The 57671-nt window shown below is 71.0% G+C and carries 51 protein-coding genes and 1 riboswitch (2 of these 52 cut by a window edge); of the genes, 11 read left to right on the top strand and 40 right to left on the bottom strand.

What is annotated here, in order from left to right; translation table 11 throughout:
• The 5 genes from yvcK to uvrA form a co-directional block, all read right to left on the bottom strand.
• On the bottom strand, positions 1–594 hold the 5' portion of the coding sequence (yvcK, locus tag NR112_RS15550) for a uridine diphosphate-N-acetylglucosamine-binding protein YvcK (protein ID WP_256795216.1). The gene continues 393 nt to the left of window position 1, outside the view; only the first 594 of its 987 coding nucleotides appear in the window; its start codon is at positions 592–594; its stop codon lies off the left edge, out of view.
• Complete coding sequence (gene rapZ, locus NR112_RS15545; RefSeq protein WP_256795215.1) at positions 591–1508, bottom strand: RNase adapter RapZ; 918 nt, start codon at positions 1506–1508, stop codon at positions 591–593. Before rapZ ends, yvcK begins: the two co-directional genes overlap by 4 nt.
• Positions 1505–3556, bottom strand: coding sequence for an excinuclease ABC subunit UvrC (gene uvrC, locus NR112_RS15540; RefSeq protein ID WP_256795214.1), 2052 nt, complete (start codon positions 3554–3556; stop codon positions 1505–1507). The genes rapZ and uvrC overlap by 4 nt, the downstream gene beginning before the upstream one ends.
• Before the next feature lie 164 nt (positions 3557–3720).
• The gene (locus NR112_RS15535; RefSeq protein ID WP_256795213.1) at positions 3721–4293 is read right to left on the bottom strand and encodes a Rieske (2Fe-2S) protein; all 573 of its coding nucleotides are present in this window, start codon (positions 4291–4293) and stop codon (positions 3721–3723) included.
• Positions 4290–7466, bottom strand: coding sequence for an excinuclease ABC subunit UvrA (gene uvrA / locus NR112_RS15530; RefSeq protein WP_256795212.1), 3177 nt, complete (start codon positions 7464–7466; stop codon positions 4290–4292). The genes NR112_RS15535 and uvrA overlap by 4 nt, the downstream gene beginning before the upstream one ends.
• A 128-nt stretch (positions 7467–7594) precedes the next feature.
• On the opposite strand from uvrA, the gene NR112_RS15525 reads away from it, so the two are divergent.
• The 3 genes from NR112_RS15525 to NR112_RS15515 are packed head-to-tail and all read left to right on the top strand — an operon-like array spanning position 7595 to position 10832.
• Positions 7595–9445 (top strand): glycoside hydrolase family 15 protein, encoded by a 1851-nt coding sequence (locus NR112_RS15525; RefSeq protein WP_256795211.1) that lies wholly within the window; start codon positions 7595–7597, stop codon positions 9443–9445.
• Positions 9442–10143, top strand: a complete 702-nt coding sequence (locus NR112_RS15520; RefSeq protein WP_256795210.1) for a maleylpyruvate isomerase family mycothiol-dependent enzyme — start codon at positions 9442–9444, stop codon at positions 10141–10143. Before NR112_RS15525 ends, NR112_RS15520 begins: the two co-directional genes overlap by 4 nt.
• 2 nt (positions 10144–10145) lie before the next feature.
• A complete protein-coding gene (locus NR112_RS15515; RefSeq protein WP_256795209.1) occupies positions 10146–10832 on the top strand; it encodes an MBL fold metallo-hydrolase in 687 nt (228 codons plus the stop codon).
• 67 nt (positions 10833–10899) lie between these two features.
• Here NR112_RS15515 and NR112_RS15510 read toward each other — a convergent pair whose 3' ends face one another.
• From NR112_RS15510 to NR112_RS15500, 3 genes are all read right to left on the bottom strand, one after another.
• The gene (locus NR112_RS15510; RefSeq protein WP_256795208.1) at positions 10900–12303 is read right to left on the bottom strand and encodes an ATP-binding protein; all 1404 of its coding nucleotides are present in this window, start codon (positions 12301–12303) and stop codon (positions 10900–10902) included.
• Between the two features lie 19 nt (positions 12304–12322).
• A complete protein-coding gene (locus NR112_RS22990; RefSeq protein WP_256795207.1) occupies positions 12323–13981 on the bottom strand; it encodes an FAD-dependent oxidoreductase in 1659 nt (552 codons plus the stop codon).
• A 170-nt stretch (positions 13982–14151) separates the two neighbouring features.
• Positions 14152–14469 carry a hypothetical protein gene (locus NR112_RS15500; protein WP_256795206.1) on the bottom strand — a complete coding sequence of 106 codons (318 nt, stop codon included), beginning with the start codon at positions 14467–14469 and terminating at the stop codon, positions 14152–14154.
• Between the two features lie 138 nt (positions 14470–14607).
• On the opposite strand from NR112_RS15500, the gene NR112_RS15495 reads away from it, so the two are divergent.
• The 5 genes from NR112_RS15495 to NR112_RS15475 are packed head-to-tail and all read left to right on the top strand — an operon-like array spanning position 14608 to position 19487.
• Complete coding sequence (locus NR112_RS15495) at positions 14608–15786, top strand: C39 family peptidase (RefSeq protein WP_256795205.1); 1179 nt, start codon at positions 14608–14610, stop codon at positions 15784–15786.
• The gene (locus NR112_RS15490; protein WP_256795204.1) at positions 15786–16355 is read left to right on the top strand and encodes a hypothetical protein; all 570 of its coding nucleotides are present in this window, start codon (positions 15786–15788) and stop codon (positions 16353–16355) included. The genes NR112_RS15495 and NR112_RS15490 overlap by 1 nt, the downstream gene beginning before the upstream one ends.
• 34 nt (positions 16356–16389) lie before the next feature.
• Positions 16390–17184 carry a C40 family peptidase gene (locus tag NR112_RS15485; protein WP_256795203.1) on the top strand — a complete coding sequence of 265 codons (795 nt, stop codon included), beginning with the start codon at positions 16390–16392 and terminating at the stop codon, positions 17182–17184.
• Positions 17181–18056, top strand: coding sequence for a DMT family transporter (locus NR112_RS15480; protein ID WP_256795202.1), 876 nt, complete (start codon positions 17181–17183; stop codon positions 18054–18056). The genes NR112_RS15485 and NR112_RS15480 overlap by 4 nt, the downstream gene beginning before the upstream one ends.
• Before the next feature lie 57 nt (positions 18057–18113).
• Complete coding sequence (locus tag NR112_RS15475; RefSeq protein ID WP_256795201.1) at positions 18114–19487, top strand: MFS transporter; 1374 nt, start codon at positions 18114–18116, stop codon at positions 19485–19487.
• A 105-nt stretch (positions 19488–19592) separates the two neighbouring features.
• On the opposite strand, the gene NR112_RS15470 is transcribed toward NR112_RS15475, so the two are convergent.
• Entirely contained in the window at positions 19593–20522 is a 930-nt protein-coding gene (locus NR112_RS15470; protein ID WP_256795200.1) for a hypothetical protein, read from the bottom strand.
• A gap of 131 nt (positions 20523–20653) precedes the next feature.
• On the opposite strand from NR112_RS15470, the gene NR112_RS15465 reads away from it, so the two are divergent.
• Positions 20654–21091: a VOC family protein gene (locus tag NR112_RS15465; RefSeq protein ID WP_256795199.1), complete on the top strand. Its 438-nt coding sequence runs from the start codon at positions 20654–20656 to the stop codon at positions 21089–21091.
• Positions 21092–21213: 122 nt separating this feature from the next.
• On the opposite strand, the gene NR112_RS15460 is transcribed toward NR112_RS15465, so the two are convergent.
• The 23 genes from NR112_RS15460 to rpsA form a co-directional block, all read right to left on the bottom strand.
• Entirely contained in the window at positions 21214–22329 is a 1116-nt protein-coding gene (locus tag NR112_RS15460; RefSeq protein ID WP_256795198.1) for a TerC family protein, read from the bottom strand.
• A 222-nt stretch (positions 22330–22551) separates the two neighbouring features.
• On the bottom strand, positions 22552–22920 hold the full coding sequence (locus NR112_RS15455) for an MmcQ/YjbR family DNA-binding protein (protein WP_256795197.1): 369 nt from the start codon (positions 22918–22920) through the stop codon (positions 22552–22554).
• Between the two features lie 41 nt (positions 22921–22961).
• Complete coding sequence (gene uvrB / locus NR112_RS15450; protein ID WP_256795196.1) at positions 22962–25076, bottom strand: excinuclease ABC subunit UvrB; 2115 nt, start codon at positions 25074–25076, stop codon at positions 22962–22964.
• 40 nt (positions 25077–25116) lie between these two features.
• Positions 25117–25500 (bottom strand): YciI family protein, encoded by a 384-nt coding sequence (locus tag NR112_RS15445; protein ID WP_256795195.1) that lies wholly within the window; start codon positions 25498–25500, stop codon positions 25117–25119.
• 77 nt (positions 25501–25577) lie between these two features.
• Positions 25578–26627: a biotin/lipoate A/B protein ligase family protein gene (locus tag NR112_RS15440; protein WP_256795194.1), complete on the bottom strand. Its 1050-nt coding sequence runs from the start codon at positions 26625–26627 to the stop codon at positions 25578–25580.
• Positions 26628–26671: 44 nt separating this feature from the next.
• Positions 26672–27880: a dephospho-CoA kinase gene (gene coaE / locus NR112_RS15435; RefSeq protein ID WP_256795193.1), complete on the bottom strand. Its 1209-nt coding sequence runs from the start codon at positions 27878–27880 to the stop codon at positions 26672–26674.
• Positions 27881–27888: 8 nt separating this feature from the next.
• Positions 27889–28350 carry a PPOX class F420-dependent oxidoreductase gene (locus NR112_RS15430; protein WP_020144076.1) on the bottom strand — a complete coding sequence of 154 codons (462 nt, stop codon included), beginning with the start codon at positions 28348–28350 and terminating at the stop codon, positions 27889–27891.
• A gap of 2 nt (positions 28351–28352) precedes the next feature.
• On the bottom strand, positions 28353–29015 hold the full coding sequence (locus tag NR112_RS15425) for a TetR/AcrR family transcriptional regulator (RefSeq protein WP_256795192.1): 663 nt from the start codon (positions 29013–29015) through the stop codon (positions 28353–28355).
• A gap of 248 nt (positions 29016–29263) precedes the next feature.
• Positions 29264–30145, bottom strand: coding sequence for a glycerophosphodiester phosphodiesterase family protein (locus NR112_RS15420; RefSeq protein ID WP_256795191.1), 882 nt, complete (start codon positions 30143–30145; stop codon positions 29264–29266).
• 2 nt (positions 30146–30147) lie between these two features.
• Positions 30148–31260: an ABC transporter ATP-binding protein gene (locus tag NR112_RS15415; protein WP_256795190.1), complete on the bottom strand. Its 1113-nt coding sequence runs from the start codon at positions 31258–31260 to the stop codon at positions 30148–30150.
• A gap of 154 nt (positions 31261–31414) precedes the next feature.
• Positions 31415–32716 (bottom strand): ABC transporter substrate-binding protein, encoded by a 1302-nt coding sequence (locus tag NR112_RS15410; RefSeq protein ID WP_256795189.1) that lies wholly within the window; start codon positions 32714–32716, stop codon positions 31415–31417.
• Between the two features lie 68 nt (positions 32717–32784).
• Entirely contained in the window at positions 32785–33717 is a 933-nt protein-coding gene (locus NR112_RS15405) for a carbohydrate ABC transporter permease (RefSeq protein ID WP_256795188.1), read from the bottom strand.
• Positions 33714–34613 (bottom strand): carbohydrate ABC transporter permease, encoded by a 900-nt coding sequence (locus NR112_RS15400; RefSeq protein WP_374512621.1) that lies wholly within the window; start codon positions 34611–34613, stop codon positions 33714–33716. The genes NR112_RS15405 and NR112_RS15400 overlap by 4 nt, the downstream gene beginning before the upstream one ends.
• Positions 34614–34783: 170 nt before the next feature.
• Positions 34784–35554: a DUF1684 domain-containing protein gene (locus tag NR112_RS15395; protein WP_256795186.1), complete on the bottom strand. Its 771-nt coding sequence runs from the start codon at positions 35552–35554 to the stop codon at positions 34784–34786.
• Complete coding sequence (locus NR112_RS15390) at positions 35551–36687, bottom strand: LLM class flavin-dependent oxidoreductase (protein WP_256795185.1); 1137 nt, start codon at positions 36685–36687, stop codon at positions 35551–35553. The genes NR112_RS15395 and NR112_RS15390 overlap by 4 nt, the downstream gene beginning before the upstream one ends.
• Positions 36677–38617 carry an FAD/NAD(P)-binding protein gene (locus tag NR112_RS15385; RefSeq protein WP_256795184.1) on the bottom strand — a complete coding sequence of 647 codons (1941 nt, stop codon included), beginning with the start codon at positions 38615–38617 and terminating at the stop codon, positions 36677–36679. The genes NR112_RS15390 and NR112_RS15385 overlap by 11 nt, the downstream gene beginning before the upstream one ends.
• Positions 38614–39786: an NADPH-dependent FMN reductase gene (gene ssuE / locus NR112_RS15380; protein WP_256795183.1), complete on the bottom strand. Its 1173-nt coding sequence runs from the start codon at positions 39784–39786 to the stop codon at positions 38614–38616. Before ssuE ends, NR112_RS15385 begins: the two co-directional genes overlap by 4 nt.
• Before the next feature lie 9 nt (positions 39787–39795).
• Positions 39796–40827 (bottom strand): transporter substrate-binding domain-containing protein, encoded by a 1032-nt coding sequence (locus NR112_RS15375; RefSeq protein WP_256795182.1) that lies wholly within the window; start codon positions 40825–40827, stop codon positions 39796–39798.
• Between the two features lie 29 nt (positions 40828–40856).
• Positions 40857–41861 carry an ABC transporter substrate-binding protein gene (locus tag NR112_RS15370; protein ID WP_256795181.1) on the bottom strand — a complete coding sequence of 335 codons (1005 nt, stop codon included), beginning with the start codon at positions 41859–41861 and terminating at the stop codon, positions 40857–40859.
• 79 nt (positions 41862–41940) lie between these two features.
• Positions 41941–42702 (bottom strand): amino acid ABC transporter ATP-binding protein, encoded by a 762-nt coding sequence (locus NR112_RS15365; protein ID WP_256795180.1) that lies wholly within the window; start codon positions 42700–42702, stop codon positions 41941–41943.
• Complete coding sequence (locus NR112_RS22985; RefSeq protein WP_256795179.1) at positions 42699–43784, bottom strand: amino acid ABC transporter permease; 1086 nt, start codon at positions 43782–43784, stop codon at positions 42699–42701. Before NR112_RS22985 ends, NR112_RS15365 begins: the two co-directional genes overlap by 4 nt.
• A gap of 158 nt (positions 43785–43942) precedes the next feature.
• The gene (locus tag NR112_RS23205; RefSeq protein WP_374512618.1) at positions 43943–44026 is read right to left on the bottom strand and encodes a putative leader peptide; all 84 of its coding nucleotides are present in this window, start codon (positions 44024–44026) and stop codon (positions 43943–43945) included.
• A 33-nt stretch (positions 44027–44059) separates the two neighbouring features.
• Positions 44060–44172: riboswitch (SAM riboswitch) on the bottom strand.
• Positions 44173–44456: 284 nt separating this feature from the next.
• Positions 44457–45968 carry a 30S ribosomal protein S1 gene (rpsA, locus tag NR112_RS15355; RefSeq protein ID WP_256795178.1) on the bottom strand — a complete coding sequence of 504 codons (1512 nt, stop codon included), beginning with the start codon at positions 45966–45968 and terminating at the stop codon, positions 44457–44459.
• A 172-nt stretch (positions 45969–46140) separates the two neighbouring features.
• Here rpsA and NR112_RS15350 point away from each other — a divergent pair, with 172 nt between their 5' ends.
• Positions 46141–46962 (top strand): class I SAM-dependent methyltransferase, encoded by an 822-nt coding sequence (locus NR112_RS15350; RefSeq protein WP_256795177.1) that lies wholly within the window; start codon positions 46141–46143, stop codon positions 46960–46962.
• Between the two features lie 133 nt (positions 46963–47095).
• On the opposite strand, the gene NR112_RS15345 is transcribed toward NR112_RS15350, so the two are convergent.
• The 3 genes from NR112_RS15345 to polA form a co-directional block, all read right to left on the bottom strand.
• Positions 47096–49786 (bottom strand): hypothetical protein, encoded by a 2691-nt coding sequence (locus tag NR112_RS15345; RefSeq protein WP_256795176.1) that lies wholly within the window; start codon positions 49784–49786, stop codon positions 47096–47098.
• A complete protein-coding gene (locus tag NR112_RS15340; RefSeq protein ID WP_256795175.1) occupies positions 49783–50397 on the bottom strand; it encodes a hypothetical protein in 615 nt (204 codons plus the stop codon). Before NR112_RS15340 ends, NR112_RS15345 begins: the two co-directional genes overlap by 4 nt.
• Positions 50398–50591: 194 nt before the next feature.
• Positions 50592–53267, bottom strand: a complete 2676-nt coding sequence (gene polA / locus NR112_RS15335; protein WP_256795174.1) for a DNA polymerase I — start codon at positions 53265–53267, stop codon at positions 50592–50594.
• 87 nt (positions 53268–53354) lie between these two features.
• On the opposite strand from polA, the gene NR112_RS15330 reads away from it, so the two are divergent.
• Positions 53355–53792, top strand: a complete 438-nt coding sequence (locus NR112_RS15330) for a hotdog fold thioesterase (RefSeq protein WP_256795173.1) — start codon at positions 53355–53357, stop codon at positions 53790–53792.
• 25 nt (positions 53793–53817) lie between these two features.
• Here the strand turns inward: NR112_RS15330 and NR112_RS15325 are convergent, their stop codons facing one another.
• From NR112_RS15325 to NR112_RS15305, 5 genes are all read right to left on the bottom strand, one after another.
• A complete protein-coding gene (locus NR112_RS15325) occupies positions 53818–54399 on the bottom strand; it encodes a GNAT family N-acetyltransferase (RefSeq protein ID WP_256795172.1) in 582 nt (193 codons plus the stop codon).
• Positions 54400–54592: 193 nt separating this feature from the next.
• Complete coding sequence (locus NR112_RS15320; protein WP_256795171.1) at positions 54593–55312, bottom strand: ABC transporter ATP-binding protein; 720 nt, start codon at positions 55310–55312, stop codon at positions 54593–54595.
• Positions 55302–56219: an ABC transporter ATP-binding protein gene (locus NR112_RS15315; protein WP_256795170.1), complete on the bottom strand. Its 918-nt coding sequence runs from the start codon at positions 56217–56219 to the stop codon at positions 55302–55304. Before NR112_RS15315 ends, NR112_RS15320 begins: the two co-directional genes overlap by 11 nt.
• Entirely contained in the window at positions 56212–57360 is a 1149-nt protein-coding gene (locus tag NR112_RS15310; protein ID WP_256795169.1) for a branched-chain amino acid ABC transporter permease, read from the bottom strand. Before NR112_RS15310 ends, NR112_RS15315 begins: the two co-directional genes overlap by 8 nt.
• Positions 57357–57671, bottom strand: partial view of a branched-chain amino acid ABC transporter permease gene (locus NR112_RS15305; protein ID WP_256795168.1) — the final stretch only. Its footprint extends 675 nt past the window's final position; the window shows 315 of its 990 coding nt (coding positions 676–990); its start codon lies beyond the right edge, outside the window — the gene reads right to left on this strand; it ends in the stop codon at positions 57357–57359. The genes NR112_RS15310 and NR112_RS15305 overlap by 4 nt, the downstream gene beginning before the upstream one ends.

Raw genomic sequence — 57671 nt, 5'->3', positions numbered from 1 at the left:
CGCCTCGTGGCAGGGCTCCGGACACGTCGGCACGATCCCGATCGACGACACGATGCCCGGAGACGACGCGACGCGGTGCTGCCCGCGCACGTCGACCGTGGCATCGGGGCGGGCCGGGTCGTGGCCGCGGATCTCGGCGACGATCTCGAGCGGCTCGGCTGCCATCGGCAGCACCCGGCCCCGCGCGCCGAGCAGGCGCCCCACGAGGTCGAGGCCCTGCACCGTGTCCCCGAGCAGCTCCCAGATCGAGACGATCATGAGGTTGCCGAGCGCGTGGCCCTTGAGGTCCCCCGTGCCGGCGAAACGGTGCTGGAGCACGTCGCGCCAGGTGTGGCCCCAGTCGCTGTCGTCGCACAGCGCCGAGAGCGCCATCCGCAGGTCGCCCGGGGGCAGCACGTCGAACTCCTCGCGCAGCCTCCCGCTCGACCCGCCGTCGTCGGCGACGGTGACGACGGCGGTGACGTTGTCGGTGAGCAGCCGGAGCGCGGTCAGCGCCGCGGCCAGGCCGTGACCTCCACCGAGGGCGACGATGCGCCGGTGGTGCGAGGAGCCGAGGGGTGGTCGCTGGGCCGTCACCGCGGTCGTCCCGGTCACTCCCGACCCAGGTCGCGGTGGACGACGAACGTGTCGACGCGGTCGCGGCCGCCGAGCCGCTCGCTCAGCGCCTCCGCGATTGCGACCGACCGGTGCTTGCCGCCGGTGCAACCGACGGCCACGGTGACGTAGCGGCGACCCTCGCGGACGTAGCCGTCGATCATCGTGTCGAGCAGGTCGCCGGCGCGGTCGAGGAACTCTTCGGCGCCCTCCTGCCTCATGACGAACTCGCTGACGGGAGTGTCGCGCCCGGTCAACGCCCGAAGCTCGGGGACCCAGTAGGGGTTGGGCAGGAATCGCATGTCGAAGACGACGTCGGCGTCGAGCGGCAGGCCGTACTTGAAGCCGAACGACATGACGGCGATGCGCAGCTGGACACGCCGGTCACCTGCGAAGAGTGAGGAGAGCTTGGCGCTCAGCTGGTGGACGTTCAGGCCCGAGCTGTCGATGACGACGTCGGCCGACGAGCGCAGGTCGAGCAGCAGCTCCCGCTCGCGCTGGATGCCGTCGAGCAGGCGGCCCTCACCCTGGAGTGGGTGCGGGCGGCGCACGCTCTCGAAGCGTCGCACGAGCGCCTCGTCCGTGGCGTCGAGGAAGACGAGGCTGGGACGCTCACCGCGCTCGCGGGCCGCACCGATGGCGCCCTCGAGCTGCGCGAACCAGCCGCGCGAGCGCACGTCGACCACGACGGCGACCTGCTGGAGGTGAGCCTCGGGGTGCTGGGCACGGGCCTCGTCGCGCAGCTCGGCGAGGTGCGTGAGCAGCTGTGGCGGCAGGTTGTCGACGACGAGCCAGCCGAGGTCCTCGAGGACGTTGGCGGTCGTGCTGCGTCCGGCCCCGCTCATCCCGGTGACGATGACGATCGGAGCGTCGGCCAAGGGCGTCTGCGGTGTGCGCCTGGTGTCGGCGGTCATTCGAGCACTTCTCCCGTCGTGAGGTTCACGGCTGGCTCCTGGGGTGCTCCCTCAGCCAAGTGGGTGACGACGGCCGACGCAAGCGACCGGCCGAAGCCGGGTACGGCCATGATGTCCGTGGTGTCCGCCGCGCGAAGGCGTTTGACCGAACCGAAGTGGCGCAGCAGGGCCTTCTGACGGCTCGCGCCGAGCCCGGGGATCCCGTCGAGCTGGGAGGTCGTCATCGCCTTGGATCGCCGCTGCCGGTGGAAGGTGATCGCGAAGCGGTGGGCCTCGTCGCGCAGACGCTGGAGCAGGTAGAGCCCTTCGCTCGTGCGGGGCAGGATGACCGGGTGGTCGTCGCGCGGGACCCACACCTCCTCGAGGCGCTTGGCGAGCCCGACGACCGCGACCTCCTCGATGCCGAGCTCGTCGAGCACGGCCTGGGCGGCGTTGACCTGCGGCAGGCCCCCGTCGACGACGACGAGGCTGGGCGGGTAGGCGAACCGTCGAGGCCGTCCGGTCTCGGGGTCGATCGGGCCGGAGGCGGACGGCTCGTCGTCGTCCGACGGCCCCGCCGCGTCGGGCCCTCCCGCGCCGTCGGTCGCCCCGCCGACGACCCCCGTCGAGAGGTCGAGGTCGCCGGCTCCCTCGGCGTCCTCGAGGTAGCGCCGGAACCGGCGGGTCAGCACCTCGCGCATCGCGGCGGTGTCGTCGACGGTGACCGGCTCGCCGTCCTCGGTGGCCGCGCCCCGGACGATGAAGCGGCGGTACTCGCTCTTGCGGGCCAGACCGTCCTCGAAGACGACCATCGACGCCACGACGTTGGTGCCCTGGACGTGGCTGACGTCGTAGCACTCGATGCGCAGCGGCGCGTCGTCGAGGCCGAGGTAGTCCTGCAGCTCCTGCAGGGCCTTGCTGCGCAGCGTCAGGTCGCCGGCGCGGGCCACCTTGTGCCGGGCCAGCGACTGCTCGGCGTTGCGCCGGACCGTCTCGCTCAGGGTGCGCTTGTCGCCGCGCTGCGGCACGCGGACGCTGACCGCGGAGCCGCGCACCGAGGACAGCCACTCGGTGACGGCCTCGGGGTCGGACGGCAGGCTCGGCACGAGCACCTCGCGCGGGATCGCGTCGCGCTCGGCGTCGCCGTAGACCTGCAGCAGCAGGTGCTCGACGAGGGTCGGGACGTCCTCGCTCTCCTTCTCGACGACCCAGCCCCGCTGGCCGCGGATGCGACCCCCCCGGACGTGGAAGACCTGGACCGCGGCCTCGAGGTCGTCGTCGGCGAGGGCGAAGACGTCGGCGTCGGTGGCGTCACCGAGGACGACCGCCTGCTTCTCGAGCGCCTTGGTCAGGGCCCCGATGTCGTCGCGCAGGCGGGCGGCCTGCTCGAAGTCGAGCTCGGCGGCCGCCTCCTTCATGCGCGTCTCGAGGCGCTTGGCGAAGCGCGTCGTGTTGCCGGCCATGAAGTCGCAGAAGTCCTCGGCGATGGCCCGGTGCTCCTCGGCGGTGACGCGGCCGACGCACGGCGCCGAGCACTTGTCGATGTAGCCGAGCAGGCACGGTCGTCCGCTCGCCGTCGCACGCTTGAACACGCCGGACGAGCACGTGCGCACCGGGAAGACCCTCAGCAGCAGGTCGAGGGTCTCGCGGATCGCCCAGGCATGGCCGTAGGGCCCGAAGTAGCGGGTGCCCTTGCGCTTGGCGCCGCGCATGACCTGGGCCCGCGGGAACTCCTCGCCCATCGTCACGGCGAGGAAGGGATAGGACTTGTCGTCGCGGTACTTGACGTTGAAGCGCGGGTCGAACTCCTTGATCCAGGAGTACTCGAGCTGCAGGGCCTCGACCTCGGTGCGCACGACGGTCCACTCGACCGAGCTCGCCGTCGTGACCATCGTCGCGGTGCGCGGGTGCAGGGCCGTGATGTCCTGGAAGTAGGACGACAGCCGCGGACGCAGCGACTTGGCCTTGCCGACGTAGATGACCCGGCCGTGCGCGTCGCGGAAACGGTAGACGCCCGGGTCGGTTGGGATCTCTCCCGGCTTGGGTCGGTAGGTCGTCGGGTCCGCCACGTTCCCACCCTATGTCGGCCCACCGACGTCGTCGCAGGGCGTCCTCGCGCATGCCGTGTCGGCCGATCCGTGATGGCGCCGGGAGGATGCCGGGCCGGGACGCACGTCGCCCGGCCGGGCGCCGAGGGCGCGCCGACCGGGCGGCATACGACAGCGGGTGACGCTCAGCTGACGGTGAAGGTGTCGCCGGTGACGGTGATGCTCTTGGCGGTCAGGCCGGTGGGCGCCGGACCGGACACGCGGTCGCCGGTCGTGGCGTCGAAGTGGCTCTGGTGGCAGGGGCAGATGATCTGGCCGCCTTCGACCGAGCTGACGGTGCAGCCCTGGTGAGGGCACACGGCGTCGAACGCCTTGAACGTGCCGGCGGTCGGCTGGGTGACGACGGTCTCGGTGTCGGCGAAGATCTTGCCGCCGCCGACGGGGATCTCGGACGTCGGGGTGCCGCCGCCGGCGGCGGAGCTCGCCCCGGAGGACGGAGCGGCAGCAACGTTGCTCGACGCCGAGTCGGCCGGGGTCGTCGGGACGGGCGGGCTGCTGCACGCGGCCAGCGCTCCGGCCCCGAGGACGACCCCGGCGACCCGGAGGACGCCGCGGCGGTCGGTGAGCACCGAGATGCGGTCGGCGAGGCTCGGCTCGGCGGCGCCGGTGGACGGGAGGGCGGACGGAGTGGACGACGTGTCGGAGGTGCTCGTGCTGCTGGTCGGCTCGGTGGTGCTGGAGTGCGTGCGCTCGGTCATGCGTTCCTCTTCCGGGTCGTGGTCGACCTCGTCTTGCTCACGGTGGTGCTCGACGTGGTCTTCTTCGCAGCGGCGGTGGTGGCACCTCCTCGTGCGCGACCGCTCGCCTTCGGTGCCGTGGCTGCCTTCGTCGCCTTCGTCGCCTTCGTCGTCGTCTGTGCCTTCACGGTGCGCGGCGTCGATGTGCCCCCGCCGTCAGCCCGCTGTGAGCCAGCCGAGCCCGCAGCGGCCGCTGAGGCCGTCACCTTCTTGGCCCGGGTGCGTGCCGCGCCGCGGCTCGTCGTGCGGGCCGTCCGCTCGAGGATCGGCTTGAGGAACCGGCCGGTGTGGCTGGCGGCCACCTCGGCGACGTCCTCGGGCGTGCCCTCCGCGATGACCGTGCCACCGCCGGAGCCGCCCTCGGGCCCCATGTCGATGATCCAGTCGGCGTTCTTGATGACGTCGAGGTTGTGCTCGATGACGATGACGGTGTTGCCCTTGTCGACGAGGCCCTGGAGCACGTCGAGGAGCTTGCGGATGTCCTCGAAGTGCAAGCCGGTGGTCGGCTCGTCGAGGACGTAGATGGTGCGTCCGGTGGATCGCTTCTGCAGCTCGCTGGCGAGCTTGACGCGCTGGGCCTCACCACCGGAGAGGGTCGGCGCCGGCTGGCCGAGGCGCACGTAGCCCAGGCCGACGTCGTTGAGGGTCTTGAGGTGACGCGCGATCGCGGGGACGGCCTCGAAGAACGTGGCGGCCTCCTCGATCGGCATGTCGAGCACGTCCGCGATCGTCTTGCCCTTGAAGTGCACCTCCAGCGTCTCCCGGTTGTACCGGGCCCCGTGGCACACCTCGCACGGGACGTAGACGTCGGGCAGGAAGTTCATCTCGATCTTGATCGTGCCGTCGCCGGAGCACGCGTCACAGCGTCCGCCCTTGACGTTGAAGGAGAACCGGCCCGGCTGGTAGCCGCGCACCTTGGCCTCCGTCGTCTCGGCAAAGAGCTTGCGCATGTTGTCGAAGACGCCGGTGTAGGTCGCGGGGTTCGACCGGGGGGTGCGCCCGATCGGGCTCTGGTCGACGTGCACGACCTTGTCGAGATGGTCGAGGCCCGTGACGGACTTGTGACGGCCGGGCACGTGGCGCGCACCGTTGAGCTTGTTGGCGAGGACGTTGTAGAGGATGTCGTTGACGAGCGTCGACTTGCCCGAGCCCGACACCCCGGTGACGGCCACGAGGTTGCCGAGCGGGAAGTTCACCGAGACGTTCTGGAGGTTGTTCTCGCGGGCGCCGTTGACGGTGATCTGGCGACCGTCGTGTCCGCGGCGCACGTCGGGCGACGGGATCTCACGGCGACCCGAGAGGTACATGCCGGTCAGCGAGTCGGGGTGCTCGAGCAGTCCCTTGACGGTCCCTGAGTGCACGACGTGGCCGCCGTGCTCACCGGCACCCGGGCCGATGTCGACGACCCAGTCGGCCGACGCGATGGTGTCCTCGTCGTGCTCGACGACGATGAGCGTGTTGCCGAGGTCGCGCAGGCGCGTCAGCGTCTCGATGAGGCGGTGGTTGTCGCGCTGGTGCAGGCCGATCGAGGGCTCGTCGAGGACGTAGAGCACGCCGACGAGGCCGGACCCGATCTGGGTCGCGAGCCGGATGCGCTGCGCCTCGCCGCCCGAGAGGGTGCCGGCCGGGCGGTCGAGCGAGAGGTAGTCGAGCCCGACGTCGAGCAGGAAGCCGAGCCGGGCGTCGATCTCCTTGATGACGCGCTCGGCGATCTGCTTCTCGCGCGAGGTGAAGTCGACGGTGTCGAGGAAGCCGGCCGCCTCGTTGATCGCGAGCCCGCAGACCTCGGAGATGTTCTTGCCGCCGACGAGCACGGCGAGCGACTCGGGCTTGAGGCGCGCGCCCTTGCAGACCGGGCACGGGACCTCGCGCATGAAGCCCTCGTAGCGGTCGCGGCTCCACTCGGAGTCGGTCTCGGAGTGGCGGCGCTTGATGAACGGGACGACGCCCTCGAAGCCGGTCGTGTAGGAGCGGTCGCGGCCGTAGCGGTTCTTGTACTTGACGTGGACCTTGTAGTTCTGGCCCGTGAGCAGCGCCTCCTTGGCACGGGCCGGCAGCGCTCGGAAGGGTGCGTCCATCGAGAACTTCATGTCCTCGGCGAGGGCGCCCATGACGCGCTGGAAGTACTCGGCCGAGCCCGACCCCTGCGCCCAAGGGGCGATGGCGCCCTCGGCGAGCGACAGGTCGTCGTCGGGCACGACGAGCTCGGGGTCGACCTCGAGCTCGGTGCCGATGCCCGTGCACTCGGTGCAGGCGCCGAAGGGCGAGTTGAACGAGAACGAGCGCGGCTGGATCTCGTCCATGCCGAGCGGGTGGTTGTTGGGGCAGGCCATCTTCTCCGAGAAGCGGCGCTCGCGGTCCTTGTCCTTGGCGTCGCGGTCGACGAAGTCGATGATGACGACGCCACCGGCGAGCCCGAGGGCCGTCTCGACGGAGTCGGTGAGGCGACGCTTGGAGCCGGCGTCGTCACCCTTGGCGACGAGGCGGTCGACGACGACCTCGATCGTGTGCTTCTTCTGCTTCTCGAGCGCGGGGGGCTCGGCGAGGGACACGACCTCGCCGTCGACGCGGGCACGCGAGAAGCCCTTGGTCTGCAGCTCGGCGAAGAGGTCGACGAACTCGCCCTTGCGGCCCTGGACGACGGGTGCGAGCACCTGGAAGCGGGTGCGGTCCTCGAGGGTCAGCAGCTGGTCGACGATCTGCTGCGGCGACTGCCGGGTGACGGGCTCGCCGCAGACGGGGCAGTGCGGCCGGCCCGCGCGGGCGAAGAGCAGGCGGAGGTAGTCGTAGACCTCGGTGATGGTGCCGACGGTCGAGCGCGGGTTGCGGTTGGTCGACTTCTGGTCGATGGAGACCGCGGGCGAGAGTCCCTCGATGAAGTCGACGTCGGGCTTGTCCATCTGGCCGAGGAACTGCCGGGCGTACGCCGACAGCGACTCGACGTAGCGACGCTGCCCCTCCGCGAAGATCGTGTCGAACGCGAGGCTCGACTTGCCCGACCCCGAGAGCCCGGTGAAGACGATGAGGCTGTCGCGTGGGAGGTCGACGGACACGTCGCGCAGGTTGTGCTCGCGCGCGCCGCGGACGACGAGGGAATGGGCGTTGCCGGTGGGCGTAGCAGTCACGCGCAACATGCTAGGTGGGGTGACCGACAGTCCCCCCATCGGCGGTTCAAGGCTGGACATCTCACGGGACGTACCCACCCCGCCACGCGCCGCGGCGACAGGAGCGCCCGGCCCGCCAGGACGGCATACTCGCAGTCATGAGTGAGCCCGTGCCCACCCCGATCGAGGACTACGCAGTGCTCGGCGACCTCGGCACCGCCGCCCTCGTGAGCCGCAAGGGCTCCGTCGACTGGCTGTGCCTCCCCCGGTTCGACTCGCGCGCCTGCTTCTCGGCGCTGCTCGGCACACCGGACCACGGCCGCTGGCTCATCACGCCGGTCGACCCGGACGCGGTCACGACCCGCCGGTACGTCGGCAACTCGTTCGTCCTCGAGACGGTCCACGAGACTCCCACCGGCCGGGTGCGCGTCACCGACGTCATGCCGCTCGGCGACGGTCGCTCCGACCTCCTGCGCCGCATCGAGGGCGTCGAGGGCACGGTCCGGATGGTCCACGAGTGGACGGTGCGCTTCAACTACGGCCGCACCCGCCCGTGGGTGATGCGCCACACCGAGGACCGCGAGGACCACACCGACGAGATCATCACGGCCATCGCCGGTCCCGACATGCTCGTCCTGCGCGGCGCCCGCCTCCCCCACGCCCAGGACGGCCACCACGTCGACGAGTTCGACGTCGTCGCCGGTCAGACGTTCACCTTCTCGACGACGTGGTTCCGCAGCCACGAGGAGATCCCGCCACCGCTACGGGTGCGCGCGCGCATCGACGAGACGATCGCGCTGAGCGAGGAGTACGCCTCCCGCAGCGACTACGTCGGCCCCTACGAGGAGGCCGTCACGCGCTCGCTCCTCGTGCTGCGCGGCCTGACCCACCAGTCGACCGGCGGGATCGTGGCCGCCGCCACGACCTCGCTGCCGGAGGAGTTCGGTGGCGAGCGCAACTGGGACTACCGCTTCTGCTGGCTGAGGGATGCCGCCCTGACGCTCGAGGCCCTCCTCGGCTGCGGCTACGTCGAGGAGACCGAGCTGTGGCGGGCGTGGCTGCTGCGCGCCGTCGCCGGTGACCCCGAGGACATGCAGATCATGTACCGCGTCGACGGCGGCCGTGACCTCCCCGAGCGGGTGCTCGAGCACCTGCCCGGGTATGCCGCGTCGCGCCCCGTGCGCGTCGGCAACGCGGCCGTCGAGCAGCGCCAGACCGACGTGCTCGGCGAGGTGATGATCTCGCTCGACCACGCGCGGTCGAAGGGACTGGAGGAGAACGACGACTCCTGGCACCTGCAGCGGGCGCTCGTCAACCACCTCGCCCAGCACTGGGAGGAGGCCGACAACGGCCTGTGGGAGATCCGGGGCCCGCTGCGGCACTTCACCCACTCGCGCGTCATGGTGTGGGCCGCCTTCGACCGGGCGATCCGCGCCGTCGAGCAGCACGGCGTCGAGGGGCCGGTCGAGCACTGGCGCGAGCTGCGCGACCAGGTGCGCGAGGAGGTCATGACGAAGGGCTTCGACACCGAGCGCAACACCTTCGTCCAGCACTACGACACCGCCGAGGTCGACGCGTCCCTGCTCACGCTCTCGTCGATCGGCTTCGTCGACGGTGACGACCCGCGGATGCTCGGCACCATCGCCGCCGTCGAGTCCGACCTGCTGCGCGAGGGGCTCGTCATGCGCTACCGCACCGGCACGGGCGTCGACGGCCTGGCCGGCGACGAGCACCCCTTCCTCGCCTGCTCCTTCTGGCTGGTGACGGCCTACGCGAAGGCGGGTATGACGACGGAGGCCACCGAGCTGATGGACCGGCTCGTGGGCCTGACCAACGACGTCGGACTCCTCTCCGAGGAGTACGACCCGATCGCGAAGCGCATGGTGGGCAACTTCCCGCAGGCGTTCTCGCACCTGACACTCGTCGGCGCCGCCCTTGCCCTCGCCAAGGCCTCGGGCGCGGCGTCCGACGCGGCGACGGAGAAGCAGCCAGGGAGGGCCACGGCATGAAGCACGCCGACGTGACACCCGCGCTCGTCGCGGCCGAGACCGACCGGGTCGCCTCCACGGCGGCCTCCTTCCGCAACGACGCGGTGCTCGCCCCGTCGCTCTGCGCGGGATGGTCGCGCGGTCACGTGCTCGCGCACCTCGCCCGCAACGCCGACGCCCTGGTGCGCGTGTGCGACGTGGCCCTGACCGGCACCGCCGACACGATGTACGACGACGTCGACTCGCGTGACGCCGACATCGAGCGCGGCGCCCGTCGGTCGGCGCACGACCACGCGACCGACATCCGCGACACGGCGGCCCGCCTCGCCGAGCGGCTCGAGGCCCTGCACCCCGAGCACGCCGACGTCCGCGTCGAGCGCACCCCGGGCGCTTTCCCGATCCCTGTCGGGATGGTGCCGTTCATGCGGCTGCGCGAGGTCGTCTACCACCACGTCGACCTCGACGCCGGCTACACCTTCGCGAGCGCCCCGCCCGAGGTCGTGTCGCTCTTCCTCCGCGACGCCGCCAACCGCCTCGCGCACGACGACACGCCCCCGTCCCTGCACGTCGTGACGACCGAGGGAGACGACCACGTCATCGGTGACGGCGCGACGCAGGTGGCCGGGTCCGCCGCCGACGTCGTGCTGTGGCTCGCCCGCGGACGCACGGACGGCGTGAGCTTCGACGGTCCCGTCCCGACCCTGCCCTTCGGAGGCTGACGATGACGCACGCACCCGACGACCCGTACTCCGGTCACGTCACCGCGGGCGGGCCGCCCGGCGTCCGCGAGCTGGCCGACCTCACGATCCGCAAGCTCGAGGTCGGCGGCTTCGGCAACAACGCGTACCTGCTGACCTGTAGGGCCACCGGGGCGCAGCTGCTCGTCGACGCCGCGGCGGAGCCCGAGCGCCTGCTCGAGCTCGTGGCCGGCGGAGGGGGTGGCCTCGACGCCGTCGCCACGACGCACCAGCACCACGACCACGTCGGTGCGCTCGCCGAGGTCGTCGCGGCCACGGGCGCCCGCACCATCGCCGGCGCGGACGACGCCGACGCGCTGCCCGTGCCCGTCGACGATCGGGTCGGACACGGCGACACCGTGTCCGTCGGCGACGTCACGCTCGACGTCGTCCACCTCCGGGGACACACGCAGGGGTCGATCGCCCTCGCCTACGCCGACCCGGCGCCCGGCGGGCACACCCACCTCTTCACCGGCGACAGCCTCTTCCCCGGCGGCATCGGCAACACGAAGAACCCCGGGCAGAGCTTCGACTCCCTCATCGAGGACGTCACGACCCGCGTCTTCGACGTCTACGACGACGACACGTGGTTCTACCCCGGTCACGGCGACGACTCCACCCTGGGCGCCGAGCGCCCGCACCTCGACGAGTGGCGCGCCCGCGGCTGGTGACCGCCTGACCGGGCGGCACGGCACGCGCCCCGGCGCGATGGCGTATGCCGCCCCGCCGCCCCGCTGGTCAGGGCGCGGGAGCGTGGGCGGCGTGGACCGGGAGGCGCACGCGCATGCGGGTGTCGCCCGGCCGGGACTCGATCTCGATCGACCCGCCGTGGCGATCGACGACGATGCGGTGGGCGATGTCGAGGCCCAGGCCGGTCCCGCGGCCGACGTCCTTGGTCGTGTAGAACGGCTCGAACGCTCGCTGCTGCACCTCCGGGCTCATGCCCGCGCCGGTGTCACCGACCTCGACGACGACGGACTCTCCGTCGAGACGCGTCGTGACGGTGAGGGTGCCGACGCCGCCCATGGCGTCGACGGCGTTGTCGACGAGGTTGGTCCAGACCTGGTTGAGCTCGCCGGGCATCCCGTCGACGAGCGGCACGTCACCGCCCCAGTCGCGCACCACCGTGATACCGGGACGCAGCCGAGGGCCCATGACGAGCAGCGTGCTCTCCAGCCCCTCCCGGACGTCGACCCGCTGGTGCGAGGCGCGGTCCATCTGCGAGTAGGACTTGATGCCGGCGACGAGCTCGGACACCCGGCGGGTCGACTCGCGCACCTCGCCGAGGAGCGACGAGACGTCGATGGTGCGGGCGACCCAGCCGAGACAGGCGCCGAGCCCGTTGGACGGTGCCGCCGCGGCGGCCCGCTCGACCCAGCCGACGTCGGCGCCGGCGGAGACGAGGGACGCGGCGAGCTCCCACGGCCGCTCGACACCGGCCCGGTCGAGCCACTCCCCCAGGACCTCCTCGCGGTCGGCGGTCTCGAGCGGGTCGGGCAACGTCGTCGGCGGTACGAGCTCGCCGCGCAGCGCGTCGAGCTCACCGAACTGGGTCGCGGTCAGACCGGCCGTGGCCATCTGGCGCAGGGCGTCGAGCAGACCGTCGCAGGCGTGCGCGAGCTCGGCGGAGGACCGGGCAGCGGCAGCCGCGGGGTTGTTGATCTCGTGGGCCAGCCCGGCCGCGAGCGTCCCGAGCGTGACGAGCCCGCTGCGCTGGCGGGCCGTCGCCTCGATCGACCGCGCCGTGCCGTAGAGGCCTGCGACGAGGTGCGCGGCGAAGGGGAACCAGATGTTCGCCAGCTCGCCGAGGCGCTCGGCCGGGACCTGCAGCAGCCGTCCGGGCGCGACGCCACGGGCCGTCGCGAGGTAGACCCCGTGCTCGTCCCAGGCCCGGAACCCGCCCGCCCAGCGACCGGGCACGTCCATCCGGCCGACGACGACGTCCTCGCGGCCGATGTGGCGCGAGAGGTCGAGTGCTCCGTCGACGACGACCCACCAGAAGTCGGCGCGGTCACCTTCGAGCCAGACCACCTCGCCGGGGACGATCGGCACCTCGGCGCCGCCCTCGAGCAGCTGCACGAGCTGGTCGTCGTCCAGCCCGTCGAAGAGCGCCACCGTGCGGAGGTCGGAGAGCTCGAGCATCGCGGGTCCCGTGTGCCGGTCAGATCGTGGCGAGGTAGCGGTGGACGAAGTAGACGGACATCGAGCCCTCGCCGACGGCGGACGCGACGCGCTTCATCGAGTCCGAGCGCACGTCGCCCGCCGCGAAGACGCCCGGCAGGCTCGTCTCCAGGGCGAACGGCGGCCGGGCGAGTGGCCACCCGTGGGCCTGCTGTCCGACGACCAGATCGTGGCCGGTGACGACGAAGCCGTGCTCGTCGCGTGCGACGTCGGCGCCGAGCCAGTCGGTGCGCGGCGACGCGCCGATGTAGACGAACAGCCAGGCGGCCTCGACCTCCGTCGTGGCGCCGGTGTGCCGGTCCGAGAGGGTGAGCCGCTCCAGGTGGCCGTCACCGTCCACCGCGACGACCTCGGTGCGACACAGGACGCGGATGCGCTCGTCGGCACGGATCCGCGTGACGAGGTACTGCGACATGCTCGCCTCGAGCGACTCGCCGCGGACGACGAGGGTGACGCGCCTGGCGTGGCGGGCGAGGTTGAGCACCGCCTGGCCTGCCGAGTTGGCGGCGCCGACGACGTAGACCTCGTCCCCGGCGCACGCCGCCGCCTGGCCGGCGTTGGACCCGTAGTGCACGCCACGACCCGAGAGTGCGTCGATGCCGCGGGCCTCGAGACGTCGGTAGGACACGCCGGTGGCGAGGACGACGCTGCGAGCCTCGATGTCGTCGGCTCCGTCGAGGCGCACGGCACGGACCGGTCCGCGCTGCTCGAGCGCCATGACGTCCCGGGCGAGCACCATCTCGGCGCCGAAGCGGCGGGCCTGCGCGATCGCCCGCTGCGCGAGGTCGGCACCGGAGAGGCCCCGCGGGAAGCCGAGGTAGTTCTCGATCGCCGCGCTCTGCCCGGCCTGCCCGCCGGGGGCGTCGTGCTCGACGACGACGGTGCTCAAGCCCTCGGAGGCGGCGTAGACCGCGGCGGCGAGCCCTGCCGGTCCGCCGCCGACGATGCAGAGGTCGTAGAGGGCGCGCTCGGCCCGGGTGCGCAGCCCCAGGGCCGTCGCGACGGCGACCGGTGTCGGGGCACGGAGGGTGTCGCCGTCGGGGACGAGGACGAGCGGGAGGTCCTCCGGCCCGGCGCCCGCGAGGTCGCGCAGGTGAGCCCCCTCCTCGTCGCGCTCCACGTCGAGCCAGACGTACGGAACGTGGTTGTTGGCGAGGAAGGTCTTGACGAGGTCGCTCGCCTCGGACCACCGGTGGCCCACGACGCGGACGTCGGACGCGCGCTCCGGGTGCGCGTTGTGCCAGTCGGAGAGCAGGTCGTCGACGACGGGGTAGAGCCGGTCCTCGGGCGGGTCCCAGGGCTTGAGGAGGTAGTGGTCGAGCCCGATGTCGTTGATGGCCGAGATCGCGACGTCGGTGTCGGCGTACGCCGTGAGCAGCAAGAGCTTGGCGTCCGGGACGTCGACCCGCACCCGAGCCAGCAGCTCGATGCCGGTCATCCCGGGCATCCGCTGGTCGGACGCGACGAGCGCGAGGGGCTGGTTGCGCAGGACGAGACGAGCCACGAGGTCGAGGGCCTCGGGCCCGGAGGACGCGCGCAGGATGCGGTGCTCGGCGCCGTAGCGGGCCCGCAGGTCCCTGGCGATCGCGGCCGAGACCGGCGCGTCGTCGTCCACGGTGATGATCGCGGGTCTCGCCACGCGCTCAGCGTACGAGCGGGAACCCGTGTGCGGGGGCGAGTCGGGGCGGTTCACCCCGTCGAGGTGGGCGGGACGAGACGGGCGGAGCGGGGCACGGTGTCACGAACCGGGCACGCGGCGTCGCGTGCCGCGTCGGGCGTCACCCGGTGTCGCGGCCACGCGGCGTCCCGCTACTGGGCGTCCTCGAGGTCCGACGTCGTGTCGGGGTCGAGCTCCGCGATGAGCGACTCGAGCTCGGACCGGAGGAAGTCGAGGTCCGGCGGGACGTTGGTCAGCAGGAGGTGGCGGCGCGGGTTGCCCGCGACGGAGAGGCCGACGCCGAGGCGCGACCGGCCGTGGCGTGCCCGCCAGGTCCGCTCCAGCCGGGGCCCACCCGTCCAGTCGAGCGGGGCGTGCAGCCATCCCTGGACGTCGACGAGGTCTCCGTCGGGGCCGTGACGTCGGTTCTTCGGGGGATCGAATCCCTCCAGGGTGATTCGCTCTTCCATACTCCTGACGGTACGGCGCCCAGAGCCTGCAGACCAGTACCTCTCCGAGGTCCACACCGATTCGTGAGGGAAGGGACAGGGGGGTATCAGGCAGCGGACCGCCGGCCACTGACGGGCAACCGTGCGAAGGAGCCATCCATGTCTGTCACCACCGCTGTCGTCAGCCAGGAGTCCGAGCGCTACGTCGCGCTCGCCGCCACCCACGCGAGCCTGTTGCTCAGCGTCGACGCGCTCCCCCGCTCGCTCGCGGACGCCGAGGTCGAGTCGGCGGCGACGCCGGTGCACGACCTGTCAGGAGACGTCCTCTTCTGGCGGGCCCGCCTCCGGGGCAGGAAGGCTCGTGGCTACCTCGACGTCGGAGCCAGTTCCGCGATGGGCGCCGTCCTCGTCGCCGCCTCGCCCGATGCCGTCTGGGAGCCCGAGCGCCTCGTCGAAGAGGCCCTCGAGGTGGTCGCCAAGCAGAACGACGGCACCCAGGTGGACGTCGACGAGGTGCGCTTCGTGGACTACAGCCACCCGAAGCTCGCGCTCCAGCTCCTCCGCGAGGGTCGCGAGGTGACGATGCTGGAGCTGCACACGTGGGAGGTCGTCCCGCCGGCGAGCAGGCGCGAGCGCGGCGCACCCCCAGCCGACTTCGAGCGCTGGTCCTTCCTCGGCAGCCTGACCGCGAAGGCCCGCGAGTCCCGGGCCGCGCGCTACGACACCGCGGTCGGCGAGCTGTCGCGGCTCGTCGAGCGCCTCGACCGGGACCGCTACACGGTCTCCGTCGTCGACACCGTCGACATCCTGCTGCGCACCCGCCGTCGGGACCTGCACTACAGCACGCGCACCAGCGACCACCAGGTCTGCTACGAGCTGCGCGGCCAGCAGACCAACGTGTGGTGCGTCGCCGCGAGCGTGCAGATGCTGCTCGACTTCTACCGCTACCAGTACGACCAGGTGCGGGTCGCGGCCGAGCTCGGCCTCGGCACGCTGTCGAGCCCGACGGGGCTGCCCTACGCGAACGACGCGCTCGTCGTCACCGTCCTCGAGCGGCTCAGCAGCAACGCCCTCGACGCGACGATGTACACGACGAACCCGTTCTCGCGTTTCGTCAGCGAGATCAACGCCAACCGGCCGCTCGTCAGCTTCGTGCCGGGCCACTCGCGGACCGTCGTCGGCTACTCCGAGACGGGCTGGCTCCTGCTGACGGCCACGGACCGTGGGCTCACCGTCTTCGACCCGTGGCCGCCGAGCACCGGAGTCGTCACGCGCTGGGAGAACTTCGACGTGACGACGTACCGCCGCACCTTCACCGCGCAGGTCACACTGGCCTGATGGACCGTGACGCCGACCGCCCCGGGGGGACCCGCGACGACGGCTCGATCCTCGCCGAGCACGCCCGCGCCGCGGCGCAGCAGCTCGTCGCGGACGCGAACAGGGTCGGTCCACTCGTGCACGGGCGGGGCGTCGTGGGGCGACCGGTGCCGGTCCGGTCACCGGGCTCGGTCAGCGCCCCGGGCGACCGGGTGGACGAGATGCGACCGTGGTTCGTGCCCGTCACCATCGGCGAGCGCCTCCTCGGGTTCGCGCTCGTCGACGTCGCGACGACTCCGCCGGGCACGGACGGCAGCGACGTCCGCGAGCCCGCTGCACGCATACGCCGGTGGTCGACGTTCCAGCGTCACGAGGGCGACCTCGAGTCGTGCCCGCCGGCACTCCTCTGGACCGACCTGCCGACCATCACGGCCACGGCCGTGGCCGCCGCCGGCGAGGGCGCCGGCGAGGGCGCGCACACGGGCGAGCCGGTCCTCACGTGGGAGCGGACGCCGGAGCACCTCGTGTGGGAGGTGACCGTGGACGGCCGGCCCGTGCACGTCGCCGGGTCCGCCGCGTGGCCGGCCTGAGCGAGCCCAGGAGCCGGGTGCGAGGATGACGGGCGTGAGCCCGTCCGTCGCCGTCCACGCCGTCACCGCCACCCACCTCGTCCGCGTCCCCGTGACGACGGTCTGGTCCAGCCCGGGGAGCCCACGCCCCGTCGACGCGCCCGTCGTCGCCGACGAGCCCGATGCCGCGGCCTGGCTCGCCGCACTCGACGGGCACCCCTCCGACGACGAGTCCGGCCAGGGGCGGCTCGGTCTACACGGTCGGGTGGAGTCGCAGCTGCTCGCCGGGGAGCCCGTCGTCGTGACGGAGACCTCCGAGTCCGGCACGTGGTCCCACGTCGTGGCACCGTGGCAGCTCTCCCCCAAGGACGACCGCGGCTACCCGGGGTGGGTGCCCTCGGCCCACCTGACGCCCGCTGGCGAGACCCTCGTGGAGGGTCCGGCGCCGGTCATCGACGCGCCCGGCGCGCCCGACCCCGACGACACGCACCCGGCGGTCGCCGAGGCCCGCCGCCACCTCGGACTGCCCTACCTGTGGTCCGGCGTGTCCCCCCTCGGCTTCGACTGCTCAGGACTCGTGCTGCACACGTGGCGCCTCCTCGGCGTCGTGGTAGCCCGCGACGCGTACGCCCAGGCGGAGCTCGCGACGCCGGTCGAGCCCGACGCCGTCGAGTCGGGCGACCTCTACTTCTTCGCCAGGCCGGGTCAGCGCATCCACCACGTGGGCATCGTCGTGCGCCCCGGGCGGATGGTCCACGCCTCGGAGACCGGCGGCGTGCTCGTCGAGGAGGACCTGCCCGCCGACCGCCTCGCCACCCTCGTCGGCGCAGGGCGCCTGCCGATGCCGTGAGCGTCGACTCCCGCAGCGCTCCCCTGCTCGTCCTCGGCGGTGTCGTCTCCGTCCAGTTCGGTGGTGCCTTCGCAGCCACGCTCGTCCCCCGCATCGGGGCGCCCGGCTCGGTGCTGCTGCGCCTCTTCTTCGCGATGGTCATCCTCTATGCCGTCGCGCGCCCGTCGTGGCGGGGTCGCAGCCGTTCCGACTGGGGCACCGTCGTGCTCTTCGGGCTCGCGCTCGCCGCGATGAACACCTCGTTCTACGCATCCCTGGCGCACCTGCCCATCGGCGTGGCCGTGACGATCGAGTTCCTCGGCCCACTGGGTCTCGCCGCCGCGCTGAGCCGTCGGCCGCGGGACGTCCTGGCGGTCGCCGCGGCGGCACTCGGCGTCGTGCTCGTCTCCGGGGTGCTGCACACGTCGTGGGACCAGCTCGACCTCGTGGGCGTCGGTTTCGCCGCCCTCGCGGGCGTCATGTGGGCGGCCTACATCGTCCTCAGCCAGCGCACCGGGAAGGCGTTCGGGGGTCTCGACGGGCTGGCCTTCGCCCTCATCGTGTCGACGGTCGTGGTCGCACCGCTCGGCCTGGCGTCCGTCGACCGCTGGACGCCGCGGGACGTCGCGCTCGGTCTCGGCATCGCCGTCCTGTCGTCCGTGCTGCCCTACTCGCTCGAGCTGGTCGCCCTGCGCCACCTCGCACAACGCGTGTTCGGCATCCTGCTGAGCCTCGAGCCGGTCGTCGCGGCCCTCGCGGGGTTCGTCGTCCTCGACCAGGTGCTCGACCGAGGGCAGGTGGCCGGTATGGCACTCGTCGTCCTCGCCAGCGTCATCGTCCTCGGCGCCCAGTCGCGTCCCGAGTCACCGGACGCCGCGCTGGGGCCGGGCTGATGTCCCGCCGGGCCTCGTGCTTGACCTCAGGTGCACCTGAGGTCCTACCGTCGCCGGATGACCTCCAGCACGATGCGCCCTGACACCGGCGCGGCCGTCCCCGACGCGGGCGGCGGCATCCTCGCCCCCGCGCTGCGGGCCACGACCATCGGCGTCATCGCCCTCGTCTCCCTGCACGCCTTCGAGGCGCTCGCCCTGACCACCGTCATGCCGACGATCGCCCGCGAGCTCGACGGCGCGTCCTTGTACGCCATGGCCTTCACGGCCACGCTCGCATCGGGGATCGTCAGCATCGTGTGGTCCGGCAACCTCGCCGACCGTCGCGGGCCGCGGCCGCCACTGCTCATCGGCCTGGTGCTCTTCGCCGCCGGTCTCGTCGTCGCCGGCCTCGCGCCCACGATGGGGGTCCTCGTCGCAGCGCGGGTCGTGCAGGGCCTGGGGGCAGGCATGACGAGCACGGCGCTCTACGTCCTCGTGACCCGCGTCTACCCCCAGCGACTGCACACGGCGATCCTCGCCGGCTTCTCGGCCGCCTGGGTCGTGCCGTCGATCGCGGGACCCTTCGTGGCCGGCCTCGTCACCCAGACGATCGGCTGGCGCTGGGTCTTCGGGCTGGCACTCGTCGTCCTCGTCGTCGCGGCCGTGCTGCTCGGCCGCATCATCACCGGGCTCCGGCAGGACGTCGTCGACGTGCCCTGGCGATGGCGGTCGATCGCCGCGTCCGTCGTGCTCGCCGTCGCCGTGCTCGGTCTCAACGCGGCCGCCGACCGGCTCGACCCGTGGGGCGTCACCCTGGCGGTGCTCGCCCTCGTCGTCGTGGGCCTGACCCTCATCCCGCTCACACCGCGCGGGACGTTGCGGGCCGCGCGGGGGCTGCCGACCGACGTCGCGCTGCGTGCCCTCGCCTTTGCCGCGTTCAGTGGCGCCGAGGTCTACCTGCCTCGCCTCCTGACCGAACGCGACGGCCTCAGCCCCAGCCTCGCCGGCGTCGCCCTCACGGTCACGGGTGTCACCTGGTTCGCCGGATCATGGGTCCAGGGCCGCTGGGACCGCCGTTTCGAGATCGGACGCACGGCGGCCCTCTCCCTCGCCGCGATCGCCCTCGCCCTCCTCGCCCTCGCCGGAGCCGTGGCGCTCGACGCTCCGACCTGGGTCGTCATCGCCCTCTTCCCCGTCGTCGGCCTCGGGATCGGGACGCTCTACCCGCGCGTGACGGCCCAGGCCCTCGCGCGCGCCGGGTCCACGGAGCAGGGCTTCGTCAGCTCGGCCCTGCAGATCGGCGACTCGTCGGGGGCCGCGACGGCGATCGCCCTCTCGGCCATCGTCTTCGCCGGGGCCGGCTCGTCGGTCCCCGGGGCGTATGCCGTCGTCTTCACGGTCATGGCCGTCCCCGCCCTGCTCGGCTGGGTCGTCGCGCACCGCGTCCGCTGACCACACCGGGCCGTCGGACTGACGTCCTCCACCGGGGCCGCCTCCGGATCCCGAGGTCCCCCTGTCACACGTGCAGGCGGTGACAGGGGGACGACGCGCCGCGGGTCAGAGGATGTAGCCGCTGGAGGCGCTCCAGATGGCGTGGGTGCGGCAGTTGGAGTCGGCGTACTCCTTGGACGTCGACTCGAACACGGAGTAGAGACGCTTGACCGACGAGCCCGCAGACTGCGGAGCCCAGACGATCCCCTCCATCATCGGCAGGGTGTTGTGGCTCGTGCGAGCACCCGTCGACCTCACCTGCGTCGTCACCTTGCTCAGGTTGTCCCGGCCCCACGAGCGGCTGAAGACGAACCGGCTGCTCGTGACCTGCACGCCCTGGACGATGGTCGGCGTGGAGTAGGAGGCGTTGGGGGCCAGCGTCACCGTGCCGGCGGCGGACGTCGGGTAGCGACGCATGACGTTGTTGTAGAAGTCGCCGACGAAGAGGGAGCCACCGTCGTAGTCGACGTAGGACGCCCGCGCCAGGCTGTTCAGGGTGTAGCGCGCGGCGTAGCTGACCGCCTTGCGGGCGCCGGCGGGCACGGCACGGATGCGGTCGATCGGGATGCGGTAGATCCGCGCGCCGCCGACGCTGTCGGCGACGTAGAGGTTGCCTCTCCCGATCGTGAGACCGCCCGCATGTCCCGTCTTGGGGACGCCGCTCAGCTCGATCGTCTTGACCCATGCGGAGGTCGATCGCTTGTAGACGACGATGCGCGGCACCTCGGCGGCGTCACGGTGGTACATCGAGACGTAGAGGTAGTCGCCCGCGGAGTCGTACGTCATCCCCTGCGGCACCCAGTTGGTGTCCTTGTAGGCCCCGAGCGTGTGGCCCGACCAGTGGTCGAACGCGTTGAGCTGCGGGTCGGCGCAGCTGCTCACCTTGGCGAAGCCGACCGGGTCGGCAGCCGTGGCCGGCGATGCGGCGACGACGCCGAGCGTCGGTGCGAGCGTCAGTGCGAGCCCAGCGGCCACGGTGCGCAGTCTTGTCCTCATGAGGTTCCCCTGTCGTCGTCGGAGGACCTCTTCCCCCGATGCTCGGACCCTACTCGCGGCCGACGCCCACGGAGGGCGACGTCACCGGGCAATCCGGCAACGCGTCAGCCCGCTTCGGTAGCGTGCAGGGCATGCCCATCAAGCTCGAGAACGTCGGCATCGCCGTGGACGACCTGGAGGCGACGATCGCCTTCTTCACCGATCTCGGACTGACGGTGCTCGGCCGGGACACGGTCAGCGGTGCGTGGACCGACACCGCTGTGGGCCTCGACGGCAACCACGCCAGGATCGCCATGCTCCAGACGCCGGACGGGCACGGCCGCCTCGAGCTCTTCGAGTACATCCACCCCAGCGCCATCGAGACGACGCCCACGCTGCCCAACGAGATCGGGATGCACCGAGTCGCCTTCTCGGTCGACGACATCGACGAGGCTCTGGCGATCGCTGCGAGGCACGGGTGCCACCCGCTGCGCGGCGTGGCGACCTACGAAGACGTCTACAAGCTGACGTACCTGCGCGGACCCAGCGGCATCATCGTCATGCTGGCCCAGGAGCTCAAGGGCGCCTGATGCCGGCGCCTCCTGGTCGACGCACGGCGGCTGCCGTTGCACGACGGAGGAGGCGTCCGGCGGGCGCGTCCTGACGCGCCCGCCGGACCGGGTGGTCGGCGGACGCGTCGTGACGGCATACCTCAGCGCTGGTCGTGCGTGGCGCGAGGAGTGGTCATGTCGTCCTCGGCCGGCGGTCCGGCGGCGGCGTCCGCGGACACGTCGGGAGCCTCGATGTCGCCATCCTGGCGGCCGTCAACGGCGGCAGAGCCGTTCGCGGCCGCGAGCTTCGCGTCGCGGCTGGACTTCCAGAGGCTCGCGACGGTGGTGACGCCGAGGATGAGGACGATGGCACCGAGCGAGACGAGGATCGGGATATCGGGGACGCCCTCGATCGGCTGGCCGCCGTTGATGAACGGCAGGTTGTTCTCGTGCATCGCGTGCATGAAGAGCTTGACGCCGATGAAGGCGAGGAGAACCGCGAGGCCGATGCTGAGGTAGACGAGCTTCTTGAGCAGGCCGCCGATGAGGAAGTAGAGCTGGCGCAGTCCCATGAGGGCGAAGATGTTGGCCGTCAGGACGAGGTACGGCTCGTTGGTCAAGCCATAGATCGCCGGGATCGAGTCGAGCGCGAAGAGCAGGTCGGTCGTGCCCAGGGCCAGGATCACGATGAGCATCGGCGTGATGAGGCGCTTGCCGTTCTCGATCACCGTCAGGCTCGTGCCGTGCCACTCCTTGGTCGCCGGGAAGCGCTTCTCGACCCAGAGCAGGAAGCGGTTCTCGTGGTACTCGTCGTCGTCGCTCTCGCCGCCGGTCGCGAGCTTGATCGCCGTGTAGACGAGGAAGGCGCCGAAGATGTAGAAGACCCACGCGTACGCGTTGATGACGACCGCGCCGAGCCCGATGAAGATGCCACGCAGGATGATCGCGATGACGATGCCGACCATGAGCGCCGACTGCTGGAGCTTCTTCGGCACCTTGAAGCTGCCCATGATGAGCAGGAAGACGAAGAGGTTGTCGACGGACAACGAGTACTCGGTGAGCCAGCCGGCGTAGAACTCGCCGGCGTACTGCGCGCCCCACTCGAACCAGATGAAGAGTCCGAAGAGGACGGCGAGGCCGACGAAGAAGGCCAGATGCCTGCCGGCCTCGGCCATCGACGGGACGTGGGGTCGCCGCGCGATGACGAAGACGTCGACCGCGAGGAAGACGGTCATCAGACCGATGGTGAGGAACCAACCCCACACGGGAACGTTCATGGGCACAACCTTCCGGTCACCAGAGCAGTAACCGGAGGTCTCTCCCGCCCGGCGAGCTGCCGGACCGACGGGACCGGGAGCGGCGGTGAGACCCACTCCGTGATGACGAGCCCGTCGTGTCGGGGATACTCCCCTCCGTGAACGCCTGAGTCTTTCACTCCGAGCCGCGCGCCTCAAATCGGTCCGCACCGTGAGCACGACGGGTCGACTGTCGCACGGCGGTCATCCGACCGTCCCGGGGCGCTTGCTGCGCGGCAGACCCGAGACGACGATCTCGTAGGAGGTCTCGATCGCCTCGAGGAGCTCATCCGGGTCGATCGCGCCCGTGGTGCGCAGGGTGTTCCACCCGTGCCGGCCGATGTAGGCCATGACCGAGGCGTCGTCGGGGTAGCGATGCAGCCACTCGTCGGCCTCGGTGCGGCTGCGAGCGCTCTTGACGCCGATCGAGTCGTCGCCGAGGAAGACGAAGATCTTGTCGCCGACCTTGGCGACGGTGTCGCCGTCCCACGGGGAGTCCTCCCACGCCCCGGGGAGCGCAAGGGCGGCGGCGCGGAGCCGTGCCGCCACGCCCCTCCCGGCACCCTCAGCCATCAGCGTGCCCTCCGTGCCCTCACCGTGCCCTCACCGTGCCCTCACCGCGTCGCGGCACTCATCTGCCGCAGCTCCTTCTTGAGGTCGCCGATCTCGTCGCGCAGGCGCGCTGCGAGCTCGAAGTGCAGCTCGGCCGCCGCCTGGTGCATCTGGGTCGTGAGCTCCTGGATGAGCCCGGCGAGGTCCGCCGCGGCCATGTCCGCCGGACGGTTGGTCGAGCCACCCGCGGACACCCCAACGTCGGCCGCCATCGCGCCGCGCCCCGAGCCGCTCTTGCCGCGAGACTGCATGCGCCCCGAGCCGAGCAGCTCCTGGGTGTCGGCGTCCTCACGCTCGAGCAGGTCGGTGATGTCGGCGATCTTCTTGCGCAGCGGCGTCGGGTCGATGCCGTGCTCGGTGTTGTAGGCGATCTGCTTCTCACGGCGCCGGTTGGTCTCGTCGAGCGCCTGCTCCATCGACGGTGTCATCTTGTCGGCGTACATGTGGACCTGGCCCGACACGTTTCGGGCCGCGCGCCCGATGGTCTGAATGAGTGACCGGGCGGAGCGGAGGAAGCCCTCCTTGTCGGCGTCGAGGATCGACACGAGCGAGACCTCGGGCAGGTCGAGGCCCTCGCGGAGCAGGTTGATGCCGACGAGGACGTCGAAGACACCGGTGCGCAGCTCGCGGAGCAGCTCGACCCGGCGCAGCGTGTCGATGTCGCTGTGGAGGTAGCGGACCCGGATGCCCTTGTCGAGGAGGTAGTCGGTGAGGTCCTCGGCCATCTTCTTCGTCAGGGTCGTGACGAGGACACGCTCGTTGCGCTTCGTGCGCTCCTGGATCTCGTGCATGAGGTCGTCGATCTGGCCCTTGGTCGGCTTGAGCACGACCTCGGGGTCGATGAGACCGGTGGGGCGGATGATCTGCTCGACCGGCGGCCCGGACTTGGCCAGCTCGTACTCCCCCGGCGTCGCCGAGAGATAGACCGTCTGCCCGATGCGCTCGAGGAACTCCTCCCACTTCAGGGGCCGGTTGTCCATCGCGCTCGGGAGACGGAAGCCGTGCTCGACGAGCATCCGCTTGCGGGACATGTCGCCTTCGTACATCGCGCCGATCTGCGGCACCGTCTGGTGCGACTCGTCGAGGACGAGGAGGAAGTCCTCCGGGAAGTAGTCGATGAGGCAGTTCGGGGCCGAGCCGGACGTGCGACCGTCGATGTGGCGGCTGTAGTTCTCGATGCCGTTGCAGAAGCCGACCTGCCGCATCATCTCGAGGTCGTACGTCGTGCGCATGCGCAGGCGCTGGGCCTCGAGGAGCTTGCCCTGCTTCTCGAAGAGGGCCAGCTGGTCCTCGAGCTCGAGCTCGATCCCCCGGATCGCGCGCTCCATCCGCTGGGGGCCGGCGACGTAGTGCGACGCCGGGAAGACGTACATCTCCTGCTCCTCGTTGACGACCTCGCCGGTCACGGGGTGCAGGGTGTAGATGCGCTCGATCTCGTCGCCGAAGAACTCGATGCGGATCGCGAGCTCCTCGTAGACGGGGATGATCTCGACGGTGTCGCCGCGGACGCGGAAGGTGCCGCGCGTGAAGGCGAGGTCGTTGCGGGTGTACTGCATCTCGACGAAGCGGCGGAGCAGGTCGTCGCGCACGACCTCCTGGCCGACCTTGAGCCGGGCCATCCGGTCGACGTACTCCTGCGGCGTCCCGAGACCGTAGATGCACGACACCGAGGCGACGACGATGACGTCACGTCGGGTCAGCAGCGAGTTGGTCGCCGAGTGCCGCAGCCGCTCCACCTCGTCGTTGACCGAGCTGTCCTTCTCGATGTAGGTGTCCGTCTGGGGGATGTAGGCCTCGGGCTGGTAGTAGTCGTAGTAGCTGACGAAGTACTCGACGGCATTGTTGGGCAGCAGCTCGCGGAACTCGTTGGCGAGCTGCGCGGCGAGCGTCTTGTTGGGTGCCATGACGAGGGTCGGCCGCTGGACCTGCTCGATGAGCCAGGCCGTCGTGGCCGACTTGCCGGTGCCGGTGGCACCGAGCAGCACGGTGTCGGTGTCCCCCGCCCGGACCCGCTTGGCGAGCTCGGCGATCGCCGTGGGCTGGTCACCGCTCGGGGTGTACTCGGAGATCACCTCGAAGGGGGCCACCGTGCGCTGGAGGTCGGTCGTGGGACGCATGGCTCAACCGTACGTCGCACGACCGACAGCGCCCACTCGCCTACTCCTCCCAGACGTAGGCGGGTCGCAGCTCGATGGTGTCGCCGGGCCCCGCGAAGTTCACGGCGAGCTCCTCGGCCCGCTCCCGGGTGGCCACGTCGAGCAGGAAGAAGCCGGCCAGGTGCTCCTTGCTCTCGGCATACGGACCGTCCGTCGCGACCGTGCCGCTCTCGGCCCACCGGTAGAGCCGTGCCGACGCCGGGTCGCCGAGCGCCTCACCGCCCTTGAGCTCACCGCTCTTCGACAGCTCCTCGAGCATCGCGTCGAAGGCCGCGCCTCCGGCGTCGCGCTCCTCCTGCGGCCGGGCCAGCGCCTCGGCGACGAAGTCACCGGTCGGGTGGCCCCACGGCCGCGGGTTGGAGTGGATGAGGATGACGTACTTCATGGGATGTCCCTTCGGTTCGCGGGTGGCCAGTCTGCCGCCTCCGGAGGGACGTCGGAGCGGACACGCCGGTCTCGACATCACGGGACGCGGTGGGTCCACCCCGGGGTCGCGAACTTCTCGTCGACGAGCCGCTGGGCCTCGGCGAGCTCGGCCTCGGTGTAGTCGGAGACCGTCGTCCGGTAGCGCCGGGCGAACGACGCCGTGAACGACTCGAGGATCGCGTCGCGCGTCATGCCCGTCTGCGAACGCATCGGGTCGACACGCTTGTTGGCGGACTTCGTGCCCTTGTCGCTCATCTTCTCGCGGCCGATCCGCAGCACCTCGAGCATCTTGTCAGCGTCGATGTCGTAGGCCATCGTCACGTGGTGCAGGACCGCACCCGACACGAAGCGCTTCTGCGCGGCACCGCCGATCTTGCCGCGGTCGCTCGCGATGTCGTTGAGCGGCACGAAGTGGGCCGTCACACCGACGTCGGCGAGCGCCTCGATGACCCACTCGTCGAGGAAGGAGTAGGACCGCTCGAAGCTCAGCCCCTCGACGAGGGAGGTCGGCACGACGAGCGAGTACGTGATGGTGTTGCCGGGCTCCATGAACATGGCACCCCCGCCGGAGATGCGCCGCACGACGTCGATGCCGTGGCGCTCGGCCCCCTCCGGGTCGATCTCGTTGCGGAAGGACTGGAACGAGCCGATGACGACGAGCGGGCTGTCCCAGTCCCAGAAGCGCAGCGTCGGCGGGCGCTCCCCCGCGGCGACCTCGCGCGCGATGACCTCGTCGAGGGCGACGTGCAGCGCCGGGTCGAGAACGCGGGCGGAGATGACGTCGAAGGCGTGGTCGTCCCACCCGGTGGCCTTGCCCAGGGCACGACGGATGGCGATGCCGATCGACTCGGCCGTGAAGCCGATGAGGGACACGCCGTCGCCGAGGGCGCCCGTCACGGCGGCGGCCAGCTGCTCGACGCCTGCGTCGACGGGCATGCCCGTCAGGGCTGCGTTGATGTCGCCGAGCGCCTCGTCGGGCTCGAGGAAGAAGTCACCCGACACGCTCACCCCGGCGAGCCGGCCGTCCACCTCCTCGAGGTCGACCGCCACGAGCTTGCCACCGGGGACCTTGTACTCACCACGCATGTCACGCTCAACACCACACACCCCCTGCGTATGCCGGGTGCCCCCTACCGCGGCTGCCATCCGGTGCGCTCGGCCCAGTCCGTCGCGCGCTGCCACGCGCCCTCGAACCACGCCTCCTTGGCCACGACGTAGTCCGAGGTGGCTTCGTGCAGCCCGAGCAGCCGGCGCTTCTCCGCGGCATACGCCTCCCGTTCGGGCGGCTCGTGGCGCAGCCAGTCGCGGAAGAGGAGCGCGAATCGCCAGCCTCCGGAGCCGTGCTCACGGACGTGGACGTGGACGTGGCTGCCCGGGTCGCACCCGCCGAGGAAGCGCTTGGTCCAGTCGGCCGGGTCGGACCCGAGCGGGTGGGGCGTGTCGCTGTGGATGCCGTGGGAGAAGACGTACCCGGCGTCCCGGAACGCCCGCTGCACATCGTCCCGGTCGGCGTCGGCGAGGTGGCGGACCCCGATCTGGACGTCGATGACGTCCTTGGCGAGCAGGCCAGGCACGGACGTGGAGCCGATGTGCGACACCTCGGTGACGATGCCCGTCGGTGCGAGTGCCGCAGCGAGACGGGCGACGACGCGCTCGGCGCGTGGCTCCCAGTCCGCGCGGGGGTCGACGACGCACTCTCGCGCGAGGTCCGGCCGGCGTGACCGGGTGCCGGTCACGAGGTTGCTCTCATAGGGCACGAGCCGCTCGTGCCAGAGGGCGTCGACGGCGCGGGCGAGGTCGTCGGGCGTACCGGCGTTGTCGAGCACGACGTCGGCGACCGCACGGCGCTGGTCGTCGGTCGCCTGGGCGGCGATGCGGTGCCGGGCGTCCTTCTCGTCGAGGCCTCGCTCTCGGACGAGCCGGCGCACCCGCGTCTCGACGTCCGTCTCGACGACGACCGTGAGGTGCTCGTGCACCCACAACCCGCGCTCGACGAGGAGGGGCATGTCGTAGACGGAGACCGTGTCGTCAGGAGCGTCGGCCCGACGCTCGGCGACGCGGGCCGCGATGGCTGGCCCGGTGATGGCGTCGAGCGCATCGAGGGCGTCGCGGTCGGGGAAGACGATCGCGGCCAGGGCTGCCCGGTCGAGGCTGCCGTCGTCACGCACGACCGCCTCACCGAAGCGTGCCCGGATCCGTTGCAGGGTGGGCTCGCCCGGCTCGACGACCTCGCGGGCGACGGCGTCCGCGTCGATGACGTGCGCGCCCCGCTCGGCCAGCCGTCGCGAGACCGTGGACTTGCCCGACCCGATCCCTCCGGTGACTCCGACGCGCAGCACGGGTGACCTCAGGCGAGGCGGGCGGGGAAGCCGCCCCTGGCGACCGGACCCCACCGGGTGGGCGTGACCCGAAGCAGGGACTTGCCCTGGTCGCGCATCGCCTGGCGGTACTCGTCCCAGTCGGGGTGCTCGCCCGAGATGGCGCGGAAGTAGTCGACGAGGGGCTCGACGGAGTCCGGCAGGTCGATGACCTCGCAGTCGCCGTCGACCTGCACCCACTCACCGCCGAAGTCGTCGGACAGGACGAGGACGCTGACCTGCGGCCGGCGCCGGGCGTTCGTCGTCTTGGCACGCTCGGGGTAGGTGGAGATGACGATGCGTCCCTGCTCGTCGACGCCGCCCGTGACCGGCGAGGCCTGCGGGCGCCCGTCGGCGCGCTGCGTCATGAGCACCATCGAGTGGCGCGGACGGACGAAGTCGAGCATCGCGTCGCGGTCGACCTCGGTGTTGGTCGCGATCTGGCGGGGCATGGTCATTCCTCCTGCTCGGCGCTGCTGGCGCGGTCGAAGATCGCGACGACCGCCTCGGCCAGCCAGGCGGCATACATCGTGTGGGTCCACCCGCAGCGTCGCACGAAACGGTCGTAGATCTCGGGCGACGTCACGGTCCAGACGATGTCGATGAAGCGCTCGCGGTCGAGCTGTGAGGGCAGCCCGTGAGCGGCCTCGAGGGCGTTGAGGGCGTTCGTGTTGCCTGCCCGGCGCTCGCGGTCGATCGTCGCGACGAACTCCTGCAAGCCCGTGTCGCCGCCGGCGCCCTGGGCGAGGAGCACGCCGAGAAGGGGGCCGACCCGCTCGTAGATCGTCGCGCACAACGCGGCGTACGCCCGGACGAAGCCCTCACGGTCCGGGGCCGTCGACATGGCGCGGAACTCCGGCCGGTCCTGCATGGCGACGGGCGCGTCGTCACCGACGAGGAGCACGTCGTAGACCGCCTTGACGACGGCCGCCTTGCCGCCGACGGCGTTGTAGACGGTCTGCGCGCTGACGCCGGCGTTCGCGGCGAGCGCGCTCACGGACATGGCGTGGTAGCCGTCGCGCAGGAGCATCTCGCCGGCAGCCTCGATGATCCGGCGCCGGGTGGCCAGGGCTGCTTCCGCACGCGAGCTGTTGTCGTACGCCCGGTCTGTTGACATCGGAGCCCTTCGAACGCATCATGAGTTCGCTGGAACGGCGTTCTAGCGAATGGGTGGGGTCCAGGGGTCCCCACCCGTCTGCTGCACCGAACGGTGACAGCGTCGACATCGGCGCCTGTCGACCGCACGAGTGTGCCACGGGCGCCACGGCTCCGCCCCGGAGGGGCACCGGAGGGGGAGCGAGGGGCCGGACCATCAGGTCCGGCCCCTCGCTACGGCACGAGGCACGGCATCGCGAGCCCTCGGCGTCAGGCGGGTGCCGGCGCGAGCACCGAGACGGCTCGGTCGGGGTAGTCCGACACGATGCCGTCGACTCCCGCCTCGACGAGCTCGACCATCCGCGCCGGCGCGTTGACCGTCCACGGCAGGACCGCGAGTCCGGCCGCGTGCGCGCGGTGCACGAAGTCCGCGTCGACGAGCACGTGTTCGGGCGAGATCACGCCGGCGCCGACGGCGGCGGCCCCGGCACACACGTCGTCGTGCGACTCCCCCACCCTGACGCTGCCCGTCCAGGGGCTGCCCGGCACCCACGTCACCGCGGCCTCGACGAGGGCCGACCGGATGACGTCGGGCGCGAGCTCTGCCGAGAGCTCGAGCACGGCCCAGTCGAACGAGTGCATGAAGCACTGCCGTTCGAGCCCGGCCTCGTGGACGCTCGCCAGGACCGCCTCGAGGAGCTGTCGACGTCGAGATGACTCACCCGGGTCGAGCGGGTCGACCTTGAGCTCGATGGTCCACCACACGTCGGGCGCGTGCTCGATCCCGTGCGCGAGCACCTCGTCCAACGTCGAGATGCGGGCGCCCGGCGACGGTCGCTGCTCCGGGAAACCGGCGAGCGTCTGGCTGCCGACGTCGACCGTGCGCAGCTGCTCGAGGCTCAGGTCGGCGACCCGGGCACCCACGAGGCCCGGCTCGGTCGACCGGCACTTGGGAGGCAGCAGCACCGGGTCGTGCCAGACGACGACCTCCCCCTCGGCGGTGAGCCGGACGTCGAGCTCGACGCCGGTCACCCCGGCGTCGTACGCGGCGGCGAAGCTGGCCAGCGTGTTCTCGACGACGAGCCCCTTGGCGCCGCGATGCCCCTCGACGTCGAAGCGGCCCGACGCCCAGGGACCGGGGCGAGATGCCATCCTCAGGCCTCGATCCGCTCGCCGGAGGCAGCGTCGAAGAGATGGACCTCGCCGTGGTTGGGCTCGACGTGCACGGTGTCACCGACCGTCAGGTGGGTGCGCTTGTCGAGGCGCACGGTGACGCGGTCGGCGCCCTCGTCGGCGCCGACCGGGCGGCCGTAGACGAACGACTCCGAGCCGAGCGACTCGACGAGCTCGACGGTGAGCGCGAGCGCGGACGGGTCGGAGCCGTCCCGGCTCCCACCCGCCGGCGTCTCGACGACGTGCCACGACTCCGGACGGAGCCCGACGACGACCTTCTCCCCCGCACGACCGGCGACAGCACGGTCCAGGGGCACCGGGACGCCGTGGACGCGCGCCACGCCCTCGCGCACTCCGGACTCGACGAGCGTGATCGCCGGCGAGCCGATGAAGGCCGCGACGAAGGTGTTGACCGGATGGTCGTAGAGCCGCTCCGGCGTGTCGACCTGCTGGAGCTTCCCGTCGCGCAGCACCGCGACGCGGTGACCCATCGTCATGGCCTCGACCTGGTCGTGGGTGACGTAGACCGTCGTGATGCCGAGCCTGCGCTGCAGGCCCGCGATCTGCGAGCGGGTGGACACGCGCAGCTTGGCGTCGAGGTTGGACAGCGGCTCGTCCATGCAGAAGACCTTGGGGTTGCGCACGATCGCCCGGCCCATGGCGACGCGCTGGCGCTGACCGCCCGACATCTGGCCGGGCTTGCGGTCGAGCAGCGGTTCGAGCTCGAGGATCTTGGCGGCCTCGGCGACCCGCTGCTTCGTCTCGGCCTTGCTCACCTTCGCGTTGTCGAGGGCGAAGGCCATGTTCTGGGCGGCCGACATGTTCGGGTAGAGCGCGTAGCTCTGGAAGACCATGGCGATGTCCCGGTCCCGCGGGCGCACCCCCTTCTGGTCGTGACCGTCGACGAGGATGCGCCCGCCGTCGACCGGCTCGAGACCCGCGAGCATCCGCAGGGTCGTCGACTTGCCGCAGCCCGAGGGGCCGACGAGGACGAGGAACTCACCGTCGGCGATGTCGAGCGTGATGCCGTCGACCGCCGGGACGTCGTCCTTGGAGAACCGACGAGTCGCCTCGTCGAAGTACACGGTTGCCATCGGTGGCCTCTCGGGTCGTTCTGGTTCGGGGGTCTGGAGCCGGGGACGTGGGAGGTGGCGAGCGTGCTCGCCACCTCCCACGTCACTCCGGAGCGGTCCGGCGGGTCCGTGCAGGCCTCGCCGGACGGCATACGACCGGGTGGTGAGTGGCGCGTCAGGCGCCGAGCTTGCTCTTGATCTGCGAGTCGAACACCTGCTGGCTCTCGGCGTCGAGACCCTTGAAGACGGTCGCGACGTCCTGGCCCTGGACGATCTGGTCGAGCCCCTTGCCGATGCGGGCGCCGCCACCGGGCAGCAGCACGCGGGCGTTGTCCTGCGACCGCGTCTTGGGCAGCTGCTCGATGGCCGTCTTCGCGTTCGGGTTCTTCTCGAGGAACGCCTTCTCCTCCGGCAGGTCCACGGCCGACTTCCGCACCGGCATGTAACCGGTCGCCTGCGTGAACGTCACGGTGTTCTGCGCGTTGGTGAGGAACTCGATGAACTTCAACGCGTTCTTCTTGCGGTCGTCCGAGATCGTCGCCGGGATGCCGACGCCCGCACCACCGGTGGGACAGTTGCCGTCACCGGGCAGGAAGGCGGTGCCAACGGGGAACTTCGCGTCCTTGGCCACGCCACCGAGCGAACCCGTCGACATCATGCTGCAGGCCACGATGCCGGCGGTGAAGTCGGGCGCGGGGTCCTTGGACAGCTTGAGGTAGCCGTCCTTGGCGAGGTTCTGCAGGTAGGTCCCGGCCTTGACCGTGTTGGGGTCCGAGAACGTCGGCGTCCACTCCTTCGAGTAGGCACCGCCGTAGCCCCACACCATGTTCTGGAAGACCCAGTCGAGGTAGTTCGAGCCGTCGGGCAGCTCCATGACGATCTTGTCGGAGCCGGCCGCCGCCTTGAGCTTCGGTGCCCACGTGAGGAACTCGTCCCAGTCCTTCGGGCCGCGGTCCTCGAGACCCGCCGCCTTCCAGAGGTCCTTGTTGTAGTAGAAGAGCGGCGTCGACCGCGAGTACGGCAGCGCGTAGTGCTTGTCGTCGAGGTTGTAGTCGTTGTAGAGCGCGTCGACGTAGTCGCTCGTCTCGATCTTCGCTGACGACAGCAGATCGTCGAGCGGGCTCAGCTGCTTGTTGAGCGCGAAGTTGAACCACGTGACGTCCGAGACGACGACGACGTCGGGCAGCGAGCCGCCGGCGAGCGAGGCGTTGAACTTCTGCGCGACCTCCTCGTAGTTCTTGCCGGCGTCGACGAGCTTGACCTTGAGGCCCGAGTTGGCCGCCTCGAAGGCCTTGATGATCTCCTGCTCGACCGGCTTGCTGTTGCCGGGGTGGTTGCTCCAGAACTCGATGGTGTTGCTCGAGCCGCCGCCGCCGCCCGTCGTCGGGGACGTGCCGGTGCCCGCGCAGGCCGCAAGACCGGCGACGCCGGCCGCGCCGGCGAGGCCGAGGAAGCCTCGACGTGAGAACTCGTTCATGGATGGTGCCTTTCCCTGTGGTGGTGGGTGGGGTCGTGAGGATGGATCGGCAGGCGGCAGAGCGAGGCTCAGCTCTTCACGGCCCCCGCCGTGAGCCCCTTGATCATCTGTCGCTGGAGGAAGAGGAAGAGGACGAGGATCGGCAGCATGGCCAGCACGGTGCCCGCCATGACCGGCCCCCAGTTCGTGACGCCGTCATTGTTCTGGAGGAACGTCAGGCCGACCGGCAACGGCGCCGTCGACTCGTCGTCGGACATCAGGAAGGGCCAGAGGTACTCGTTCCACTCGTTGACCACGGTGATGAGTGCGAAGGCCACGAGGGTCGGCCACGACATCGGCATGACGACGCGCCAGAGCAGCTTCATCGGCCCGGCGCCGTCGAGGCGCGCGGCCTCGATGATCTCGCCGGGCAGGCTGAGGAACTGGTTGCGCATGAGGAACGTGCCGAAGGCGACGCCCGCGAGCGGGATGATGATGCCCTGGAAGGTGTTGCGCCAGCCGAGCTGGGCGACGAGGGCGTAGTTGCTGATCACCGTGATCTGGTTGGGCACCATGAGCGCCGCGATGACGACGAGGAAGACGACCGAGCGTCCCGGGAAGCGCAGCAGCGAGAGGGCGTACGCGCTGATGACGCCGAGCACGATCTTGGCGACCGAGGTCGCCGACGTGATGATGACCGAGTTGCGGACGTAGTCGAAGAACGGGATGCGGGTCGTCAGCTCCCGGTAGTTCTGCCCCGTCACGGGGTCCGGCCACCACTGGGCCGGCCGGACGTAGATGTCACCCCGTTCCTTGAACGAGGTGAGCAGGATCCAGAAGAGCGGCACGGCGATGACGAGGACGACGAGGACCATGCCGGCGTAGCCCGCCGCGGTCCAGAGGGGCCCGCGGTGGTGCGTCGACGCCTCGGCGTGGTGCGACGCACGCCGCCGCCTGCCGCGCCGGGCCGTCTGCGGGAGCTGCTCGTCGTCGAGGGACCCCACGATGGTCGGCGTGCTCATGCCTGCTTCCCCCTGTCCATGAAGCGCACCTGGACGACCGTGACGACGAGCAGGATGACGAACATGATGGTGGCGACGGTGGCACCGTAGCCGGCGCGCTGGTTGACGAACGTCTCCTGGTAGACCTGGTAGACGAGCGTGGTCGTGCCGTTGCCCTGCGGACCGCCACGTGTCATGACGTTGATGATGTCGAAGACCTGGACCGAGCTGAGCAGCACCGTGATCGACAGGAAGAACGTCGTCGGGCGCAGCTGGGGCATCAGGACGCGACGAAAGCGCGTCCACGCCGTGGCGCCGTCGATCTCGGCCGCCTCGTCGAGGTCGGCGCGCCGGCCCTGCAGCGCGGCCAGGTAGATGACGAAGGTGTAGCCGAGGTTCTTCCAGATGTAGGTGACGGTCACCATGAACAGCGCCCAGCCGGGCTCCTGGTAGAAGTCCGGCGAGGCGACCCCGATCCGCGCGAGCAGGTCACGGACGAGGCCGAACTGCGGGTCGAAGACGAACTGGAACGCGATGCCGATGGCCGCGCCGGAGATGACGAAGGGCGCGAAGACGATGGAGCGGACGAGGTTGCGCCCCCTGAGCTTCTGGTCCAGCAGCAGCGCGAGACCGAGCCCGACCGCCATCGAGATGCCGACCGTGGCGATGGTGAAGACGAGCGTGTTGCGCACGATGATCTTCGTGTCGTCACGGCCGAACCACTCGATGTAGTTCGACAGGCCCACGGGGTTGGCGATGGGCGAGGAGATGTTCCAGTCGGTGAACGACAGCCTGATGTTGTCGAGCAGCGGACGGTACGTGAAGACGATGAGCAGCAGGAGGTTGGGCAGCAGCAGGAGGGCCGCGAGCGACCACTCCCACGCCCGACCGCTCGACCGTCGCGGGGGTGGCCCCACCTCGGGCGGGGGTCCCCCGGACCCGGGCGTGGCGCTCTGGGGCTGGGTCACCGATGACTGCACCCGGCAAACCTAGCCGCGGGGATGCACCGATTGCGGCTTTGGTGCGTCAGGCATTCAACACGTGTCTGAACTCCTGTCGCGACGAGCACACGTGTCCGTGCAGGACCTCACGCCGGGCGCTTCTCACCGGCAGTGACGGGCACGGCGATCCGGTTGCCCGTCACCGGTCCCGGACACGTGCCGTACGCGGTGAAGGCGAACGGGAGGTTGACGGCCCGGTTGAAGTCGACGACGACGTTGCCGTCGAGGTCCGGGGGCGACGTCGTGACGGTGCGCCAGGGCGCCGAGAGCGAGCCGTTCGTCGCGTCGTGGAAGAGGAGTCCGAGGCCCTCTCCTGCGCCGACCGCGCTGAGACGGTGCCGCACACCGTCGATGTCGACGTCGACGGTGCCGACGACCGTGGTGTGCTGGACGAGGTCATGACGGGCGGAGCGCACCTCCACCCGCGCCGGGGGGTCTGCGGCCGTGAACCGTCCCGGGCGCACCCAGTCCGGATCGTGCTCCCACGTCGGCACGCCGTCGAACTTCTGGCGCGTCGTGGCCCGCGGGTCTCGGGTACGCACCGCGAGCCGGCCTCCCCTCCGGAGCAGCTCGACGATGCGCTCGCCGTGCCGCACCCACAGCCGCGACCCTGCCTCCTCGACGTCCGCAGAGGCCCACCCGGCGATGGGCTCGCCGTCGATGCTCAGGCCCTCGCTCGCGGTCGCTTCGACGTTCGCACCCGAGCCGTCGGCCCACCACCGGCCCGGCAGGCCGGGCAGGCTCGTCCGGCGGTCCGGCAGCCAGGCGAAGCCGGTCAGCGAGAGCCAGCCGTGCTCCTTCGCGAGATCGCGCTCGCGAGCAGCACGCCACGCGAGCCACTCGTCCCGGGTGCTCATGCGACGGCCTCGCGGTCGGCCGGCGTCGTGGCGGCGGTCGCTGCCTCCCGACGCGCGACCTCCTCGCGCACGAGCGGGATGACGTGCCGCCCGACGTCCACGGCGTCGTCGTAGAGGTGGTAGCCCCGGGCCGAGAAGATCCGCACCCCGAGGTCGTAGTAGTCGAGCAGCGCCGCGGCGACGGTCTCGGGCGTGCCGACGAGGGCCGTGGAGTTGCCTCCGCCTCCGGTCGCGGCGGACGTCGCGGTCCAGAGGGCGCGGTCGTGGCGCTCCCCCGCCTCCGCGGCCGCGAGCAGGCGTTGCGAGCCTGCGTTCTCGGGCTGGGACCCGCTGCGGCGCAGTCGGCCCCGCGAGGCGGACTCGCCCGCGGCCTGGTGCGCACGGATGTCGCCGAGCGTGCGCTCGGCCTTCTCCCAGGCCAGCTCGTCCGTGGCGCCGAGGATCGGTCGGAAGGCGACCTGGACCGTCGGGAGAGGCCGCCCGGCTGCCGCGGCAGCGGCGCGGATCGTCTCGATCTGCTCCGCCGTCCCGGCGAGCGGCTCGCCCCAGAGCGCGAAGACGTCCGCCTCCTGCGCCCCGACGGCGTATGCCGCCGGGCTCGACCCGCCGAAAGAGATCCGTGGGCGCGGGGTCTGGAGCGGCTTGATGTCAGCGAGGAAGTTCTCGAACCGGTAGTGCTCACCGTCGAAGTCGAACGGCTCGTCGCTCGTCCACGCCTGCTTGAGGATCTGGATGAACTCCCGGGTGCGGGCGTAGCGCGCGTCCTTGCCGAGGTGGTCACCCTCGGCGGCCTGGTCCGCGGTGCTGCCGCCGGTGATGACGTGGACCTCGAAACGGCCCGTGCTGATGTGGTCGAGCGTGGCGAAGGTCTTGGCCGTCAGCGTCGGGTAGGCGGTGTTGGGCCGGTGAGCCACGACGAGGTTGAGCCGCTCGGTGTGGGCCGCCACGTGCGCGGCGACCAGGGCGGGGTCGGGCGAGCCGGAGTGGTACGCGAAGAGGACGCGGTCCCACCCGTTGTCCTCGTGGGCTCGGGCGAGCTTGACGGCATACGGGAGGTCGAGGGCGCCGGCGCTGCGGGCCCTCGTCTCCGTGCCGTCGTGGTTGGCGGCGATGCCGAGGAACTCAACTGGCATGGCGGTGGTCCTTGTCTCTCGTGGTCGGAACTGCGGGCGGGGCAAGTCGGAGGCGGGCGGTGGCACGGTCGCTGACGGCGACGGTGAGCAGGTCGCGGGCGACGGCGTCGTTCTGGCGGAAGCCGGGCCCGTTGAAGCGAGGGCGGGAGAAGCCCCCAGCACCGGCAGAGCCCGACACGGCGGGCCCGAGGAGGTACCGGCGGGGGTGCACGGTGCCGTCAGCGCGGACGGCGCGCGCTCTGGGATCGGCGACGAGCTGCCCCGCACCGAGGGCTGTTCCGTCGGCGCCCATGGCGGGTTGCGAGCGCAGCTCGCGCCGGGCCAGCAGCCCGGCGACGAGGGGGTCGGTGACGAGGGAGCTGTCGGGGCGGGGCAGGCGTGCGTCCACGGCGGCATGCGCCCGGACCACGCGGTCTCCGGACCTCCCGACGAAGGCACCGTCCTCGATCCCGAGCTCGAGGTCGGGGCCGAGGAAGCGGACGACGCCGGCTCGGTGCAGCGCGAGCAGCTCGGTGAGTCGCCGAGGCGGCGGCCCGCTCGCGAGGAACGAGAAGAGGCCGTGGAAGTGGCCCTCGACGTGGCGAACCCGGTCGTCGTCGAGGAGGCGCCCCGAGACGACGAGCTCCGCCAGGGCGGCATACACCCCGAGGAGCGTGTCGAAGACGGCACGGTCGCTAGACCGCGACGGGTCGGCGCGCCGGACGACGTCGAGGCGGATGTATTCGGCGACGACGCGCTCGACGTCGGCAGGCCGCGTGGCGTGGTCGGTGACTGCGCGGAGAGGGCGGTCGATCCGCTCGATGTCGAAGACGTCCTCGGGGTTCGCGAGGTGCGTCAGGGCGACGGCTGCGAGCTCACCGCTGGTGGCGTCGGCCGTGACCAGGGCGCGCTCGAGCGCCTCGAAGGTGCCGCGGGTCCGCTCGGGATGGGCCTCGAAGAGCCGCCGGTAGTGCGCCACCGCCAGCTCGAGCACGACGAGTGGCCAGACCTGGGTGCGGTAGTCCAGGGCCGCAGTGCCCCCGCCGAGGGCTGTGAGGCGCTCACGGGTCAGGTGTCGCAGGGAGGCCGGTCCGGAGGCGGGCGCTCGCACCTCGTAGCCGAGCTTGGCGTGGTACGGCACGCCACGACGGGAGCCGACGTGCAGGACCGGCTCGCGCCCGCTCGGGTGGTAGGTCAGCTGCGTGCCCTCGCCGGTGAACGTCCCGCCGCGGCCCTCGCCGAGGAGGACGACGAGGTCGATGAAGGCCAGACCCATGCCGCGGACGACGACGGGCTCGCCCGGACGCAGGCCCTCGAGGTCGAGGTCGGCCGTGTGACCCGGCGGGACGTAGGTGAGCCCGTGTGACGCTGCCTCGTCGAGCAGCCGCTGCTCGTCCGGCCCGGGCGCCTGGTCGAGATAGCCCTGGGCGAGCACGACGAGGTCGCCCTCGAGCACCGCACCACGGGCGAGGGTGACCCGCTGGTGACCCCCCTCGGCGTCGGCCCCGTGCAGCTCGACGGCCCGGTCCGCATGGACGTGGACGGTGACGTGCTCCGGCAGGGTCGAGACGACTCGTCGCCAGGCCCACTCGAGGTAGTCGGCCTGGACGACGCGCGGCGCGAAGTCACGCGCCGACAGGGCCAAGGCGGCCGCGCTCGCGTCCGGACCGGCCGCCCACTCGGCGAGGGACGGCCCGGGCACGACCGGGCCTTCGCAGGTGACGGACGCGTCGGTGAAGACCGTGACGTCCTGCGCCTCGGAGTTCATCCAGAGCAGGGGCGACTGGGCCGACCGCCAGATGCGGCCGCCGCCCGGCGGGTGCGGGTCCACGACGTGCACCTCCACCCGCTCTCTCGGGCGGCCCACCACGCCGGCGTTGGCGCCGATGCGCTCGACGAGGCCCAGCGCACGTGGTCCGGCGCCGACGACGATGACCCGTCGGTCGGTCACGCCGCACCCCAGTCCGGGTAGGAGCGCAGACCCGCGGCCTCCACCGTCGCCGCGGTCGCTCCGACGGCCGCGGCGACCGCAGCGCCATCCACGATGGCGCGGTCCGATACCCCTGCGGCTGAGGCGGATCGGACGGTCCCGGCAGGCAGCTCCTTGTCGAAGGCGTGTGGGCCGATCGACTCCGGGTCGCCGTGCAGGTCGAAGGCCGGCACGTAGCCGGCCGCGAGGTAGAGGGCACGGGCCTCCGGCTGGCGCGGACCCGTGGTGAGGTGGATCCTCCGATAGCCCAGGGCCGCCGCGGCCTTCTCGAGCTCGAGCAGGACGCGGCGGGCGAGGCCCTGCCGCCGGAACTGTGCGTTGGTCCAGACCCGCTTCACCTCGGCCGTCTGCTCGTCGTAGCGGCGGATCGCGCCGCCGGCGATCGTCTGCCCGCCACGGAGGATGACGACGAACGCCCCCTGGGGTCCCTCGAAGTCGCTGACCGGGACCTCCGTCAGCTGGGTGTGCGGCGTCGACAGGCCGTAGCGCGTGCCGTACTCGACGACGAGGTCCTCGAGCAACGGGGCCGCGACGTCGTCGTGCGGGGACACCCGCAGCACGACGTCGTCGTCGAGGGCGGGCGACTCGTCGCGGCGGTGCCGTGCGACGTGCGACAGGAACGACTCCGTCACCTGGTGAAGGGCTCGGGACGCGGCCTCCGAGAGCAGCACGCCCCCGTCGGACGGGAAGACCTGCACGTCGGACGCCAGGACGAACCAGCCCTGGGTGACGTGCTCGGCGCCGAGCGACACGAGGACCGGGCGCAGCGCGTAGTCGACGGCGAGGACGTGCGCCGCGCTGCCGCCGGTGGCGACGGGCAGCACCGACTTGCCACGCAACGCGTACTGCGGGAGCACGTCGAGCAGCGTCTTGAGCAGTCCGGTGTAGGCCGCCTTGTAGACGGGGGTCGTGACGACGACGGCGTCCGCCGCGTCGATCTGCGCGACGACCGCGGCGATCCGCGGATCCGATACGTCGGCGCGCAGCAGCGCCTCAGCGGGCAGGTCACGGATGACGACACGCTGGACGACGTGACCGCGCACGGTGAGGCGGCGTTCGATGTGGCCGAGGACGGCGTCCGTGCGGGACGCCGCGGACGGGCTCGAGGCGAGGGTGACGATGGTGGCCATGTCAGTCCCTCACTGGTCCGAGGTCTCGGTCGGCTTGGGCAGCCCTGCGGGGTTGACCTCGGAGGCCGGGACCGCCTCGGCGGTCAGGCCCCAACGCGCGAGGACCTTGCCGTAGCTGCCGTCCGCGATGGCGGCGTTGATGGCGTCGGAGACGGGCTTGGCCAGGCCGTTGCCCCTCTTCGTCAGGACCCCGACCTTCCCGGGGATCGGGAAGCTCGACGACACGGTGCCGACGATCTGCGTCTTCCCGGCCGTGACGACGTGGTACGTCGCCGTGGGGTTCGGGCCGAGGTAGAGGTCGATGCGTCCGGAGTCGAGGGCGAGGTAGTACTCCGTCGCGCCCTGGTAGTAGACGAGCTCGGCCGGTGCTCGGCCGGCCTTCTCGTTCGCCTCGTTCCAGCGCAGCAGGATCGCCTCCTGCAGGGTGCCCGATCCGACGGCCACCTTCTGGCCCGCGATGTCGGCAGGACCCCGCACGTGGAGCGTCGAGCCCTTCTTCGCCTCGAACGCGTGCAGCCCGAGCCGGTACGTCGCGAAGTCGTACTTCTCCTTGCGCTCCTCCGAGACGCCGACGTTGGAGATCGCGACCTGGTACGTGCCCGAGTCCACGCCGATGAAGAGGTTCTCCCAGCTCGTCGTCCGGACGTCGGGCGCGAGACCGAGGACGTCCGCGACGAGGTGGGCCACGTCGACCTCCACCCCGATCGGGGTCTTGTTGTCGTCCGCCGTGAACGCCAGAGGAGGTATGCCGCCGCCGGAGCCGCCGCTGCCGATGACCAGGGTGCCCCTGGCCCTGACGTCGGCCGGCAGGGTGGCGGCGATCTCCGGGTGCAGGGTGCCCGCCGGGCGCTTCGCGTGGGCCGAGGTGTCGAAGGAGACCGGAAGGACCTTCGAGTCGCCGAGAGACGTGGGGTCCACCCGCGTCGTCCCGGTGCCGACCGGGTCGGCGCAGGCTCCGAGCCCACCGACGGTCGACAGGACGGCGGTCGCGACGACGACTGCCCGGCGACGAGCAGGTGCATGGGTCTGGCTGTGGTGCATGGCGATTCGTCTCCTGGTTCGTGGGGGGCTCAGTCGGTCTTGGGCAGGCCGGGCGGGTTGATCTCGGACTTCGCGAGGCCCTCTGTGCTGAGGTTCCAGCGCTGGAGCACCTTCGCGTAGCTGCCGTCGGCGATCGCCGAGTTGATGGCGGCGGCATAGGGCGCGGCGAGACCGGAGCCCTTCTTCGTCAGCACGGCGATGAGTCCCTGGAGGGAGTCACCGGCGCCCGAGAAGTGGCCGATGGCCTCGGTCTGGCCGGCCGTGGCGACGTGGTAGGCGACGCTCGGGTTCGGTCCGAAGTACGCGTCGATCCGGTGCGACGCCAGGGCCAGGTAGTAGTCCGTCTGCGACTGGAAGTACTTCACCTCGGCGGGCGCGAGGCCCGCCTCGACGTTGGCCTCGTTCCAGTCGAGCAGGATCTTCTCCTGGTTGGTGCCGGAACCGACGGCGATGGTCTTGCCGGCGATGTCCTTGCCGCTCGTGACCTTCCAGGTGCCACCCGTGGGCGCCTCGAAGGCGAGGTCGTCCTTGCGGTACGTGGCGAAGTCGTACTTCTCCTTGCGTTCCTCCGTGACCGTGACGTTGGTCAGGGCGACGTCGTAGCGACCTGAGTCGATGCCGAGGAAGACGTTCTCCCAGCTGGTCGCCGGCGTCTCGACCCTGAGTCCCAGCTTGTCGGCGAACAGGTGCGCGAGGTCGACCTCGACGCCGATGACGGTCTTGTCGTCGTCGGCCGTGAAGACCAGCGGAGGCGTGCCCCCACCCGCCCCGGCGTTGGCGGCCGTGATGGTGCCCCGCTCTCGGACGGCCGCCGGCAGCAGGGCCGCGGCCTTCTCGTCCTTGGTGGCCGTGATCCGCTTCTGGTCCGGCGAGGTGTTGACGGCCGGGCCCGCCTGCGCGGTCGAGCCGGCCGGACCGCCCGAGCTGGCCTCGGCTGCTCCGGAGCAGGCGGAGAGCGCGACGGCGGTGGCGACCGCGAGGACGGTGACGGCATACGTCGTCGGGCGGTGGACGGCGTGGGGACGTGTGGGCATGAGGACTCCTCTCGGCACCCGGAGGGTGCGAGTCATGGATGGCCGGTGCGGCCTGGGGTGTGGGTGGTCGGTGGTGGCGTCAGAGGACGCGGTCGAGGAAGGCTCGGGTGCGTTCGTGGGTGGGGTGGTCGATGACCTGCTCGGGCGGTCCCTGCTCGACGACGCGCCCGCCGTCGAGGAAGACGACGGTGTCGGCGACCTCGCGGGCGAAGCCGACCTCGTGCGTCACGACGACGAGAGTGGCCCCGTCGCGGGCCAGCTCCTTGATGACGGCGAGGACCTCGCCGACGAGCTCGGGGTCGAGGGCCGAGGTCGGCTCGTCGAAGAGGATGACGTCGGGCTGCAGCGCGAGGGCACGGGCGATGGCGACCCGCTGCTGCTGACCACCGGAGAGCTGGCGCGGGTAGGCAGCAGCCTTGTCCGCCAGACCGACTCGCTCCAGGAGCGTCCTGGCCTCGACCTCGACCTCGGAGCGCTTGCGGTGCTGCGCCGACACCGGTGCCTCGACGACGTTCTCGAGCACGGTGAGGTGCGGGAAGAGGTTGAACTGCTGGAAGACGAAGCCGATGCGGCTGCGCTGGCGCAGGATGTCGCGCTCGGGCAGCTCGTGCAGGCGGTCGCCCACCCGGCGGTAGCCGATGAGCGTGCCGTTGACCCGGACCTGGCCCCGGTCGATCTTCTCGAGGTGGTTGATGGTGCGCAGCAGCGTGGACTTGCCCGACCCCGACGGTCCGAGGACGACCGTGACGGTGCCCTCGGCCAGTTCGAGGTCGACGTCGTCGAGCACCCGGTGGGCCCCGAACGACTTCGTGACGCCGCGGAGGTCGACGGCGGCGGTCACCGGCCGACCGCCTCGGGACGTCGCGCTGCCTGGGTCGCGATGCCGGCCCACCGGGCCCGGAGCCGCTGGAGCGGTGTGGGCGGCAGGGACCGCGCACTGCCTCGGGCGAAGTGCCGCTCGACGTAGTACTGCCCGATGGACAGGAGCGTCGTGAGGATGATGTACCAGACGGTCGCCACGAGCAGCAGCGGCACGACCCGGGAGTTGCGGCCGTAGATGACCTGGACCTGGTAGAAGAGCTCCGGGATCGCGAGGACCGAGACGATCGAGGTGCCCTTGAAGAGGCTGATCACCTCGTTGGCCGCGTTGGGCAGGATCGAGCGCATCGCCTGCGGCAGCACGATCCTCGTGAGCTGACGGCGCCGCGGGATGCCCAGCGCCGATGCCGCTTCGCGCTGCCCCTCGTCGACGGAGAGGATGCCTCCGCGGATGATCTCCGCCGCGTAGGCCGCCTGGTGCAGGGCGAGGCCGAGCACGGCCGCGCCGAGGGCCCCGAGGAGGTCGTTGGTCTCGACGCTGGCGAAGGACGGGCCGAACGGGACGCCGACGCTGATGGTCTGGTAGAGGTAGGCGATGTTGAACCAGAAGAGCAGCTGCACGATGAGCGGGATCGACCGGAACGCCCAGATGTAGGCCCACGCCACGGTCCGCAGGAACGCGTTGGACGAGAGACGCATCGCCGCGAGGACGAGCCCCAGGGCGAAGCCGGCCACGGTCCCGAGGACCGTGAGCTGGATCGTCGTGCCGAGGGCCCGGACGACCGTCTCGGTCGCGAAGTAGCGACCGAAGGTGGGCCAGTCCCAACCGGGGTTGGTGACGAGGCCGTTGACGAACATCGCCACGAGCAGTCCGACACCGGCGACGCCGACCCAGGTCCAGCGGTTGCGCCGCGGGACGACGGTGAGGACGGCCCCGCCTCCGGAGAGCGGGACCGAGTGGGCTGCCGGCTCCGAGGCAGCCGAGGTGGCGGAGATCGACGCGGCCGGCGGCCGCGTGGGCTCAGCGGCCGGAGGCGCCGAGGAGGACGGTGACGCTGTGGTGGTCGGCGGCGCTGAGCGCCGGACCGTGGAGAGGGATGGCACGTGAGGCTCCTGGAAGGATGGCTCGGCACCCGCCACCGGACGGGTGGCAGGGTGCGGCGGCGGCTGCGGGGGTGCGTGCTGGCGACCGGGCGCTGCGGGGTCACCGCTGCGCCACGGGCACCGACCGGCCGACCGAGGTCTCGGCGGCCAGGACGTCGTCAGGGACGACAGAGCGCGCTGGACACGCGGAGCAGGTCGACGTGGCGGCGGAGCACCAGGCGGGTGCTCGTCGTGCGCGCCATGTCGGCTCCTCGGTCCTGGACCCGACCACGTCGAGCCCGCGCTTGCCGTCGCCTGCTGGCGACGGCCTGGTCCTCACCCGGAGCACCCCGCCGCGGTGGAGGGTTGCTGTCCAGCGAGCCGGGGCTTGAGGCTGGAACTCTTGACCTGTCGACGACACTACGAAGGCGCTGGGCAGCCCGTCAATCGTCGAAATGCGTGCTTTCTCCTCGGTGCGCCGGGCCCTTCCACCACACCCAACGACACCGGTTTGTCTGTGCCGCAAGGTAATTCGCGGGCCACGACGCTCTCGTCCAACTCTTAATTCCTAGTGATTCAGTCGGAAATGAGTTCTTAGCCTTCTTGCATCCTGAGACGCGGGGCGCGAAAGAGCCCCGGACCACTGGGGTCCGGGGCTCTTTCAGAGCGGGTCGCTCCGAGCAGTGACTAGCGTCAGTTGCCCGTCAGCTTCTCGCGAAGCGCGGCGAGCGCCTCGTCCGAGGCCAGGGTGCCCTCGACGGGTGCCGGGGCGTTGCGCGGGGCGCGCTCGCCACGGTCGGCGTCAGCGGCCTCGGCCACGTCACCGGTCGCGGACGAGTACGACGTCGCGGAGCCGGCGTTGGCCGCAGCCTCGGCGTCGGCCTTCGTCGCGGCGTCGACCTGGGCCTTGTGGGCCTCCCAGCGAGCGTGGGCGTCGGCGTACTGACGCTCCCACTTCTCACGCTGGGCGTCGAAGCCCTCGAGCCACTCGTTCGTCTCCGAGTCGAAGCCCTCGGGGTACTTGTAGTTGCCCTGCTCGTCGTACTCGGCGGCCATGCCGTAGAGCGTCGGGTCGAACTCCGACGCAGCGACGGCCTGGTCGTTGGCCTGCTTGAGCGACAGCGAGATGCGACGGCGCTCGAGGTCGATGTCGATGACCTTGACGAAGATCTCGTCGCCGACGTTGACGACCTGCTCCGGCAGCTCCACGTGGCGCTCGGCCAGCTCGGAGATGTGGACGAGGCCCTCGATGCCGTCCTCGACGCGCACGAACGCACCGAACGGGACGAGCTTGGTGACCTTGCCGGGGACGACCTGGCCGATGGCGTGCGTGCGAGCGAAGTGCTGCCACGGGTCCTCCTGCGTCGCCTTCAGCGACAGGGAGACACGCTCACGGTCCATGTCGACGTCGAGCACCTCGACGGTGACCTCGGTGCCGACCTCGACGACCTCGGACGGGTGGTCGATGTGCTTCCACGACAGCTCGGAGACGTGGACGAGACCGTCGACGCCGCCGAGGTCCACGAACGCACCGAAGTTGACGATGGAGGACACGACGCCCGAACGGACCTGGCCCTTCTGGAGCTCCTTGAGGAACGTCGTGCGCACCTCGGACTGCGTCTGCTCGAGCCAGGCACGGCGCGACAGGACCACGTTGTTGCGGTTCTTGTCGAGCTCGATGATCTTGGCCTCGATCTCCTTGCCGACGTACGGCTGGAGGTCGCGGACACGGCGCATCTCGACGAGCGAGGCGGGCAGGAAGCCGCGGAGGCCGATGTCGAGGATGAGACCACCCTTGACGACCTCGATGACGGTGCCGGTGACGACGCCGTCCTCCTCCTTGACCTTCTCGATCGTGCCCCAGGCGCGCTCGTACTGCGCACGCTTCTTGGACAGGATCAGACGGCCTTCCTTGTCCTCCTTCTGGAGGACGAGGGCCTCGACCTCGTCACCGACCTTGACGATCTCGCCCGGGTCGACGTCGTGCTTGATGGACAGCTCGCGCGAGGGGATGACGCCCTCGGTCTTGTATCCGATGTCGAGCAGGACCTCGTCCCGGTCGACCTTGACGATGCGACCCTCGACGATGTCGCCGTCGTTGAAGTCCTTGATGGTGGCGTCGATCGCCGCAAGGATGTCTTCCTGAGAGCCGATGTCGTTGATGGCGATCTCAGGCGCGGTCTTCTCGACCGTGTTGGCAGTCATGTAGTAGGAACTCCGATTGTGGACAGTTAGATTGGGGACCTCGTGGCGGCGGACCTGACGGTCTGCGTCTCGAAGCCTTGTGGACAGGTGCAACATTGATCGTGCGCACACGGATGTGCTCGGCAATCCTATCCGCGCTGTCACCAGCCGGTCAAAAGAGAGCACGTATGCCGTGAGCACGCCCACCGAGGCCACCCGTCGTCCCGCTCCCCCGGACGAGACGGCCGCCGCGAACCGCACCTGGTGGGACGGGGAGGCGGCGTCGTACTACGTCGAGCACGGGTCGTTCCTCGGCGACACGGACTTCGTCTGGGGGCCGGAGCGGTTGCGCGAGGAGGATGCGCGGCTGCTCGGGGACCCGGCCGGCCAGGTCGTCCTCGAGATCGGCGCCGGCTCGGGGCAGTGCTCCCGCTGGCTCGCGGCCCACGGCGCCACCGTCGTGGCCACGGACCTGTCGGCCGGCATGGTCGCGACGGGCATGGCCGTCAACGCGGCACTCGGCGACGGCCCGGACGCGGCGACGCCCGTGCCCTTCGCCCAGTGCGACGGACGCGCCCTCCCCTTCGCCGACGCGTCCTTCGATACCGTCTTCACGGCATACGGCGTCGTGCCCTTCGTCGCGGACTCCGACGTCGTCATGGCGGAGGCTGCCCGCGTGCTGCGCCCCGGTGGGCACTTCGTCTTCTCGACGACCCATCCGGTGCGCTGGGCGTTCCCCGACGACCCCGGGCCCGCCGGCCTGACGGCGCGCCACTCCTACTTCGACCGCACGCCCTACGTCGAGCAGGACGACGAGGGCCACGCGACCTACGTCGAGCACCACCGGACGGTGGGCGACCGGGTGCGGGAGATCACCGCGGCCGGGCTCGTCCTCGTCGACCTCGTCGAGCCTGAGTGGCCGGAGGGACACGACGAGCCGTGGGGCGGATGGTCTCCGTTGCGCGGGCGCGTCATTCCCGGCACGGCGATCTTCGTGTGCCACAAGCCCGCCTGACGGCTTCGGCCCGGCGACGACGGCGTCCCGACACGAGGGCGTCCCGACACGAGGGCGTCCCTACACGAGGGCGTCCCGACACGGCGGCGGCCACGGACCCGAGGGATCCGTGGCCGCCGTCGTCACACTGCCGTCAGGGGAAGCGGCGCCGCAGCAGGACCGCGCCTCCGGCGAGGCCGAACACAGCGGCTGCAGCCGCGGTCCGACCCAGGTTCGCCGAGGCCTGCCCATCGACACCGGCGAGCTCGTAGGAGTACGCCGTGGCGCCCATGGCACCCGCGGGGGCCCCGTACGCCATCCCCTCGGCCTTCGCCCGCTGGGCACCGACCTCGATGACCGCGTACTTCTCGCCGTAGTCCGCCGCGGTGGCCTTGCCGGCCGCGACGAGCTTCTTCGTGCCCTCGTCGGAGAGACGCTGCGCGCCGTCCTTGAGCTGTGGCGCGCCGGCCGCGGCGTCGGTCAGGCCGGCGGCGAGCTGGCTCGTGCCGTCCGCCGCGTCGGCAAGACCGTCGGACAGCTGACCGGCGCCGTCACTGAGCTTGCCCGCGCCGTCGTCGAGCTGCCCCGCTCCGTCCGCGAGCTTGCCGACGCCGGCATCGAGCTGACCCGCACCCGTGGCGACCTGGCTCGAGCCGTCGGCGAGCTTCGAAGCGCCCGCACCGAGGTCCTTGGCGCCCTGGGAGACCTGCGACGTGCCGCCGTGCACCTGGTCGGCCCCGACGGTGAGCTGGTCGATGGCGTCGAGCAGGTCGAGGCCACCGAGACCGAGGAGGTCCACGCCGTACTGGAGGTCGTTGACACCCCCGCGCAGCGTCCGGTTCTTCGCCGTGTCGGTCGGGCTGCCGATGCCGCCCTGGACCTTCGTGACGACGCCGTCGACGAGCGTCGACACGCCGGCGTCGACGAGGTCGGCGCCCTCGAGCAGACCGGGCACCGTGGGATCACAGATCCCCTTGAGCGTCGCGTTGCTCAGGCCGCACTCGACCTTGGCGAGCCCGAAGGCCGCGTCGCTCAGCTTGCCCTTGAGCAGACCCAGACCACCCGAGACCTGCCCCAGGCCCGTCGACACCTGACCGAGGCCGCCGGAGACCTGCCCCAGACCGTCCGACACCGATCCCAACCCACCGGCTGCGGCGGTCGTCTTCGTCCGGAGGTCGCCGAGTCCTGCCTGCACCTGCCCGAGGATCCCCTTGCACACCGCGCCACAGTCGGTGGTCTTGGCCAGCGCCACTCCACCGTCGAGCTGGTCGATGCCGCTGCCCGGCTTCAGGGCGTCCTGGAGGCCGGAGCGGACCTGGTCCACGCCACCCTTGGACTGGTCGACCCCACCCTTGGACTGGTCGACCCCGCCCTTGGACTGGTTGACGCCACCCTTGAGCTGGTCGAGGCTGCCGCCGTCCTTGGTGGCCTCCGCCAGGCCGCCGCGGATCTGGTCGACGCCGTCGATGAGGGTTCCGGTCTGGCCCTTGTCGCCCAGCCCGGCCCGCAGCTTCGCGATGCCTGCGTGCAGCGCCTTCGCCTGGTCCGGCAGCCCGCCGATGCCGTCGTAGAGCTGGGTGAGACCGGCATCGACCTGGTCGAGACCGTCGGCCACCTGCGCGAGGCCGTCCAGCAGGGCCGGCGCATTCTCGCCCACGAGGTGCAGACCACCGGCCACCTGGCCGGCGCCGTCGTCGACGCGAGCGGCGCCTCCACTCAGCTTCTGTGCGCCCGCGTCCAGCTGCTGGTTCCCGTCCGCGACCTGACTGGCCCCGTCGGCCAGCTTGGCCGAGCCGTCCTTCGCGTCGCCCGCCCCCGCGCGGAGCTTGGACGTGCCGTCCTTGAGCTGGCCCGCGCCCGTGGCGAGCTCCCGCGAGCCGGGAAGCGCCTGGGCGCCCATCCCCGCGTCGAGCTTCTTGGCACCATCGCGCAGCTGGATCAGGCCCGCGAGGAGCGTGCCCGCGCCGTCACGCAGCTTGAGGAGGTTCGCGTCGATCTCGGTCGCACCGGCTGTCAGGGTGGCACCGGTCGTGGCACCGCCCTTGTAGCTCTCGGCGCCACCCTTGAAGGACGGGCTGTCGAGCGGGCTGACCGGGAGGGCGGACACGGACGCCTTGGGCAGCGTCCCGTCCACGATGTCGGCGGCATACCCGAAGGCTGCCGTAGGCGTGCCGATGGGGCCGAAGAGCGTCATCGTGAAGGTCAGCTTGGTGCCACCGCGCCCGTCACCGGCGAGGTTGGCCTCCTTCGAGCTGACGTTCGTGAAGGTGCCCGGCAGCGTCGTGGTGAGCGAGCCCACCATCGGGATGACGACGTCCTCCGTCGCCGATGCCTGCTTGCCCGTCCCGTCGTCGAAGGTGACGACCTGCGAGGTGCCCGTGACGTTCTTGACCGTGTATCTGACCTCGAGACGGCCGCTGCGGCCGAGCAGGTCACCGGGCTCGACGGGCCGGCCGTCCAGGGTGTAGGCCGCCCGGACCTCGAGCGGCAGCTTCCTCGTGAAGTCGCTGACGGTGCGCAGCTGCTGCTCACCGTCCACGTCGAAGCTGCCGGTCATGACGCCGTCCTTGACGTCGAACCCGCTGAAGCCGTCGAGGTTGCGCAGGCCCTGGGTCTCGATGGGGTTCTGCAGCTCGACGGTTCCGCGGCCCTTCATGGCCACCTGCTCGTAGACGCGTGCGACGTCCACCTTGCCCGTCGCGTCGAGGTAGGCCTGCACCGTCTCCGTGTTGGAGACCTGCACCGAGCCGTCCCCGGCGGCAGCCGCCGGGGACGCGGCCAGCAACAGGAGGGTGGGCATGGTCGCCAGGCCGGCGACGATCGTGGCGAGGGTCCGCTTGCTCACTGTGCTGCTCCCTTCACGAGGTCATCGAGGTCTGTGGTGCTGGAGGAGTCGTCCCGCTGGCCGCGCTGGCCGCGCTCGGCACGCCTCGCGTCGATGGCCGGATCCGGCTGCGCAGACGCGTGCGGCTCCGACTGTGGCGCAAGCAGGTTCGTCGCGAGATAGCCCAGGCCCACCGCAAGGAGCACCGTGGTGGCAGCCGCCGGCGACTCGGTCAGGAACTGCGAGGGCGCGTTGGTGTAGACGGACTCGTAGGCGCCGACGATCGAGGCCGCACCCACGAGCCCGCTCCACAGCGGGAGACGACCACGGCTGACCGCGGCCACGACGGCGATGAGCGCCACGACCACGAAGGCGGCGACGGCACGCCCCGCGGACGAGTCAGGCAGGACGGCGGCACGCAGCGCGAAGCCGAGCCAGGCCAGGAGGAAGCCGGCGAGGAAACCCGCCACCTTGCCCCAGGCGGGACGGTGCGGGACGAGCCCCAGCACACCGCCGAGAGCCGCGCCGAGAAGGGCGACGTGCTCGAGGTCGAGACCGAGCAGGTTGCTCAGTCCGATGATGACCGCCGCAAAGACGGCGAGACACAGACCTGTGACCAGGCTCTTGACCATGTCCACCTCACAGTAAAAGCACCCGTCTCCGATGACGGGTGCAAGTTACCGAGCAGTATGCAGGCGCGATCGGGTGCGTGGTGTGTCAAGTGGTGGACACCACGTCGCCGTTGCCGGAACGTGACCGAACGGACACCGTGAAGGGGGTAGTTGGGACCGAGCGTCGCAGCGGTCGGCGGTGGGTTCCCCGCCCCTCAGTGAGCCGCGTCGTGCCAGGAGTGACCGACGCCGACGTTGATGTCGAGCGGCACGTCGAGCTCGGCGGCGTGCCCCATCTCGTGACGCACGAGCTTCTCGAGGGCGTCACGCTCGCCCGCGGCGACCTCGAGGACGAGCTCGTCGTGCACCTGGAGCAGCACACGCGACCTCGCGCCCGAGTCGGCCAGTGCCCGGTCGACCCCGATCATGGCGACCTTCATGATGTCGGCCGCCGAGCCCTGGATCGGGGCGTTGAGTGCCATCCGCTCGGCCATCTCGCGGCGCTGGCGGTTGTCGGAGGTCAGGTCGGGCAGGTAGCGCCGGCGGCCGAACATCGTCGCGGTGTAGCCGGTGCCCCGCGCCTCGGCGACGACCTCCTTGAGGTAGTCGCTGACACCGCCGAACCGCTCGAAGTAGCCGTCCATGAGACCGCGGGCCTCGTCGGTGCTGATGGTCAGCTGCTTCGACAGTCCGAAGGCCGAGAGGCCGTAGGCGAGGCCGTAGGACATGGCCTTGACCTTCGAGCGCATGGCCGAGGTGACGTCCTCGGGCTCGACGCCGAACACCTTGGACCCGACGAAGCGGTGGAGGTCCTCGCCGGTGCGGAAGGCCTCGATGAGGCCCTCGTCGCCCGACAGGTGAGCCATGACACGCATCTCGATCTGCGAGTAGTCGGCCGACATGAGTGCCTCATAGCCGTCCCCGACGACGAAGAGCTCGCGGATGCGACGCCCCTCCTCGGTGCGGATGGGGACGTTCTGGAGGTTGGGCTCCGTCGAGCTGAGCCGGCCCGTGGCCGCGATGGTCTGGAGGTAGGTGGTGTGGATCCGGCCGTCGTCGGCCACGGACTTCTGCAGACCCTCGACGGTGACCCGGAGTCGGGCGGCGTCGCGGTGGCGCAGCAGCGCCTCGAGGAACGGGTGCTCCGTCTTGGCGTAGAGGTCGTTGAGCGCGTCGGCGTCGGTGGTCCAGCCGGTCTTCGTCTTCTTCGTCTTGGGCATCGACAGGGTCCCGAAAAGGACCTCCTGGAGCTGCTTGGGCGAGCCGAGGTTGATCTTCTCCCCCCCGATGGCGTCCCAGGCGTCCTCCTGGGCCTGGGCGACCTTCGCCGCGAAGTCCTGCTCGAGCGTGTCCAGCCCGTCGACGTCGACCGCGATGCCCGTACGCTCCATCCGCGCGAGGACGCCCACGAGCGGGAGCTCGACGTCGGCAAGGAGCGGCGCACCGCCGGTCGCGGCGACCTGCTCGTCGAGCACGTCGGCGAGGTCCCGCACGGCAGTTGCGCGCACCATCTCCTTCTGGGCCGCCTGCTCGTCGGCGTCGCCGTCGAAGTCGAGCATGCCCTGTCCGTCGGTCGTGGACGTGCTGCTCAGCTCTCGCTTGAGGTGGCGCAGGACGAGGTCGTCGAGGTGGTAGGTGCGCTGGTCGGGCTTGACGAGGTAGGCAGCCAGCTGCGTGTCGCTCGTCAGCCCGGCCACCGTGAAGCCCCGGGCGTTGAGGGCCTGGATCGGTCCCTTGGCGTCGTGCATCGCCTTCGGTCGAGCTGCGTCCTCGAGCCACGAGGCCACCGACGTCTCCCCCTCGGTCGGCAGAGTCGTCAGGTCGATCCACGCCGCCGAACCGTCAGGGGCAGCCACGGCGACACCGGTGGCATCGCCGGTCCCGCGCGACCAGGTGCCGCCGACGGAGAGCGCGGCTCGCCGGCCCGCCGGGAGGTGCTCGGCCACCCAGTCGGCGACGGCCTCGGGTGCGAGCACCGCGCCGTCGACGTCGAAGCCGGACTCGGCCTCGGGAGCGCTCGCCTCCACCTCGGCGAAGAGGCGGTCGCGCAGGACGCGGAACTCGAGACGGTCGAACACCTCGTGGACCTCCTCGCGAGCCCACTGCGCGCGCTCGAGGTCGGCCACCTCCACCCCGACGGGGGCGTCCTTGACGAGCTGGTTGAGGCGCCGGTTGCGCAGCACCTGGTCCAGGTGCTCCCGCAGCGACTCGCCGGCCTTGCCCTTGATCTGGTCGACGCCCGCGACGATGCCCTCGAGGTCGCCGAACTGGGCGATCCACTTGGCGGCCGTCTTGGGGCCCACGCCCGGCACGCCCGGGAGGTTGTCGGACGTCTCGCCGACCATCGCGGCGAGGTCGCTGTAGCGGGTCGGCGGCACGCCGTACTTCTCCTCCACCTGTGCCGGGCCCATGCGCCACACCTCGGAGACCCCGCGGACGGGGTAGAGGATCGTCACGCGGTCCGAGACGAGCTGGAAGGTGTCCCGGTCGCCGGAGCAGATGAGGACCTCGACGCCCTGGGCGTCCGCCTCGGTGGCGATGGTCGCGATGATGTCGTCGGCCTCGTAGCCGTCGAGCTCGACGAACCGGATGCGCAGGGCGTCGAGGACCTCCTTGACGAGCGGCAGCTGCCCGGAGAACTCGTCGGGTGTGCGCGCCCGTCCCGCCTTGTACTCGGCGTACTGCTCGGTGCGGAAGGTCTGCCGTGACTTGTCGAACGCCACGACGACGTGCGTCGGCTGCTCGTCGCGGAGCATGTTGATGAGCATCGATGTGAAGCCGTAGACGGCGTTCGTGTGCTGGCCGGTGACCGTCGAGAAGTTCTCGGCGGGGAGCGCGAAGAACGCGCGGTAGGCCAGGGAGTGTCCGTCGAGGAGGAGAAGTCGGCTCACACGGCAACCCTAGTGGCGCCCACCGACGGCGTGAGCCGGGGCACCGCGTGCGCGGGAGGGCGGCCTACGACGGCATACGATCCCGACATGACTGACTCTTCGACGCAGGCGACCGGCCAGACCCTCGACGACATGCGGTCGATGGCCGAGGGGACCCTCATCGAGCGGATGCACATCGAGATGACCGAGGTCTCCCCCGAGCGCCTCGTCGCGACGATGCCCGTCGCCGGCAACACCCAGCCGTACGGGTTGCTCCACGGCGGCGCCAGCGTCGTGCTCGCCGAGACCCTCGGCTCGATCGGCGCCCAGATCCACGCCGGTCCGGGCCGCGTTGCCGTCGGACTCGACATCAACGCGACGCATCACCGAGCCGCCCGCTCGGGCGTCGTGACGGGGACGGCGACACTGCTCAGCGCCGGCCGCACCCTCGTCAGCTACGACGTCGTCGTCATCGACGAGGCGGGCAAGCGCGTCTGCACGTCGCGCATCACCTGCCTGCTGCGCGACGCGGCGCCGGGGGCCTGAGGTCCGGCGCCGGCAGGGGCAGGTCTCAGCCCGCGATCTTCGGGTCGTGCCGCGGCGCCCGCGCGCGCAGGTCGCGACGGCGCTGGAGCAGGTCGAGCGAGACCCGCTGGGGCCGCGGCTCCCCCGCCAGCTTGCGCTGCATCGTCGCGGACGTCGCGACGCGCCGCACGGTCTCGGGCGCGAAGCCGAGCCGGGCGAAGAAGCGGTTGGCCTCGCGGTCACCCGCGGGCACCGAGCTGACCAGGTGCTCGCAGCCCTGCCGGTCGGCGTACCGGCCGGCGGCCGTGAGCAAGGACCGTCCGACGCCCTGACGGCGGAAGTCCGGGTGGACGAAGAGCATGTCGATCGAGACGCACGGCGAGTCGACGAGAAGGCTCCGCGTCGAGTCGGCGAGGACGACGTAGCCCGCCGGACGGCCGTCCAGGGACGCGATGAAAGCGCAGATGTCATTGCGCTGCAAGGCATTCCGCAGAGTTCCGTCGAGCGCGAGCCGCTGGGCCGCCTCCGGGGTGGTGCCACCCTCGATCCGGTGCGTGATCCACAGCTCGATGAACTGCGAGTGCTGGCCCTCGTCGACCCGCTGCACTGAGACCGGTGCTCGACCCATCATCCCTCCCGTTCCTGTCCCGAGGTCACCCGGCAGACACTACGACCAACGAGGCCGCGGCGGAAGGGCAACGCGAAGGTGCACCGCGAGCGGACGGGGCGCCACGACCGTGGTCGTGACGCCCCGCCTTCGGAATCCGTAGCCGGCACTGCCGGCGCCGCAGCTCGGTGCCGAACGACGCCGGGAGGCTCCCCTAGACGTCGCCGCCGAGGTAGGCCGCCTTGACGGCCGGGTCGTCCGCGAGGTCCTTGCCCGTGCCCTCACGGACGATCTCGCCCGTCTCGAGGATGTAGGCGCGGTGGGACCTCTTGAGCGCCTGCGCGGCGTTCTGCTCGACGAGCAGCACCGTGGTGCCCTGGCTGTTGATCTCCGTCACGATGTCGAAGATCTGCTTGATCAGCTTCGGCGCGAGACCCATCGACGGCTCGTCGAGGAGCAGCAGCTTCGGCTTGGCCATGAGCGCCCGGCCCATGGCCAGCATCTGCTGCTCGCCGCCCGACATCGAGCCGGCAGCCTGGTTGCTGCGCTCCTTGAGCCGCGGGAAGAGCTCGAAGACGCGCTCGAGGTCGTCCTTGACGGCCTTGCTCTTGCGGTCCGGACGGGCGTACGTGCCCATCTCGAGGTTCTCCATGACGGTCATGCCGACGAAGCACCCACGGCCCTCGGGCGACTGCGAGATGCCGAGGACCGGCCGCTCGTGCGACGGCATGTGCGTGATGTCCTTGCCGTCGAAGACGACCGACCCGGCGCGCACGGGGCGCAGACCCGAGACGGTCTTCATCGTCGTCGTCTTGCCGGCACCGTTGGCGCCGATGAGGGTGACGATCTCGCCCTCCTCGACGGTGAAGCTGATGTCGCGGATGGCCTCGATGCGCCCGTAGTTGACGCACAGGCCCTTCACCTCAAGAAGCATCTTCCTCATCAACTCCCAGGTAGGCGGCGATGACCGCGGGGTTGTCGCGGATCTCCGCGGGCGAGCCCTCGGCGATCTTGCGGCCGAACTCGAGCACGACGATCCGGTCGGTCACGCCCATGACGAGCTTCATGTCGTGCTCGATGAGCAGGACCGTGTAGCCCTGGTCGCGGATCGTGCGGATCAGCTCCATGAGCTTGGCCTTCTCGGCCGGGTTGAAGCCCGCCGCCGGCTCGTCGAGGCACAGCAGCTGCGGGCTCGTGGCCAGGGCACGCGCGATCTCGAGGCGACGCTGGTCACCGTACGGGAGGTTGCGGGCCAGCTCGTCGGCCTTGCCGTCGAGCCCCATGAAGGTCAGCAGCTCGATGGCGCGGGCATAGCCCTGCGCCTCCTCCCTGCGGTGCTTCGGCAGCCGGAACATCGCCGAGACGACACCGGTCGAGTGGTGCGCGTCGACCCCGACGAGGACGTTCTCGAGCGCCGTCATGTTGGCGAACAGACGGATGTTCTGGAACGTGCGCGCGATGCCCAGCTTGGTGATCTGGAACTTCTTGCGCTTGCCCAGCGGCTTGCCGAGGTAGCGGACGCCACCCGAGGTGGGCTGGTAGACGCCGGTCATGACGTTGAAGCACGTCGTCTTGCCGGCACCGTTGGGGCCGATGAGACCGAGGATCTCGCCCTTGTTGATGTGGAAGCTCACCTCGTTGAGGGCCACGACGCCGCCGAAGCGGAGGGTGACCTCGTCGACCTCGAGCAGTCGCTCGCCCTCGGACACGACGGGAACGCCGATGTCCTCGGGCGCGATGTCGACGTCGGGGTTGATCTCGGTGACCTCGTCGGCCGGGTCGGCGAGCGTGCGCTCGACGGCCGGCTCGTCACCCGTGGTGGGCGGGGTCGGGTCAGACATGGGCTTCTCCTTCCTCGAGGACGGCCTGTCTGTCGTCGGCCCGCTTGGCGCGGACCGTGCGCCGCGGGGGCAGCAGGCCCTGCGGACGGAAGATCGCGAGCAACATCAGGGCGAGTCCGAAGACGAGGACGCGGAAGTCCGCGAACTCACGGAAGCGCTCCGGGAAGTAGGCGACGACGATCGCACCGACGATGACACCCCAACGGTTGCCGGCGCCACCGACGACGACAGCGGCCAGGAAGAGGATCGAGAGCAGCAGCTGGAAGCTGTCCGGTGAGATGAAGCCCGCCTTGGTCGCGAAGAGCGCACCCGAGAGGCCACCGATGGCGGCACCGAGGGCGAAGGCGAGCAGCTTGAACCGGAAGGTCGGCACACCCATGAGCTCGGCGGCGTCCTCGTCCTCACGTGTGGCCTCCCACGCACGCCCGACGCGGCTGCTCTTGACGAGGATGTCGAAGACGAGCACGAGCCCGATGATGCCGAGGGCGAGCCAGTAGTAGGGCACGAAGTCGTTGATCCCGAACTTGAGGAAGGTCGAGGTCGTGCCGAGGTCGACGACGGGCGCACCGCTGCTCCAGTCGATGCTCGGGACCTCGAACAGCTCGAGGCCGGGCGGCTTCGGGATGTCGGAGATGCCCTGCGCACCACCGAGCCACTCCGAGTTGACGAGCGTCAGACGCACGATCTCGCCGAAGCCGAGCGTCACGATGGCGAGGTAGTCGCCGCGCACGCGCAGGGTCGGGGCACCGAGGATGATGCCGGAGATCATGGCGACGACGATCGCGATCGGGACGACGACGACCCACGACATGTGGGCGTGCTCCGAGGTCAGGACGCCGATCGTGTAGGCGCCGATCGCATAGAACCCGACGTAGCCGAGGTCGAGCAGTCCGGCGTAGCCGACGACGATGTTGAGGCCGAGGGCGACGAGGACGTACGTCGCGACGGTGAAGAGGACACCGCCGAAGTCGGAGCCCTCCGTCGTGATGAACGGGATGTTGAGCAGCGGGAGGAGGAACAGGAAGAACGCGAAGACCACCCAGAGGGCGATCTTGACGGCCTTCGGCAGGTTGTCGACCCGCTCCCTGAAGCCCGGGGAGGACTTCTTGGGGGCCGCCGGGGCGGACGTCGTGGTGCTCATGCGCGCGCCTTTCCGAGGGACTCACCGAGCAGGCCGGTGGGTCGGAAGAGCAGGATGAGGACGAGGAGCACGAAGGCCACGACGTCCTTCCACTGCGAGCCGACGACGGCGGAGCCGTAGTTCTCCGCCAGCCCGAGGATGAATCCACCGAGCAGCGCGCCGCGCAGGTTGCCGATGCCACCGAGGACGGCGGCGGTGAACGCCTTGACGCCGAGGATGAAGCCGGCGTCGTAGCGGGTGATGCCGATCTTCAGCATGTAGAAGACGGCTGCCGCACCGGCCATGAGGCCACCGACGAGGAACGTCACCTG

Source organism: Terrabacter sp. Ter38 (assembly GCF_024519435.1).
Lineage (GTDB): Bacteria > Actinomycetota > Actinomycetes > Actinomycetales > Dermatophilaceae > Terrabacter.
The sequence above is the reverse complement of the archived record's forward strand: the minus strand, read 5'-3'. Positions and strand labels throughout refer to the sequence as shown.

Coding starts and splice junctions, on each gene's coding strand:
- NR112_RS15445 (WP_256795195.1), bottom strand. CDS start 25,500: ATGAAGTACGTCATCCTCATCCACTCCAACCCGCGGCCGTGGGGCCAC.
- NR112_RS15395 (WP_256795186.1), bottom strand. CDS start 35,554: ATGAGCACCCGGGACGAGTGGCTCGCGTGGCGTGCTGCTCGCGAGCGC.
- NR112_RS15390 (WP_256795185.1), bottom strand. CDS start 36,687: ATGCCAGTTGAGTTCCTCGGCATCGCCGCCAACCACGACGGCACGGAG.
- NR112_RS15325 (WP_256795172.1), bottom strand. CDS start 54,399: ATGGGTCGAGCACCGGTCTCAGTGCAGCGGGTCGACGAGGGCCAGCAC.
- NR112_RS15425 (WP_256795192.1), bottom strand. CDS start 29,015: ATGTCAACAGACCGGGCGTACGACAACAGCTCGCGTGCGGAAGCAGCC.
- uvrB (WP_256795196.1), bottom strand. CDS start 25,076: ATGCGTCCCACGACCGACCTCCAGCGCACGGTGGCCCCCTTCGAGGTG.
- NR112_RS15370 (WP_256795181.1), bottom strand. CDS start 41,861: ATGCCCACACGTCCCCACGCCGTCCACCGCCCGACGACGTATGCCGTC.
- NR112_RS15490 (WP_256795204.1), top strand. CDS start 15,786: ATGGACCGTGACGCCGACCGCCCCGGGGGGACCCGCGACGACGGCTCG.
- NR112_RS15310 (WP_256795169.1), bottom strand. CDS start 57,360: ATGAGCACCACGACGTCCGCCCCGGCGGCCCCCAAGAAGTCCTCCCCG.
- NR112_RS15440 (WP_256795194.1), bottom strand. CDS start 26,627: ATGCGTGGTGAGTACAAGGTCCCCGGTGGCAAGCTCGTGGCGGTCGAC.
- NR112_RS15420 (WP_256795191.1), bottom strand. CDS start 30,145: ATGGCATCTCGCCCCGGTCCCTGGGCGTCGGGCCGCTTCGACGTCGAG.
- NR112_RS15315 (WP_256795170.1), bottom strand. CDS start 56,219: ATGTCTGACCCGACCCCGCCCACCACGGGTGACGAGCCGGCCGTCGAG.
- NR112_RS15375 (WP_256795182.1), bottom strand. CDS start 40,827: ATGCACCACAGCCAGACCCATGCACCTGCTCGTCGCCGGGCAGTCGTC.
- ssuE (WP_256795183.1), bottom strand. CDS start 39,786: ATGGCCACCATCGTCACCCTCGCCTCGAGCCCGTCCGCGGCGTCCCGC.
- NR112_RS15340 (WP_256795175.1), bottom strand. CDS start 50,397: ATGGTCAAGAGCCTGGTCACAGGTCTGTGTCTCGCCGTCTTTGCGGCG.
- NR112_RS23205 (WP_374512618.1), bottom strand. CDS start 44,026: ATGGCGCGCACGACGAGCACCCGCCTGGTGCTCCGCCGCCACGTCGAC.
- rpsA (WP_256795178.1), bottom strand. CDS start 45,968: ATGACTGCCAACACGGTCGAGAAGACCGCGCCTGAGATCGCCATCAAC.
- NR112_RS15535 (WP_256795213.1), bottom strand. CDS start 4,293: ATGACCGAGCGCACGCACTCCAGCACCACCGAGCCGACCAGCAGCACG.
- NR112_RS15460 (WP_256795198.1), bottom strand. CDS start 22,329: ATGAACGTTCCCGTGTGGGGTTGGTTCCTCACCATCGGTCTGATGACC.
- NR112_RS15320 (WP_256795171.1), bottom strand. CDS start 55,312: ATGCTTCTTGAGGTGAAGGGCCTGTGCGTCAACTACGGGCGCATCGAG.
- NR112_RS15510 (WP_256795208.1), bottom strand. CDS start 12,303: ATGCTCGAGCTCTCCGACCTCCGCACGGTGGCGCTCTTCGACGGGCTG.
- NR112_RS15520 (WP_256795210.1), top strand. CDS start 9,442: ATGAAGCACGCCGACGTGACACCCGCGCTCGTCGCGGCCGAGACCGAC.
- NR112_RS15430 (WP_020144076.1), bottom strand. CDS start 28,350: ATGCCCCGCCAGATCGCGACCAACACCGAGGTCGACCGCGACGCGATG.
- NR112_RS15515 (WP_256795209.1), top strand. CDS start 10,146: ATGACGCACGCACCCGACGACCCGTACTCCGGTCACGTCACCGCGGGC.
- NR112_RS15405 (WP_256795188.1), bottom strand. CDS start 33,717: ATGAGCACGCCGACCATCGTGGGGTCCCTCGACGACGAGCAGCTCCCG.
- NR112_RS15525 (WP_256795211.1), top strand. CDS start 7,595: ATGAGTGAGCCCGTGCCCACCCCGATCGAGGACTACGCAGTGCTCGGC.
- NR112_RS15500 (WP_256795206.1), bottom strand. CDS start 14,469: ATGGAAGAGCGAATCACCCTGGAGGGATTCGATCCCCCGAAGAACCGA.
- NR112_RS15330 (WP_256795173.1), top strand. CDS start 53,355: ATGACTGACTCTTCGACGCAGGCGACCGGCCAGACCCTCGACGACATG.
- NR112_RS15415 (WP_256795190.1), bottom strand. CDS start 31,260: ATGGCAACCGTGTACTTCGACGAGGCGACTCGTCGGTTCTCCAAGGAC.
- NR112_RS15470 (WP_256795200.1), bottom strand. CDS start 20,522: ATGAGGACAAGACTGCGCACCGTGGCCGCTGGGCTCGCACTGACGCTC.
- NR112_RS15475 (WP_256795201.1), top strand. CDS start 18,114: ATGACCTCCAGCACGATGCGCCCTGACACCGGCGCGGCCGTCCCCGAC.
- NR112_RS15410 (WP_256795189.1), bottom strand. CDS start 32,716: ATGAACGAGTTCTCACGTCGAGGCTTCCTCGGCCTCGCCGGCGCGGCC.
- NR112_RS15495 (WP_256795205.1), top strand. CDS start 14,608: ATGTCTGTCACCACCGCTGTCGTCAGCCAGGAGTCCGAGCGCTACGTC.
- NR112_RS15465 (WP_256795199.1), top strand. CDS start 20,654: ATGCCCATCAAGCTCGAGAACGTCGGCATCGCCGTGGACGACCTGGAG.
- rapZ (WP_256795215.1), bottom strand. CDS start 1,508: ATGACCGCCGACACCAGGCGCACACCGCAGACGCCCTTGGCCGACGCT.
- NR112_RS15455 (WP_256795197.1), bottom strand. CDS start 22,920: ATGGCTGAGGGTGCCGGGAGGGGCGTGGCGGCACGGCTCCGCGCCGCC.
- uvrA (WP_256795212.1), bottom strand. CDS start 7,466: ATGTTGCGCGTGACTGCTACGCCCACCGGCAACGCCCATTCCCTCGTC.